We start from the raw sequence: 54,503 nt of genomic DNA on the forward strand, positions 1-54,503 counted from the left end.
GGATTTCCGGCATCGCCGGGGGAGCGGCGGCCGCTAAACGTTCTGAGATCAAACGCATCCGCCGAGCGCAGGAAGAAGCATTGCGGCGGCGAGCACGAGCGCGTCAACCAGATCACGTCGTCGCACTGCTCGGCGTCGACCAATTGGCGATCGACGTAGGAGAAGCGCTCCTGCCGTTGCTCGATGAACCGGCGGCGACGGCGCTCCTCGCGCGCATCGCCGCGCTCCGGCGTCGGCTCGCGATCGAGTCCGGCGTCGTCATTCCGAGCGTGCGGGTCCGCGATGACGACCGGCTGCCCGCACGCGGCTATGCCATACGCGTGCGCGAACGCGTCGTCGCGCGCGGTGAGCTCCGCGCGGACCGAGCGCTTGCGATCGGCAAACCGGCTGCGCTCTCCCGGTTGGCAGGCGCCGAAGCGACCGACCCCGTGACCGGCTCGAGCGCGAAATGGCTCGAACCATCGACAGAAGTTGGCGCTCCCGGTTCGATCGTCGTCGACCCCATAGCGGTGTTGGCCAGCCGCCTCGGCTCGGTCGCGCGAGAACATGCCGCGAGCCTGCTCGGCCGTCAAGAAGTGAACGATCTGCTCGAACACGTCCGAAAGACGCATCCCGCCGCGGTGAAAGGCGTCGTGCCCGAGCTTGCCGGTCTCGGCCTCGTGCAGCGCGTGCTCCAGCATCTCGTGCGCGAAGCCGTGTCGATCCGCGACGTCGTGGCGGTCCTCGAGACGATCGCCGACGAGGCGGAGCGGTCGAAGGACGCAGCGCTGATCGGCGAGGCCGTGCGCCGTCGGCTTGCGCCAAGCATCTGCGATGCGCATGCCGACGGCGATGGTCGGATAGCTGCCGCGGTCTTGTCACCCGCGCTCGAAGCGCAGATGAGCGACGCGATCGTCTCGGACGAAAGGGGTCCGGCACTTGCGCTCGACATCGACGCCGCGCGTGCGCTCGCGCGAGAACTTCGTGCGCTTGGATCTCGCGACGAGCGGACGGTTCTGTGCTGTTCCCAAGCGGTCCGACTGCCGCTCGCACGGTTCGTCGAAGCGTGTGGCATACGGGCGTCGATCATCGGCCTTGCGGAGATCGCACCCGGCTACGTCGTGATACCGACCTTCACGCTCGAACTTCCGACCGAAAATTGAGCCAGTCGGCACGTGGCGGAAAGGGTCACCCTACAAGGCCGCGGGACGGGGTGCCGCGAAACTCCCGGCCAGACTGAAAACGGTCGACCCTAACGGGTCGACCGAAGCGTCCGTGACGTTGCGTGCCGCGGCGTTGCGCCCACTCCCGCCCGCGAAGGCCCGGACTCATACATGTTCTGGTACCGCTGGAAGCATCCGATAAAGTTCGCGATCATCATCGCGATCTGCGTCCTCTGCTGGTTCGCCTTTAACCCGGTGTCGCAAAAGATCCACCTCGGTCTCGATCTCCAGGGTGGCTTGCGCGCGCTCGTCGAGCTCGAACCAACCCCGCAATATCCGCAGATCAACTCCGACATACAAGCCGAAGAACTGCAGGTGCTGCAGAACCGGCTCGGCGGTATCGGCGTCAGCGAACTCACCTTCGAGAAGGTTGGCGTCAACCGCATCAACATTGAGATGCCAGGCCTCAAGGATCCCGAACAAGCGATCAAGCTCATGCGTAACGCCGCGGTCCTCGAGATGTATCCGTTGACGCAGGCGCAGGTCGACAGAGCGCAAAGCGACCCGAACTTCAACCCGTACACCGCGGCGACGTCGAAGGGCCAGCAGCCGATCATCTCGGGCACCGACATCCAGCACGCAAACGTAGGCTCTGATCCGGGCGGCGCTGTGGCGGTCGACTTCACGCTGACGAGCGACGGGTCGAAGAAGTTCTACAACTGGACGAAGGCGAACATCGGCAAGCCGCTGCCGATCTTTCTCGACAAGAAGATGATCGAAGCGCCCGACATCGAGGGAGCGATCGCGAACAGCGGCGAGATCCACGGCGGCGGCATGACGCAAGACAGCGCTGTGCTTCTCGCGACTGAGCTGAATGCCGGCGCGCTCAAAGTCCCGACGACCCTCATCGAAGTCGAAAACGTCGGTCCGACGCTCGGTGCGATAGACTTGCAGAAGTCGCTCATCGCGTCCCTCATCGGACTCGGGGTCGTCCTGCTGTTCATGCTCGTGGTCTACCGCGTGCCAGGCGTACTAGCCGACGTCGCGCTCGTAGTCTACTGCTTCCTCATGCTCGGCTATGTGACGGCGTTCGGCGTCGTGCTGACGCTGCCGGGCATCGCGGGTTTCGTGCTCTCGATCGGTATGGCGGTCGATGCGAACGTCCTCATCTTCGAGCGCTTGAAGGAAGAGCTCTGGGCGGGGCGCACGACGCGCGCCGCGGTCGGCGTCGGCTTCCGGCGCGCGTTCACGACCGTTTTCGATTCGCACGTCACCACGATGGTCGGCGCCGCGGTCCTCTACGGGCTCGGCACCGGCACGGTCAAAGGCTTCGCGCTGACGCTGCTCGTCGGCACCGTCTTCTCGCTCCTCACTGCGGTCAACATCACCCGCGCGTTCGTCGACGTCGTCGTCGACAACGACGTCGTGACGTCGCCCGTCGCGTTCGGCGCGTAAGGAGCGACAGCGAAGATGTTCTTCCGCAAGCTCAACTGGGATATCGTCGGCCAGCGCAACATCTGGTTCGCGATCTCCGGCGCGATCATAGTCGCCGGCATCATCGCGCTCTTCGTGCATCACGGGCTCAAGCTCGGCCTGTCGTTCACCGGCGGCACGACGATCGACGTCAAGTTCCGCGCGCCGGTCACGGAAACGAACATCCGTCAGGCGCTGGGCGCGATCGATCTGAGCGGTGTGAACTCGTCAGACAAGGCGCAGTACGCAGGATTCGTCGAGAACTCCGAGGGCATCCAACTCGCGAGCAAGCCTGAGGACAAGCTCCAAAACGATCGGGCCGTCATCTCGCTCCAAGGCACCGTGCCCGATCCCGGCCCAGTCTTCAACGCCTTGGACAAAGCTGGATTGCAGGTCGACCGCGCTCAGAGCCAGGTGACGGCCGTGGGGCCGAGCCTGTCGCAAGAATATCTCAAGAAGTCGCTGTGGGCGCTTGTCATCGCGCTCGTCCTGCAGCTGCTCTATATAGCCTTCCGATTCGGCAACCAGCTGCGCTACGGCGTCATCGCCGACCTCGCGCTCATCCATGACGTCCTCGTCATGGTCGGCATCTATGCGATCGCGAACCGGCCGGCGGACGACGCGTTTCTCGCGGCGTTGCTCACCGTCATCGGCTACTCGGTAATGGACTCGATCGTCATCTTCGATCGGATCCGTGAGAACACGAAGCTCATGACCGACGTGCCGTACGACAAGATGGTGAACACGTCGCTGCTTCAGACGATGACGCGCTCGGTCAACACGCTCGCGACCGTCCTCATCACGCTCTTCGCGCTCTACTTCTTCGGCGGCGACACGCTGAAGAATTTCGCCTTCGCGCTCATCGTCGGCGTGACGAGCGGTGCGTACTCGTCGATCTTCATCGCGAGCCCGTTGCTCGTGCTGTGGAAGAACGCGAACGATCGCTCGCGCAGCGCGCGGCGCGCGGCGATCGCGAGTTCACCGCAGCCGGCGAAGCCGAGCGGCACGCCATCGGCGGCGGCTACACCCACGCGCCGCGTTCCCCCGAAGGTGAAGCGGCAGTCAGCGCCGCCGCCGCGCTATCGCCGCAAACGGGATGAAGCGGGCGTCGAGACGCCGACCGACGGTACGAGCGTCGGCGTGCTGACGGATCCGGACGATGCAGCAGACGCCTCCGTCGACGACGGACCGCCCACCCAGAGCTAGCGGCCGCATCGCGGCGCTCCGCGATACCGCGAGGACGCGCGTCCTCGCGCTGCGTGCGCCGCTTCTCTCGAACGCACTGCTCGTCATCGCGAAGCTCGTCGTCTGGGCCGTCTCGGGCTCGGTCAGCGTACTCTCGGAAGCGGCGCACTCACTCGCCGATCTGCTCGTGACGACGATGCAGGTCGTGACCGTTCGTCTCGCGTCGCGACCTGCGGACGAGAACCACGCGTATGGTCACGGCAAATTCGAGAACTTGAGCGCGGCTATCGAAGCGCTCCTCATCCTCGCGACCGGCGCATTCGTCGTCGCGCAGGCGATCCCGCACCTCATCCATCCGGCCGAGAATTTCCCGCGCCTCGACATCGGCATCGCGCTCATGTTCGGTTCGGCGGTCGTGAACATCGTCGTGTCGTCGCGGTTGCAGTCGGTCGCGAAGCACGAGCAGTCGCCGGCGCTCTTGGCGGAGGCCGCCCAGCTGCGGGCCGACGTCATCACGGCGGCCGGTGTCGGCGTCGGTCTCCTCGCCATCCGTCTCACCGGCGCGACGATCATCGACCCGATCGTCTCGCTGCTCGTCGCCGGGCTCATCGCGAAAGCGGCGTTCGACGTGAGCGCGCGCGCCTTCGTCGACCTCACCGACGGCCGGCTTCCGCCGCAGGACGAAGCGCTTATCCGCGAGATCATCGACGAGCATCGCAGCATGTTCGTCGGCTATCACAAGCTGCGGACGCGTCGCTCCGGCGGCGGCGAGTTCATCGACTTCCACCTGCAGATGCGCGGCGACATGCCGCTGCGAGATGCGCACAACGAGTCGGACAAGATCGTCGTCGCGATCAAGCAAGCGCTGCCGCGAGCACACGTGCTCATCCACCTGGAACCCGAAGAAGGCTGACCTTTGCGAACGCGACCATACCCAAAGATAAGGGAGCGGTCGAGATTTATCTCGACCGCCGCGGTCGAAACAATTCAGCGAAGACCCAAGTAGCAGCTCCCATGACGTTGGCTAGAGGCCTATCAGCTGCCGTGTCGGGATTGGCGCTCTCGTATTTCTTGCTCGGCTGCGGTTCTACAGACGCGGGGAATCCTCCAGATTCAGCCGGCGTACTGGCGAACGTCCCGGTGAAGTCGGATGGACCCGTCTCTCTCGAGGTGTCGAGCGGTAACGCTAATGTAGACATCAAGGTTATCGGATGGGACGGTGGATACGTCAAAGTGAGTCAAACGCGGTCCGACCACACGTCAACCAAAGTGGAAGTGCTCAAGTCTTCGACCGAAGGCGGGGCGACGTTGCGGATCACCGTAACCCCGACCTCAACGCTGGTCTCGGATCTGATGCGTCTTCGGCAGCCGTACGAGTCCATCAGCGTTCGCATCCCTCGTCAGGCCCGTTTCTCCCTTACGACGTCGAACGGTGCCGTCGAGATCGATAAGGTCATCGGGCCGATCAATGTCAAGACCGATAACGGCCCCGTGACCGTTGATGATACGGGAAGCGTCGTCGACGTGGATACCCAGAACGGCCCGATCATGATCGGTGTGGCGGACGCGAGCAGGGTTCCAGACATCCGCGTCTCGCTACTAGACGGCCCGATCGAGCTGCGCGTACCCAAGAACTTCAAGAGCGACATCCAAACTCACGTGACCTTCGGTCCCGTGAACGTCGACTCGTCGATCCAGTCGGGCCCCGGAACCGTGAACCTGCGGACTGTCGCCGGCCCGATCGACGTCATCCACAACTGAAAGTCCGCGGCGGTCGAGCTGAAGCTCGACCGCTACACGTTCGTTTCGGTTAGCCAGTCGGGTCTAGGCGATGGCGGCGACGCGCTCGAGGAACCGGTCGATGCGCGCTTTTTCGAAGCGCACGCCGATCGGCGGATGCGTCTCCGGCGCATGGAAGTCAGAGCCGCCCGTCGCGACGATCCCACGTTCGTCCGCGAACGCGTAGAGGCGTTGCTCATCGTCCGGCGTCGCCGTCGGGTGGACGACCTCGACGCCGTCTGCGCCGAGCTTGTAGATCTCTTCGAGGTGATGCGGCTCGCGTAAGCGATTCGGATGCGCGATGACGCAGATGCCGCCAGAACGGTGGATGAGGTCGATGATGTCGCCGGACGTCAGGCGCTTCAGTTTGACGAAGCCCTTCTCGCCGTCTGCGAGATACTTGTCGAAGGCCTCCTGGATATTGGAGACGATGCCCTTGGCGAGGAGCGCGCGCGCGAGATGCGGTCGGCCGACGCTCGACCCGCCCTTGACCTGCGCCTTGACGTCGTCGTACGAGACGGCGACGCCGAGGCCGTTCATGCGCTCGATGATGGCACGCATGCGTACTTCGCGCTCTTCGCGCTGCTTGCGAAGCGCGGTGAGAAGCGGCGTGTCGTCCGACGTCACGCCGTAGGCCAACAGGTGCACCGTGTGCCCCGCGTGCTCCGTGTCGACTTCGAGACCCGGCACGCAGCGCGACGCGAGGTCGTCGGGAACAGGATACGCGGCGATCGTGTCGTGATCGGTGATGCAGAAGAGTTCGAGATGCTTCGCGCGGATCTCGTCGAAGACGCGCTCCTTCGGCCATGCGCCGTCGGAGCACGTCGTGTGCATCTGGAGATCGACGAGCATTTCGCTCATTTGGCGGCTGTTTGACGAAGGACGTCGGCGCGCAGGTAGCCGCGCTCGACGAGGTACGCCAGCACTTTCTCGGCGCTCTCGTCGGGGGTCTCGTCATTCGTCATGAGATGGACTTCGGGGGATTCCGGCGGCTCGTACGGATCGGACACGCCGGTGAATTCCTTGATCTCGCCGCGGCGTGCCTTCGCGTACATCTCGACCTTGCCGTCGCGCGTCTCGCAGATCTCGATCGGGCAATCCGCGTAGACCTCGATGAAATCGTCGCCGACCATCATGCGCAGCTCGTCGCGCGTCTGGCGATAGGGCGAGATCGCGGAACAGATGACCGCGACGCCGTTGCGCTCGAGCAGATGCGCCACAAAGCCGATGCGGCGGATATTCGTGTCACGGTCCTCTTTCGAGAAGCCGAGGCCCTTCGAGAGGTTCGTCCGGACGACGTCGCCGTCCAACGACTCGAATTTGCGCCCGCCCGCGCGGATGCGCTGTTCGAGGATCCGCGCGATCGTCGTCTTGCCGGATCCGGAGAGCCCGGTGAACCAGATGATGAAACCCGTGTCCGTCGTAGCCAAACTCGTATCGCTCCTCGTCAGAAGTGTGCCGGCGCTAGTAGGTCCGACCCTCATTTGTGGCGCCGCGTGACAGCCCTGTCCGTCCATGGTCCGCACGGCCCCGCATCGGCCCTTTCGAGGAATTTCGGCGGGTACGGCTAGGACCAGTAGACCGGTCGTCCCTTTGCGTGGTTCGTTCGTGAGGGACGGTGAGCTTACCGTCGGCCCCGACCGGAAAAGTCGCATGCTGCGACCCCGCTCACGGTTGCAACAGCGAGACGACGCCGCGCGTATAAGCAGACAACCGGGCGACATCTGTCGCCCCGGTTTAGGCCGACCGCGGCATGGCGGGAGTCAGCGGACATGTTCGTCGCAAGAACGATTGCGCTCATCGTCGGTTTCACGATCGCGGTCGTCGTAGCTGCAAGGCCGGCTCCGGTCGACCTTAATGGTCGACCGCTCCGTGCCAACATCGCAAGAATCATCGCGACGATCGATGGTATGAAATCGTCCGCGCCGCTGGCGACCGCAACGCTCTCGCCGGACGAGATCTATTCTAAGTCCGTCCACGAGATGCGATCACTCGCACACACCGGCAACCCGCCGTATCTCGTCTTCGACTTGCATCTCGTCAGCCACAACCTTCATTGGTATCCGCAGACGGATGACGGGCTGACGGATTGGGAAGTGAGGCTCGTCCACGCGAACGAGACCGCGGACTATCGCGTCTGGTATCGATCGAAGGACGAGCGAGCGCTCGTCCAAGACGCTGCGACGCACGCGGCTTACGAAGGCGAGTCGCCTTTCGCGCCGGAGACGACCGACTTCTCGGACATGACGGGCACGAAGTCGACACCACTGCCATCGCCCTCACCTGCCGCGGGCAAGGCAAGCGACGCGCCGGCCCAAGTCATCGGCGCGATCACCGTCAACGGAAGCCAGCATTACGCGATCGATCTCGTCGGCATGGAACAGCGTGACGGGAGGCAGACGTATCACCTCCATCTGCGTGCGTTCCGTGACGCGATGGATTATCCGCTGACGGATCTATGGGTCGACTCAAGCGACTATCGGATCGTCGGCGCGCACGGCGAGGTGACCGTGCGAGCGGTCGCTGCGCTCTTAGGCGTCGGCGTCACCGCGGACTTCGCGCAGGCTGATAAGTACTGGCTCGTCTCGACGATGGATGTGTCGCTCAAGGGCTACATCGCATTCTGGCATGCGAATACGGAGACGTCGATGACGGCATCGGTCGTGTCGATCCCGGCGACGTTGCCCGAGAGCTACTTCAAGAACGCCACGACGCCGGCGTCGGCGCATCGTTAGCGGACGGCCGCGGCGGTCGAGATAAATCTCGACCGCTCCCCGGCTTTTATTACGAGACGGTCGTCGACATCGCGGAGATCAGGACGTCCGCAACCTCGGGCCGCGAGAACTCTTGCGGAGGACGCTCGCCGGCGCGAAGCATGTCGCGGACCTTCGTGCCCGACAGCGCGACGTGGTGCGCCTTGTCGTGCGGGCATGTCTTCGTCGTCGCCATCCCCTCGCAGACGTTGCACCAGAACGAGTGCTCGAAGCGGAGGATCGTAACCCCGAGTTCGCTCTCGATGCCGTCGAAGATCTGCTGTGCGTCGAAAGTGCCGTAATACGAGCCGACGCCCGCGTGATCGCGGCCGACGATGAAGTGCGAGCAACCGTAGTTCTTGCGCGCCGTCGCGTGGAGCACCGCTTCGCGCGGCCCGGCGTAGCGCATCGCTGCCGGGAAAACTGAAAGCACCGTCCGTCCGAGCGGATAATATTTCTCGAGCAGCACGTGATAGCAGCGCATGCGGACGTCCGCGGGAACGTCGTCGCCCTTCGTCTTGCCGACGAGCGGGTGAAGGAGCAAGCCGTCGACGATCTCGAGCGCGACCTTCTGCAGATACTCGTGCGCGCGATGCACCGGGTTGCGCGTCTGAAAGGCGACGATCGTGCGCCAGCCGAGCTCTTGGAATTTCGCGCGCGTCTGCGCGGGCGTCATCGTCTCCGCCGGGAACTGCGGCGCAGGCATCTTGAGCAGCGTGATCTTGCCCGCGACATATCGAGGACCAGCCTCGAGCACAGCAGCGACGCCCGGATGCTCTTTGTCGCTCGTCCGATAGACCTTCTCGGCTTCGCGCGCCGGATCGCCCTCGAAGACCTCGTCGATCGCGATCGTCGCGATGACGTCGCCGGTCTCATCGACGAGCGCCGCGGTCGAGCCGGCTTTGACGTCCGCTCCCCTGACCGGCAGAACGATCGGCATCGACCAGATAAGACCGCTTCGCAGTCGCATGTCGTCGACGACGCTGCGATAGTCGGCCGATCCCATGAAGCCTTCAAGCGGTGAGTACGCACCGGTCGCGATGCAGATGACGTCGCAGATCGATCGATCGCTCAGCTCGACGCGCGGCATCGACCGCGCCGCAGCGAGACCTTTGCCGGCGGCATCGGCATCGGCGACTCGGTTGACGAGCGTGCCGCCGTGCGGCGCGACGAGAGCCGGTTTGGGATCAGGCACAAGGTCCTCCAGGACGCGCGAAGAGGCGTCGACGTTCTAGAACGATTCGGGGAGTTCGCACTTCAACCAGCCTCGCGACCCATCCCTGCGAAGCGAGCGACCTCATGACCATAAGATGGATACGATGGGCCACGATTTAGGAGAAGCGGCCCCACGTGCGGAAGGTGTTGCCGGGATGAGATCGACGCTCCGGACGATCGCGGCTGGTTTGAACCACGTGTTTAGGCGCGTGCATTTCGACCTTAATCAAAGCATCACCGCGACGACTTTCGTCGCGGGAACGGGTCGCAGTGGGACAGCCTGGGTCGCGAACATCGTCAACTACGATCATAGTGCCCGCTACATATTCGAGCCGTTCAATCCGTTCAAAGTGCCCGAATGCGCGGGATTTCGCTACCGCCAATACCTCCGCCCCACCGAGACGGCCGAAAAGTATGTCGGTCCTGCGCGTATAATCCTGAGCGGTCGAATAACAAACGATTGGATAGACCAGTTCAACCGCGCCGTGGTCAGCCGGCGGCGGGTCGTCAAAGAGATCCGCGCCAACCTCATGCTCAAATGGTTGAAGGAGAGATTCCCGGGCATCCGGCTCATCATGATGTTCCGACACCCATGCGCCGACGCGTACTCCCGCTTGCGCCTCGGTTGGCAGAGCCACCTCGACGAGCTGCTGGCGCAAGACGACCTCGTCGCCGATCATCTCGCGCCGTTCGTCGCCGAGATGCGCGCGGCGCGCACGCCGTTCGAACAGCACGTCTTCCTTTGGTGCGCTGAGAACTTCGTGCCGCTCCGACAGCTCGAGCCAGGCGACGCCGCATTCGTCTTTTACGAGAACTTGTGCACCGATCCACAGGGCGAGGTCAAGAAGCTTTTCGGTTTCCTGAACCGCGAGGTGACACCCGAAGTGTACGGCCGGTTGGCACAGCCGTCCGAGCTCACAAGCGAGGAGAGCGCGGTCAACAGCGGCGGCGACCTCATCGAAGGTTGGCGCAAGTCCGTCGACGCGCGACAAGCCGAGCGCGCGATCGACATCCTCCGTCTCTTCGGCCTCGATCGGATCTATTCGCTCGACACGTCGATGCCCGACGTCGCCGCAGCGACCGCGATGGTCGGCGCGCGCCCTGCACCTGCGGGCGTGGGCTGACGAGGCGAACGGGGCGCATGGGTTCGATCCGAGACTGGCTCAAAGGACAGTTGTCGCCACAGGTGCGGCAGCAGATCAAGCGCGTCGTCAATTGGCCGCCGATCATCGACGTCGGCAAGTTGAGCGATGCCGTCTTCCTGGCGGGAACGGGCCGAAGCGGCACCGGTTGGGTCGCGAACATCATCAACTACGACAACCGCTACCGCTATATGTACGAGCCGTTCTCGCCGCGCGTCATCGACACGGTCGCCGCGTTCACGTGGGGGCTGTACATCCGGCCCGACGATCGATCCGAGAAGTATATCGAGCCGGCGCGCCGGCTCCTCGAAGGCAAGGTCGGGCACTATCCGAAGCTCGATCGCGCGAACAAGCGCATGTTCGCCCGTAAACGCCTGCTGAAGGAGACGCGGGGCAACCTCTGGCTCAAGTGGCTGCGCGTCAACTTCCCAGAGGTGAAGATCGTCCTGCTCATGCGCCACCCGTGCGCTGCGGTCAACTCGCGCATCAAGCGCGGCAACCTCGTGCTCTTCGATCAATTCCTCCAGCAGCCGGAGCTGATGGCCGATCACCTCGCGCCGTTCAAGGCCGACATCGAAGCAGCGCGGAACGCGGACGAGTTCAGCAAGCGCATCTACATGTGGTGCGTCAACCACTACGTGCCGCTGCGGCAGTTCGCTGCGGGCGAGATCCACCTCGGCTTCTACGAGAACTTCGCCGAGAATCCGAACGACGAGATCCGCAAGCTCTTCGCGTTCCTCGGCGAGCCCTTCTCCGACAAGATTTACGAGGCGGTGAAGCGGCCGTCGGAAGTGACGCGGCCGGACGCCGCGATCCTCACCGGCAAGAGCATCGTCGGACATTGGCAGGAAGAGGTCGGCGCCGAGCAGACCCGCCGCTCGATCGACATCCTGCGGCGCTTCGGTCTCGACGCCATCTACGACGAACAGCCGATGCCGAAGGTCGACGCCGAGCATGCGTTTTTCTCGGCGCGCGAACCCGCTACGCGTCCCCGATGACGCGCTCGTGCATCGCGACGATTCGGTCCGCGATGCGCGGCCAATCGTAGTCCGCCGCTCTCGACATCCCGCCGTCGCGCAATCGCGCCCATAGCGCGTCGTCCTCGATGACGCGCGCGCAATCGCGTGCGAACATATCGGCGTCGTCAACCGACATGAGGTCCGAGCCGCTTTCGTGCGGCAGTCCTGAAGCGCCCGACGGTGTCGTGACGACGGGTCTTCCCGCAGCCCACGCCTCGAGCAGCCGCAGCCTCGAACCGCTCGCCGCGAGCACCGGCACCGCGATGACCTGAGCGCGCGACAATTCGTCACGCATGTCGGGCGGATTCGGCACGAGCACGAGACGCGGGTGCGCGCGCAGGCGCTCGACGAGCGCCGGCGTCATCCGCCCTGCGACGCGGACTTCGACCGGCACGCCGCCCGCCGTCTCCGGCAAGCGCGGCAGCACGTGCTCGACGAACCACATCAGGCCTTGTTGCGTCGGACGCCAGTCCATGCTTCCGGTGAGCGTGATGCACCCGCGCTTCGGCGCTGCCGAGCGAACGGTCGCATAGCGCGCGACGTCGACGCCGTTGGGGATGACGGTCGACTTCGACGCCGCGCCGGCCCAGAGTTTCTCGAGATCGTCGACATCGTCTCCGCTGCACGCCGACACGTGGATCGATCGCTCGACGATCCTACCCTCGACGCCGCCGACGCGCGCCGCGTCGATCCGGACGAGCGCGCTCATCGGCCAGCGTTCGTAGTCGGCTTGACGGCGCACGAGCGCCGACTCGCAGTTGTGCGCGTCGTACCAGACGGGCGGGCAGTGCGTGCGCGGCAGCGCCACGTGTTGGTTGAGGTCGCCGACGTGGATCGCCGCGTACGCCTGCTCGCGGCACATGCGCGCGACGTGGTCCGCTTGCGCGCGCGTCACTTGGCCGGCGCTGAAATACGAGTTCGACGGCCGCAACGCATCGGCGATGCGGAGCGCCGTGTACGCGAGGCCTTGCGGTCGCGCGAAGCTCGCGATGGACGCGCACGCTGCGGCGAATTCGGGCGGCGGCGTCGAGTCCGCTTGCTCCGCGACGACGAGATCGAGTTCGTATCGGCGCGCGACGCCGATCGCCATCCAATAGTTGCGGATGAGCGCGCCGCCGTTGAGCTTCCATGGCGCCTGCTGGACGAGCATCAGGTATCGCCGCTTCGGACCGGATCCGGAAGCGTTCATCCGGCGCGGCGTATCCCGACGGCCTCGCGATAGACGGCCGCATACTGCCGTTCGACGACGCTCATGCGAAAACGTTCGAGAAACCGTCGCCTTGCCGACTCTCCGAGCCGCGCTCGCAGCGCGTCGTCGTCGCGCAGCCTTCGGACGCCGCCGAAGATCGATTCGGGATCCGGCGCGACGAGCAATGCGTCGACGCCGTCGCGAACCGCCTCGCTCGTCGCGCCGACGTTCGTCGCGACGATCGGAAGACCGGCGCGCATCGCCTCGAGGAGCGAGAGGCTTAGACCTTCCGTGAACGACGGCTGCACGTAGATGTCGAGCGCATCGAGATACGCGTCCGCCTCGGCGAGAAAGCCGAGGCACGTCACGTTGATCGGCGCCGACGCGCGCAATTGCGCCTCGAGCGGGCCGCTGCCGGCGACGGCCCAGCGGACCGTATCCGCACCGTCGAGCCGCGCGGCATTCGCGAAATTGTCGACCCCTTTTTCTGCCGACAACCTACCGAGCATGCCCGCGACGAACTCGCCGCTTCTCCAGCCGAACGTCGCGCGCGCTGCGGTGCGAGCCGCTTCATCTGTCGCGGGGCCGTCGGCGATCGCGTTCGGCACGAACCTCGTCCGCACGCCGCGGCCGAACGAGCGCAGCATGCCGGGATCGGGCGCGGTGACGAGATCGCTCATGCCGCCGGTCATGCGATCGAGCGCGTTGTAGAGGCGAAGCTTGACGTCCGTCGTGACGAAGCCGTGGCACGTGCCGATGAGCGCCGCCATCTTCAAGCCCGACGTCCGCCCGAAACGGCCGACGATGTTCGCCTTGTAACCGTGCGTGTGGAGGACGGGCGCTTTCGCGGCATCGAGCGCATCGCGTAGCGCGCGAAGCACACGCGTGGGCAGCGTACGCTCTTCGTCGCTCAGGACGTCGACGCGGAAGCCTTCGTCGCGCGCCGTCGCGGCGAGCGAACACGGCGCGAGCACCGCGAGTCGCGCATCGACGTCGCCGGCGTCGCGCTGCGCGCGCATGAGCCAATGGATGACGCGCTCTTTGCCGTACATGACCTCGCCGCCGCCGGACGCTTCGACGAGATGCATGACCGTGACGTCGGGATCGCGCGCCATGAGGCTGGTGTTGGCAATTTCGACTCGCCATCCTTGCGGCCGGAGGGAGGCGCCGGCGGTGCACCAAACAACGACGGAACATGGCGTTCGTCTCCGAAGGCGTGAAGCAGCGGCTGCGCCCGTATTACCGCAAACTGCGCAGCTCGCTCATCGTCGACCGCAACGGCGACTGGCGGAAATCGATCTTCGTCTCATCCGGCGCGCGCACCGGCAGCACGTGGGTGTCGCAGCTCATCAACTACGACAACCGCTATCGCTACATGTACGAGCCCTTCATCTCGATGCCGCTCGGCTATCCGGAGATCCTCACCGCGCTGCCGGACAATCGCATCCTCTACCTGCGCCCCGCCGACGACAACGCGAAGTACGTCTCGCAAGCCGAATACATCATCAGCGGGCGCTTCCACCACCCGCGCACCGACATGTACAACGCGCGCTTCTTCGTCGACAAGCGGCTCGTCAAGGAAGTGCAGAGCAATCTCTGGCTCAAGTGGCTCAAGGTCCACTTCCCTTCGATGCCGGTCGTCTTGTTGTTGCGCCATCCTGTGCCGACGATCCGTTCGCGCTATGCCGAATACTTCGACCTGCCCGTCGAGCGGCGCGGTGCGATCGACGACGACGTCGCAGCGCGCAACGCGCACTATCGCGAGCTCGTCTTCGGCCAAGCCGATCTCGTCGCCGATCATCTCGAGCCGTTGCGCTCGGCGCTCGAGGCGGCGGAAACCGTCATGGAGCAACGTGCCGTCGTCTGGTGCATCCAGAACTACGTGCCGCTGCGGCAATTCGCGAGCGGCGAGATCCTGTTGACCTTTTACGAGAATTTTTGCGTCGATCCCGAGAACGAGATCCGTCGCGTCGGCGCCCACCTCGGCGACCGCATCGACGACGAGAGCCTCGGACGCTTCCTCGATCGGCTGCGCCGGCCTTCCGCGAACAGCAAGCTCAAAGCTGAGATGCTCGACGGTTGGAAGATGGTCAGCTCGTGGCAGAAGAAGGCGCCGGCGGAAGACGTCGCTCAGACGAAAGCCGTGCTCAAGATATTCGGTCTCGACAAGATCTACGACGCGTCGGAACCGCTGCCGGACGTCGGCGCCGCGAACGCGTTCCTGTGACGCCCGGTGCGCGAGCGCTCGCGTGGCGATCGCCGCAGGCGCGCGCAGGAAAGGTGTGCGTCTTCATCGATCGCGACGGCGTGGTCAACGAGCGACCGGGTGATGGGTACGTCCTCGCCTGGGAAGAGTTCCGCTTCAGACCCGATGCGATCGCCGCACTGCGCGTGCTCGCGGAAGCCCAGCTCCCGGCGATCGTCGTGTCGAATCAGAGCTGCGTCGGTCGCGGCCTGCTGAAACAAACCGGCCTCATCGACATCATGGACCGGATGACGCAGCAGCTCGAGCGCGAGAACGCGCCGCTCGCCGCATGGTATTGCTGCCCGCATGCGCCGGATGACGGCTGCGATTGCCGCAAGCCGCAACCGGGGATGCTCCTTCGCGCGATCGCCGAGTTCGGCTTCGACGCATCGCGCTCGCACATGATCGGCGACACGGTATCCGACATCGCTGCGGGCGAGTCAGCCGGCTGCATCACTCACCTTATCGATCCGTCCGACCCTAACGCATTCCTGCGCACCGTCACTGATATCGTCTGATGGTTGATGATAAAATGTGGTATGCCGAGCTTCGCTCGGAAACTGCCGAGCTTCGCTCGGCATACCACGTCAGATAAACATCAGACAAACATCAGACAAACATTATAGATTTACGATCGATTCAGCGCAGCACGGGTTCGAACGAGGGCGGCTTGACGAAGATGCCGCGCAAGAACCCGAGCGTCCACGCGATCTGGAAACATGGGAAGGCCACCGCGCATCCCAGTGCCACGCGCAACGGCCGAGTACGGTCGCGTAGCGCGACGACCGCCGCCGCATACAATAGGTAGAGCGCGAAGTCGATCCACCACCACGGCGTGAATAGCATCCCGATCGCGCCGACGAGCAACGCGGCCGGGATGAAATGCCGCACCCGCAGCTCGTGCGGGAAACGGCGGCTCGTCTGCGCTCGCCAAAAACCGTAGCCGCCCCATTGACGTATCGTCGCGCCGATGCCGCGGTTCACTTTGTAGAGGTTGGCGGACGGCACGAGCAAGAGCGTGTAGCCCGCGTCGCGCAGACGCGCTTCGAGCTCGGAGTCTTCGTTCGCGATCCATCGCTCGTCGAAACCGCCAAGCTCGAAGAGCAGCCCAGGCCTCCACGATCCCAGGTAGACGGTCTCGACGGGCACCGGTTCCTTCAAGGCGCGCACGCCGATGCGCGCGAGGCCGAGCGGATGCGTGAGGAGCTCGCCGACGACCGAACGCTCGAAATCCGGCGTCGGCGCCGGGATCTGCGCGCAGCCCACGTTGCCGAGCTGCGATGAACCGGATTCAAATGCACGCACGACGTCGGCGATGTACGTCGGACCATACGTCGTGTGCGCGTCGAGCCGGACGATGAGTGCATCGCGCCCTGCTCGCTCCGCGCCGACGTTGAGCGATATCGGGATGCGCTTGCGCGGATTGAGGACGACTTCGCCTTCGACGCCCGACGATGCGAGCCATCGCTCGACGATCTCGCGGCTCGAGTCGGTCGAACCGCCGTCGACGGCGATGAAGCGCATGCGCGAAGCGTCGAAGGTCTGCGCCCCGATGCTCGCGAGCGTCTCGGGAAGATCGACCGCTTCGTTCAGCATCGGCATGACAAGAGCGACGCGGGCCGTCATAATTAGTCCGAAAGGCTCGCAGTAATTCGCGTCGCACGCACGGTAATGTCGAGGCATATGCGCTGCGTCGCTGGGCGAGTCGGTTTTGCGGGGCACTCGAGGCGTCCTGCACGCCCGAAAATGAGCCGGCGCCATTGATCGCGCGATTTAAGCGCCGAGCCGGACGCGCAAAGCGGCGCGTCGTCGGCGTCATCCACCAGCTTCACGTAGATGCCGGCGGCGATCATCGCGCGACGACGTTCCTCGCCGGCAGCGGCCGCGGCGGCACGACCTGGATCGCCGAGCTCATCAACCACGCGAACGAATACCGGTTCATGTTCGAGCCGTTCACGTCGCGACATGTCCCCGAAGTCAAAGCGTTTCTCAATCGACAATACATCCGGCCCGGCGACGACGACCCGGCGTTCGTGAAGCCCGCGCGCGAGATCGTCGAAGGGCGCATCCGCAATCGTTGGGTCGACTACTACAACCACCGTTTTGTCGCGCGACGGCGGCTCATCAAAGACATCCGCGCGAACATGTTCCTCAAGTGGCTCGACGTCCATTTCCCAGGCATGCCGATCGTCTTGCTGCTGCGCCATCCGCTCGCAGTCGCGGCGTCGCGGCTTCGCCACACGTGGTCGAACGATCTCGCCGGCTTCCTTCGACAAGAGGCGCTCATGGCCGACCACCTCGAGCCGTACCGGCATCTTCTCGAGACGGTTCGCGATCCGTTCGAGCAGCACGTGCTCCAGTGGTGCGTCGAGAACTGGATCCCGCTTCGTCAGTTCCAGCGCGGCGAGCTGCACCTCGCGTTCTACGAGCATTTCAGCGTCGACCCGCGCGGGGAGATCGGACGGCTCTTCGCGTTTCTCGGCAAACCGTTTCCGGAGAAAATTCTCGAACGGGTCGAGCGGCCATCGCGGATGGCATGGACGGCAAAGGGCGTCGTCTCGGCGCTCGGAGATCCCGACTCGTGGCGGCCGTACGTCTCGCCGGGCGAGATATCTCGCTCACTCGACATCCTCGCGCAGTTCGGCTTCGACTCCGTCTACTCGGCCTCGTCGCTCCCGAACCGAGACGCCGCAGAATCGTTGTTTCCCCAGCCGATAGGTCTTAAGGCCTAACAACCCTGGTCCGATTGGGCCCCTTGACCCGCCTTTCTAGGGTTGACCCGTACTTTGACGTGTAATGCTCCCCAGGTAAAATGGAGCGACCACCGCGGACGCGGGGTCCCGTCGACATGCCCATATGAGGGTCTCAGTTAGAGTGAAGGTCAGCCTACTCGGCCTCGGATACATCGGTCTGCCGACCGCGGCGATGCTCGCGCTCGGCGGGCACGAGGTTTCCGGCTTTGATGTCAGCCCGCGCGTGCGCGCCGGACTGCGTCGCGGCGGCGAACATGTCGCCGATCTCGAGGTCCGCAAGCTTGCCGTCGACGCGCTAGCGACCGGCCGCTTCTCGGTCGCTGACGAGATAGAACGATCGGACGCCTACATCATATGCGTGCCGACGCCGAACGCCGTCGACGGCAGGCCCGACCTGACGTACGTCCACGACGCGACGGCAGCCATCGCCCCGATGCTGCGCAAAGGCGACCTCGTCATCCTGGAATCGACAGTACCGCCAGGGACGATGGACCGAGTCGTCGCCGGCGCGCTGCGCGAACACGGCGTCTCGCCCGACGACGTGCTGCTCGCCCACTGCCCGGAGCGCGTCATCCCTGGCGCGATCGTGCGCGAGCTCAAAGAGAACTCACGCATCATGGGCGGTCGCACGCCCGAGGCCGCGCGTGCCGCGAAAGATCTGTACGCGAGTTTCGTCCAAGCAGACATGTTCGAGACCGATTGCACGACCGCCGAACTCGTGAAGGTCATCGAGAACACGTTCCGTGACGTCAACATCGCGCTCGCAAACGAACTCGCGTTATTGTGCGAAGAGCTCGGCATCGACGCGTGGGAAGCGATCTCGCTTGCGAACAAGCACCCGCGCGTCAACATCCTCCAACCCGGTCCGGGAGTCGGCGGACATTGCATACCGATCGATCCGCATTTCCTCGCCGATGCAAACCCGTTCCTCACTGAGCTCATCCAGACCGCGCGCCGCGTCAACGCCCGGATGCCGAATCACGTCGTCCGCCGCATCCGCGAGCTCGTGCCCGAATCCCAAGCTGGCGCGAAGATCGCGCTTCTCGGCGCGTCGTATAAGGCGAACGTCGACGATTCGCGCGAGAGCCCGACCGAGCGGATCGACGAGCTGCTCCGCGAGCATGGTTACGAGACCGCGATCTACGATCCGGTCGCGTCGGGATTCAAGCGGCCGCTCGCGCCGACGCTCGAGTCGGCGCTCGAACGCGCCGATGCGCTCGTGCTCGTCGTCGATCACGACGCGTTTCGCTCGCTCGATCCCGCCGAGGTCGCGAAGTCGATGCGAGGGCGCATTATCATCGACGCGCGTAATCTGTTCGATCCGGTCCGCTGGGAACGTGCAGGCTTCGAAGTCCACACCCTGGGCCGCAGAAGCGACGCGAAGCAGCGACCCTCACACGCGGGCGAACGGCCGAAGCGCGTGACCGCAGGGATGTCATGAACGGTAAACCGACGAGTAGGACTTTGTGCCCAATGCCCCGTCTAGAAGGGGTCATGCGACCCCGGTCAACCGGGGTGAGACCGTTCCTTTCCTGGGATGCTTCGTCGGGATAGCATGGAAACTATCATGGCAGCCGACTTTCGAGAGCCAGTCCGCGTCGCTATCGTCGACGATCAGCACATCGTGCGGGAGGCTCTCGCACAATTATTGGAAGAAAGCGGGACGGCCAAGGTCGTCGGGTCGTACCGTCACACTGATAGCGCGCTCGAAGAGATCGGCAAGAACGGGGCGGCCGCCGCTATCATCGGTTTCGACGCTCAGGTCAACGACCCGATCGTCACCGTGGCGAAGCTCGCCCGGCTTCACCCGGAACTCGCGCTTTGCGCGCTGGTCGGGCCGGGGCAGCCCGGCCGCGTGCATGGGGCGATAGCAGCCGGCTGCGGCGGTGCCGTAAGCTCGAGCGCGACCCTCGACGTGGTCGTGGCGGCGTTACAGGCGCTGGCATCCGGGCAGGCTTATGTAGACCCAAAACTCGGTGGGCAGTTGCTGAGCGCCGAATTCGGCGCCCGCCACTACCGTCCGCCGGCCAGACCCAGGGAATGAAGGTGTAACGGAAGGCTATGATACTGCATCATATCACTCGAAGTATGCGTACAACGGCTCTCGTCATATGCGCCGCGCTGCTGGCATGCGGTCCGCTCGCCGCGCACGCGGCGACGACGACCCCGCCGCAGTACATCATCCATCCGAACGACCAGCTCAACGTGCAGGTCTTCGGCGATCCGACGATGTCGCAAACGGTGACGGTGCTGCCTTCGGGTGACATCAACTATCCGCTCGTCGGGATCATCCACGTCGCGGGCCAGACGCCGACCCAGGCCTCGGCTACCGTGACGAAGGCGCTCAAGAAGTACGTGCGGGATCCGCACGTCGTCGTGCTCGTCCAAGCGCAAGGCAAAGCGGACGTGCTCGTCCTCGGTGGCGTCGAACATCCGGGCAAAGTCGAGCTCACGTCGAGCGGCACGTTCACGGATGCAGTCGCTGCAGCCGGTGGGTTGTCAGCCGGTGCACAGACGTACAACGACGCGACGGTCACCGATTATGCGGGCGGTATGCAAAAGGTCTCGCTCGAGAAGATCTACACCGAAGGCGATCTCTCCGGCAACATCCCCGTGCCCGACGGATCGACGATCTTCATCCCGGCGCCCGCGACGATCGACGTCGAGGTGTCCGGCGCCGTCGACCATCCCGGCGAGATCGAGCTCAATCAGGGCGACCGGCTATCGATGGCGATCGCGAAGGCGGGCAACAGTCCGACGAGCGACGGCGATCTCAACAACATCCACGTGACGCGCCTCGCGAACGGCAGCGGTCAGTCGCAGAGCTTCAACGTGGATCTCTATCAGGAATTGCAACAGGGCAACGTCGCCAAAGACATCGTCTTGCAAAAAGGCGACGTCGTCTACGTCCCCAAGAACAAGCACGGTCTCGTGAGCCAGAACGGCAGCGCGTCGAGCAATCCGTTCTACCTGCTGCTCATCGGCGCGCGCTTGCTTTTCCCGAACATCTAACGACGTCAAAGGAGCACAGAGTAGCATGAAGCGCACTCAACAGATCGCCATCTGGGGAAGCCTCGGTGGCATGATCGTAGCGGCCCTCATCGCTGGATGCGGTGGCGGCTCCACCAGCGCCGCCCCCCCGCCCGGCGGTGGCGGCGGCCACCCGAGTCCGAGTCCCTCGCCGGCTCCGTCGGTGACGCCCGTCTTGACAGGTAACCTCAACGTCGCGATCGGCGGCGCTTACCCAGCGCCGACGGAAGCGGCAGCCGCTAATGCTCAGGTCGACTTCACGTGTGGTTGCACGGGGCAAGCTGGAACAGGAGCCGCAGACGTCAACGGCAATTTCACACTGCTGACAGTGTCGACGCCGGTGCCTGCCTCCCCGAATCCCACGTATACGATCGTGCCGGGTCGCAACTACGTAGTGATTGGCACCGCCGCGATGGGGACGAACCTCAAGGCACAGGCGTACACGATGGTATTCGCCGGCAACGACTCGTCGCGCAACCAGTACCTAATCCCGGGCGTGAATGCGTCGGACACGTATACGGCAGCCGTCACGATGTACGTCATGGCGAAGTCGGCGGCCACCCAGACGGCTTTCGATGATTGGAACTTCTTCACGCTCCAGTCGTTCTACACGCATCTGCAAAGCACGCCGACGACTCAGGAGCAGCAGCTGCTCACCGACATCATCCTACAACAAGAGGCGGGCAACACGATGTACCCCGCCAAGCCGAGATGGCGACCGAACAAGCTCAAGAACCAGACAATCGCCAACGATCTCGCCGCGATCACCCCTGGAACGGACCCGTCGTTGCCGACACCATGTCCGACTCCAGCCCCGGGCCAACCAACGGGCTGCACGAGTCCATACCCGACTCCATAAGCACAACCAAGTCGGGGACCCGGAGCGGCCGACGCTCCGGGTCTCTCGGCGCCGAAACGCTATAATACGTTCATCCATAGTAAATGATGTGGGAAACGAGAGGCACTAGCCACCATGTACCAGCTCTCCAGTAACGGCAACGGCTCCACAGTGATGCCCGTGCCGGAACGTGAGGACGAGTTCCAAAAACTGTTCGGCGCCCTGCGCCGGCGTTGGAAGCTCGCGCTCTACATCTTCGGCGCGTTCTTCCTCGCCGCGCTCGCGTACGCGATCGTGTGGCCGAAGTCGTACGTCGCGACGGTCTCCCTGATCACGGGCAACTCGGCGACGAACTTCAACGGCATCAACACGGACCTGCCGGTGCTCAACGCGCTCGTCGCGGCGGGCGGCGTCCAGTCCGTCGAGACGTACGCGACCATGATCCAGGGTCAAGACGTGGCGACCAAGGTCATCGAGAACCTCAAGCTGCGCAAAGAAGACCCGCACATCGACGCGTACAAGCTGTTGAAGTACGATATCTTCGTCGCGCCCGTGACGAACACGCAGATCGTCACGCTCGCCGCGACGTGGAAGAATGCGAAGACGTCCGCGGCCATCGCGAACGAATTCGGCAAGGTGCTCATCGAGAAGCAGCGCGACCTCATCGCCGGTCAATCTCAGACCGCGATGGACTACCTCGCGCAGCAGATCCCCAAAGCGGCGGCCGACAAGAACAAGGCCGACTCGGCGCTCGCCGATTTCCAGGCGTCGCACACGATCGGCGACATGAGCGCGCAGACCTCGAGCACGGTGAGCCTCTACACCGACAACGCGAGCAAGATCGCGGCGCTCCAGGTCGACGAGGCGCAGGCGTCCGCCTCGCTCGCGAACGTCCAAGGTCAGATGTCCGCAGGCAGCGCGACCGCGAACGGCGGCGAGAGCATTGCCGAGAACCCGGTCGTCACCCAGCTCAAACAGCAGCTCGCGCAGGTGACCACGGAGCTCGACGCCGCCCGCAAGCAGTACACGGACGCGCACCCGACGGTCATCGCGCTAGCGCAGCAGAAACAGCTGCTCGAGCAAGAGATCGCCAAGGCGCCGCAAACGTACGTCGCCTCGCGCGCGGTCGTGCCGAGCCCGGTCTTCCAGCAGAACTCGCAGCAGGCCGCCTCGCTGCAGGCGCAGATCGCCGGCGACCAGTCGCAGATCAGTCAGCTGAACGCGCAGCAGAAGCTGTTCAGCGTCCAGGTGAAGCAGCTGCCGAACACGGCGCGCGAACTCGCCGACCTGCAGCGCAACGCGCAGCTCGCTGAAGGCGTCTATGACAGCCTTCGCCAGCACTACAACGACGCGCTCGTCGCGAAGACGATGGCGCTCTCGAACGTCTCTTTCGAACAGCTCGCCGAACCGCAATGGGTGAAGACGATCCCGAACCTCGTCCTGACGATTCTCCTCGGGTTCGTGCTCGGCATCATCCTCGCGATCGCCGGCGTGTTCACGGTCGACTTCTTCGACAACAGCCTCAAGGACGAGAACGACGTCCGCCGCGCGCTGCCGTGGCCGGTCCTCGCGCAGGTCCCGCAGCTCGATGCGACGAGCCGCCGCGGACAGGCGCGTCTGCCGATGCTCCGCGCGCTGACGATCGAAGCGTACCTGCAACTCGTGACCTCGTTGCGCTTCGCATCCGATAAGCCGCTCCGCACGCTGGCGGTGACGAGTCCATCGCAGGGCGACGGCAAGTCGACGGTCGCGCTGTCGACGGGAATCGCGATGGCCGAGATGCGGCCGCGCGTCCTCATCATCGATGCGGACATGCGCCACCCGACGCTGCACGAGAAGCTCGGCGTCGACGGCGGCCCGGGTCTTGCCGACGTCCTCGTCGGCGAGAGCAAGGTCGACGACGTGATCGTCTCGACGCGCTTCGCGGGTCTCGACTTCTTGCCCGCGGGCTCGCAATCGCCGAACCCGATCAAGCTCATCCAGTCGTCGACGTTCGACGAGATGGTCGAACATCTCCAAGCGAACTACCAGACGATCATCTTCGACACGCCGGCGCTGCTGCCGATGGTCGACGCCGCCGCGATCGCGCAGAAGTGCGACGGCACGATCATGGTCGTCGCCGCAGGCCGGACCGACACGCGATCGGCGAATCGTGCGCTTCAACGGCTGAGCGTCGTCGAGGGCGCTTCAGTCATCGGCGTCGTTATAAACCGCGCGACACCGAACGCGCGCGACAGCGCCTACGTGCTGCAGTCTGGTTCACAGCTGCCGCTCAGCGGCGAGCTCGAGACGGCGTAGCCGTCAAGAGCGAAGCGTTGAGCCGATGGAGCGCGACGTGACGACGGGCGGAGCGATCCGCCACGAGCCGAGTACGGACCGACCCGCACGCGAGAGCGTGCGAGTCGCGTCCGATGCCCTCATCGCGCTCGTCGCCGCGCTTGCTGCCGCCGCCCTGTCCGTGGGCCTCGTGCCGCTGCAGACGCAGACGGTTCTGTCGATCGTCGTCACCGCGTCCTTGATCGTCCTTGCGCTTGTCATCACCGGGAACTACCGGCACCAAGGCGCGCAGCTCCAAGAGGCGGCGCTCCGTCTGGCAGCCGCGTGCGCACTCGCGGCAGGCGCGCTTGCGCTCTTCTCGCTCGTCGCGAACGCGAACGTGTTCGCTCCGCAAGTCAGCGTCACGGCCGCGAGCCTCGCGTTTCCGATGCTGCTCTTCGCGCGTCTGTGGAATCGGGTCCGCCGGCGCTCGGTCAAGGCGCCCGGCGCGTCGCGGACGATCGTCGTCGGCGCACGCGATGCCGCGCGGGCGGTGATCCGTCTCCTCGACCAGCGCGAATCGCTTCCGTTCGACGTCGTCGGCTGCGTCGATGATGATGTGGCGACGCGCAGCGTCGAGGGCGTTCCCGTGCTCGGCAAACCCGCCGATCTCGGCGCGCTGATCGACGCGCACTCGATCGAAACGATCATCGTCGCCGCGACGTCCGCGCGACGCCGCCTCGTCAAAATCGTCATGGCCGCGTGTGCCAACGCCGGCGGCCGGCGTCCGGCCGTCAAGGTGCTCCCTCACCTCGATCAGCTGCTCACCGGCAGGGTCGAGTACTCGCCCGTGCGTGACGTGCGGCTCGAGGATCTGCTCCAGCGCGATCCGGTCGAGGTCGATCCTTCTCGCGTCGCACCGCACCTCGAGAACCGCGTCGTGCTCGTCACGGGTGCGGGGGGCTCGATCGGCAGCGAGCTGTGCCGCCAGATCTCGCGCTTCAACCCGAAGCTGCTCGTGCTCGTCGGCCACGGCGAGAACAGCCTCGTCGCGATCGACCAAGAGCTGCGTACCGAACTCGGCTTCACGAAGACCGAGGTCGCGCTCGCCGACGTCGCCGACGGATTCCGCGTCCGCAGCATCTTCTCGCAGTACCGGCCGCATATCGTCTTCCATGCCGCTGCACACAAGCATGTACCGATCCTCGAGTCGAACGTGTGCGAGGCGGTGCGCAACAACGTCTTCGGCACGCACGCCGTCGCCCTCGCGGCGGCAGCGGCAGGCGTCGCGAAGTTCGTCATGATCTCGACGGACAAGGCGGTCAACCCGACCAGCGTCATGGGCGCGACGAAGCGCGTCGCCGAGCTCATCTGCCAATCGTTCGAGCGCCGAACGGGCACCGAGTTCGTCTCGGTCCGCTTCGGCAACGTCCTCGGCAGCCGCGGAAGCGTCATCGACGTGTTCAAGAAGCAGATCGAGATGGGCGGCCCGCTCACCGTCACGCATCCGGACATGGTGCGTTACTTCATGACGATCCCCGAAGCCGTCGCCCTCGTCCTCGACGCGACGGCGATCGGCCGCGACGGGCAAGTGTGCGTGCTCGACATGGGCAAACCGGTGAGCGTCGTGGAGCTCGCTGAAAACCTCGTGCGGCTCTGCGGCCTGCGCCCGTACGACGACGTCGACATCGTGTTCACGGGGATCAGGCCGGGCGAGAAGCTGCGCGAAGAGATCTTGACGTCGCACGAGCTCGACAACCCGGACGAACATCCATCGGACGATCCGACCGCCCACGAGCGGCTCTTCGTCGCACAGCAGGAGCGTGTCGTCTACGAGAAGCTCGTCGGCATCCTCACTGACCTCGAAGTCGCCGTGCGCACGCCCGACGCCCAGACGGTCATCGCGACGCTGCGGCGTCTCGTCCCGAGCTTCGTGCCGGGCGATCATCTGCGTGGCGACGACGCAGAGTCGGCGACGCATGTGACGCCGCTCGACGCAGCCGGTCCGCTCGCGCCGCCACCGGGCGAGGCCGATACTATTGGAGAGGCGCCCGAGCAGGCGCCAGTCCAGGCGCAGCGCGCAAACGTCGTCAGCTTAGAAGAAGCCCTCGCGGCTCGGAGTGCCGGCATCGATGCAAGTGATCAGGCCGAAGTCGGACGGCCTTAGCCATGCGGCGGCGCTCAAAGAGCGCATAGTCGCTCGAACGGCTCGGGTCGGCGTCGTCGGCGCGGGCTACATCGGCTTGCCGCTCGCGGTCGCGCAGGCGAAGGCGGGCTTCACCGTCGTGGCCGTCGATCAGAATCCGATCCGCGTCGCGCAGCTCAACCAGGGTTCGAATTATTTGCGCGATGTCGACGACGCGGACCTCGCCGCGGTCGTGACGCGCGGGAAGCTGACCGCGACGACCGAGCTCGACCGCATCGGCGACTTCGATGTCGTCATCATGTGCGTGCCGACGCCGGTGACCCTCCACAAGGACCCCGACACCGCGTTCATCCGCAAGATCGGCGCGGAGATCGCATCGCGGCTGCGACCGGGCCGGCTCATCACGCTCGAGAGCACCTCGTACCCCGGCGTCACCGAAGAGCTGCTGTTGCCGATCCTGTCGACGAGCGGGCTCAAGGTGGGCGAAGATTTCTTCCTCGCGTTCTCACCGGAGCGCGTCGATCCGGGCAACGCGCGGTACGTCACCGTCAACACGAACAAGGTCGTCGGCGGCGTCACCGAAGCATGCCTCGACGTCGCTTCGACGTTCTACCGGCAGACGATCGACGAGATCGTGCCCGTCACGAGTCCGCAAGTCGCCGAGCTCTCGAAGGTCTTCGAGAACACGTTTCGCGCCGTGAACATCGCGCTCGTCAACGAGATGGCGCAGCTGTGCGACAAGATGGGCATCAACGTCTGGGAAGTCCTCGACGCGGCATCGACCAAACCGTTCGGGATGATGCGCTTCAACCCAGGCCCCGGCGTCGGCGGCCACTGCATCCCGCTCGACCCGTTCTACCTGACCTGGAAGGCGCGCCGCTACGACTTCCACATGCGTTTCACCGAGACCGCCGCCGAGATCAATCTCGCGATGCCGTGGTTCGTGCGCGAGAAGCTGCGCCGCACGCTCAACGAACGCGGCACGCCGCTCAAGGACGCGCGCATCCTCCAGATCGGACTCGCCTACAAGCGCGACGTCGAAGACTGGCAGGAGTCGCCCGCGCTCCGCGTCCTTCATCTGCTCGAGGACGACGGCGCGATCGTCGAATACCACGATCCGCACATCCCGAGCATGCGAGAAGAAGACGGCAGGCTGCGGCACTCCGCGCTGCTCACGCCCGACGCGCTGTCGCGGGCGACGTGCGTCCTCATCACGACCGACCATAGCTCGATCGATTGGGATTTCGTCGTGCGCAACGCGCGGGTCGTCCTTGACACGCGCAATGCGACGCACCATGTCGAGGCAGGCAGGGAGAAGATCGTCCTGATATGACCGTCTCTCCCACCACCATGAGCGGCGAGAAGTCGAAGGTCGCATCCGTCGCAGGCATGCGCATCCTCGTCCTCGGCTACACGCGTTTCGCGCTGCGCCAGACCGCGATGTTCGAAGCGCGCGGCGCGCGAGCGACGTACGTCAAGCGCAACTTCGCGCTGCGGGCGCTGCCGCTCGTACCGATGTGCGACGTCGTCTATCAGGTCGGCGGGCCGATCGTGCCGCGCTCGGTCTTCGACGCGTGCCGTTTCTTCGGCAAGCCGATCGTCAAGCATTGGCTCGGCTCCGACACGATGCGCCTCCACGATCCGAGCGTCCAACGTCAAAGCTCGGCGAAGTTCGTCACGAACTGGGCGGACGCGCCGTGGCTCGTCGACGAGCTGAAGGCCGCAGGCGTCGACGGTCAGACCATCGGGCTTAGTCCGATCTCCGTCACCGCCGAACTGCCTTTCCCGCCCGCACCGCTGCGCGTGCTGTGGTTCTTGCCGGAGGATCGATTCGAGTTCTACGGGGGCCAGATGGCGCTCTCGGTCGCGCGCGCGCTGCCGTCTCTCAAGTTCATCTTCGTCGGCTGCGAACGCCGCGGAAGGCCGGCGCCGCCGAACGTCGACTACGTCGGATTCTTGGACGAGATCGACGACGCGTATGCCAAGACGCACGTGCTCGTGCGGATGGCGGACCACGACGGCCTCTCCCAGATGGTGCTCGAGGCGCTCAACCACGGCCGCTACGTCATCTGGAACTATCCTTTCCCCGGCACGCTCAAGGCCTCGGGCGAAAGCGACGTCATCGCTCATCTGAGCGGTCTCGCCGCGCGCATGGCCGAGGGCGGGCTCGGCTATAACGAGGCGGGCCGGACGTCGGTTCGCACCGGTTATTTGGGGGACATCATCGCGGACCACATCTGCGAAGGGATCCTAGCCGCTACGAAGCGGCGGCAAAACGGAGTCGCACTCTCGTGATCGACACACGCGCCATCGTCTATCGGCCGTTCTGGCCGGTCTTCTGGAAATGGACGGCCATATCGCTCGGCGTCGGCGCCTACGTCCTCATGGCGTTCATCGGGTTCAACCTTGCGATGGCCCCGACCGGCTGCCCGATGTTCTGGAACGTCTTCGCCATCTATTGCGGCTCGCACACCGGCATGGCGCTCGCGCTCTGCTTGTTCATGACGCCGCTCGCGGCGTATTTCGCGATCAAACGCCCGTGGCTGTTCCCGGTCTCGCTCTACGCGCTGCTCGTGCCGTCGGACTCGTACCTCAATTTCACATCGTTCACGGGCGGCAGCTCGCTGACGAAGGTCGCTGCGATCCTCGCGACCGGCTCGATGATGTGGTACCTCGCGCGGAACAAGCGCTTTGCGGATCCGGGCAAGGCGGTCATCGCGTGGCTCGCGTACGGCAGCTACGCGTCGCTCACCATGCTGTGGGGCTACCAGGTCGACATCGGAACGTTGACGCTCTGGGGCACCCTGTGGCAGCTCATCTTCTTCTACGTGATCCTCGCGGTCGCGCGCATCGAAGAAGACGAGTTCCGGATCGTCATGGTCTCGTGGCTCATCGGCTGCATGTTCGCGTCGGTGTTCGGCGCGACCGTCTTCGGCTTCGGCGGCGCGAAATTCGATAACGCGGGCCGGCTCAAGGCGCATTTCAATCCGGACAACAAGCTCCTCTCCGACCTCTTCTCGGCCTCGTTCGTCTTCCCGGTCGCGCTCGTCACGATGTACATCCTGCGCGCGCAGTGGGGCTTGAAGAAGATCGGCCTTCTCATGGTTTTCGCGATCCTGATCGTCGGCCAGTTCGTCGTCGGGTCGCGCGGCGGTATCCTCGCCGACCTCCTCGTGTGCGTCTACTACTTCTTCAAGGGGCGCTACCGCGGGCAGCTCTTGTTCCTCGCCGCGCTCGCTTTCACGGTGAGCTTCGCGTTCCCGACGGCGACCTGGGGGAGGTTCCTGAAGCCCGACCCTTCGGGCGGCTCGGGGCGCATCGAGATCTGGAAGGTCGGTCTCGCCGCGCTCAAGGACAACTGGCTCTTCGGCGGCGGCTTCGCGCAGTTCGAGAACTTGTACGACAAGTATTTCCTGACGGTCTGGAACCAGTTCTACGAGCACTGGCACCGCGGCCCGCATAACATCATCCTGCAGGCATGGGTCGAGCAGGGCCTCATCGGCCTCGGCATCATGCTGCTCGCGTGGTGGATGACGTACAAGTCGATGGCGCACATCCCGAAAGGCCACCCGCGTTACGACGAACGCGTGGCGGTCGAGGCGGGCGTCTTCGGCGCCTTCGTCGCGGCGATCTTCGTCGGCGTCATGCTCTCGAAGTTCACATTCTGGATGTACACGATCGTGTCGCTCTATCGCCAGGTCACGCTGCGTTCCGTCAACGCGAGCCTCGCGGCGAAGGCGCCGCTCGATCGGGTCGTCGTTCTCGATACGGGGCCGCCGCCCGAACTCGAGCCGCTGCCCGTGCCCGGCCCGGCCAGTTGAAGCGCGCAGAGTTCCTGCCGTATTGCCGGCCGGCGCTCGGCGCTGACGACATCGCTGCGGTCGTCGACACGCTCGAACGCGGTTGGCTGACGACCGGACCGCTCGTCAAGCGGTTCGAAGCTGATTTCGCCGCCGCGTGCGGCGTCAAGCACGCGATCGCGCTCAACAGCTGCACCTCGGCGATGCATCTTGCGCTCATCGCGCTCGGCGTCGGTCCGGGCGATGAAGTCGTCTTGCCTGCGCTCAGCTTCGTCGCGGCCGCGAATCTCGTGCTCCAGCTCGGGGCCGAGCCCGTCTTCTGCGACGTCGAAGCCGATTCGCTCTGCTCGACGGTCGCGACGATCGACCGCGCGACGTCGCCGCGGACGAAAGCGATCGTCACGATGCACTATGCCGGACGGCCCGCCGCGGCTGCGCCGATCTCGGCATACGCGCGCTCGCGCGGCATCAGCGTGCTCGAAGACGCGGCGCTCGCGGTCGGCACGCTCGACGACGGCCGCTGGCCGGGCTTTTGCACCGACGCTGCAGCGTTCAGTTTCTACGCGACCAAGAACGTGACGACCGCCGAGGGCGGCATGCTCGTCACCCGCGACGACGAGATCGCCGAGCGCGTTCGCAGCCTGTCGCTCCACGGCATGGACAAGGACGCATGGAAGCGCTACGAGCGCGGCGGCGCGTGGCGCTACGACGTGCTCGAGACCGGCTACAAGTACAACATGCCGGACATGGCAGCCGCGATCGGTCTCACGCAGCTCGCGAAACTGCCCGCGAACCAGAAGCGCCGCGACGAACTCGCGGCAGCCTATGTCGCCGGGCTCGAGGATGTCCCAGGCGTCGCCGTCGCGGCCTTGGGCTCGATGCGAACGAATGACCGGCACAGCTGGTGCGTGTTCCCGATCCTCGTCGACGAACAGACGGCGGGCATCTCGCGCGACGCGCTCATCGAGGCGCTGCGCGACCGGAACATCGGCACGAGCGTCCACTATATCCCGTCGCACCACTTCACCGCGTACAAGCACCGGCGCCACGGACCGCTGCAGGTGACCGAGGCAGAGTGGCTCAAGCTCGTCTCGTTGCCGCTCTTCCCGGGGATGAGCGACACGGATGTCGCCGACGTCGTCGCAGCGATCAAGGACAGCGTACCGGCTGCCTCGCGCTCGCGCGTCGGTCTGTGACCGCGCTAACCCGCCCGCTGCGATAGCCGGCACACTACCCCACCGGTTCACTCGAGAGTGAGCCGCCGCATGGATAGACCCATCGCCAATCCTTATGATTGGCGTGACTACTCGTCGTGGGGACGGGCCGCGCTTACGCGGTCCGCGTTGTGCTCAACTGCGATCATCGCTCGGATTTTTACGACTAGCAAGCGCGATAGCCGCGTTGTCGGCCGTATTTCTTGTCGGCGGCTGCGGAGGCGGCGGGGGCGGCAGCAGCGTCGTCCAGCCGGTGATCGTTCCGCAGAAGAAGCCCACCCCGACCCCGACCCCGTCCGGTGCTCCCTCGCCGACGCCGACACCGTCGTCCACGCCGCATCCGTCGCCGACGCCGAGCAGCACGCCGACGCCGAATCCGACCGCGACGCCGACGCCGCATCCGACCGCAACGCCGACACCGCATCCGACGCCGACGTCGACGCCGCAGCCGACGCCGACCCCCGGGCCGATCTCGATGATCCACGTGCACACGTGGCAAGACCTGGCTACCGGTGACGGCAATCGCCTGTCGTCGTGGACCCAGACGACACCGTGGCTCGACTACGTCGACACCGACGCGCAAGATTCTCTCGCGATGCACGACGCCGGTCTGACCGTCGCCTTCTACACCATACCGAACCGCCAAGGCCCTGGCGATCCGATGTATTCGAACGACGAATCGACATTCGCACACGACTGCTCCGGTAACCGCATCGATTCGCTCGGGGTCGGCGTCGGCCGCTACCTCATGGATCCGCACTCGACCGATCTCGGCGGGATGTGGGAATCGTACGTCCAGAGGATGGTCGGCAACGGCGCTTGGATCGACTACGTCTTCGAAGACAAGGCCGATAACATCAATAAGACAAGCGCGCCGCCGTGCAATTTCGACCAGACCGATTGGACGAACGCGAGCAACCAGCTCGACTCGTACATGACCTCGCACATCATCTACAACTCGCTGAGCAACACCGGCTCGCAAAACGGTCAGCCGACCGTCGCTCCCTCGATCGCGCTCAACCCGGGGGCCGCCGGCGGCATGTCGGAAGACTGCTACTCCAAACAGGACAACACGCTGCGCACGAAAGTCTCGTGGCAGGCGACCGAACTGACCGAGATCGACATGGCGAACTCCCAGAAGTTCTTCGTCTGCAACGGCGGCATGTCGACCGCCGGATCGACGGCGATCCAAGCGCGCCTCTATCAATACGCGTCGTATCTGCTGACCTACGACCCGAACACGACGTTCTATATGACGCACTATGGCGACTACTCCGGCCTGTTCGTCTATCCGGAAGTCCAGCTTGTGGCGAAGCAGCCGGTCATCGCGGAGCCGTCGAACATCGCATCGCTGCTCCAATCGGGCGGCACGTACGCGCGACAGTACCGAGCGTGCTACGTCGCGGGCAACTTCGTCGGCCCGTGCGCAGCGGTCGTCAACAGCGGCAGCGCGGGCATGCAGTCGCAGCCCTTCCCGTATCCGGGGCAATACGCTCACACGCTCGTGCTGAGCGGCAGCGGCGTGCTCGACGGGGGTTCGATCGCGACGAACGGCCCCGCGCCGCCTTCGTCGGTGGCGCCGAGCACAGCGGTCATCGCCTTCCCGTAGGTCGCAAGTCCCGCCGTTTCGGCGGGTGGCCTAGACGCGCGGCGTGAAGCGAACATCCCGTGACGCCGTTCCCCACATTCGATAAGGCTCGCACAGCCCTCACGGAGCGAGCGGTGATCTTCGCGCGTCGCGCGGGCCGCCTTTTCCCGCGCGTCTATTTCGATCGCGACGGCGACTACCGCCACACGCTGCTGCTCGTCGGCTCCGGACGCAGCGGAACGTCGTGGGTTCCCGACGTCATCAACTACGATCACTCGTATCGCTATCTATACGAGCCGTTCCACTCCAAGCACGTGCCTGCCGCGCGCGACTGGCTTCCGCGGCAGTACGTCCGCATCGACGACGACGAACCGCGGCGCGTCGACCTTGCGACGAGCATCTTCACCGGCCGCTTGCGCAATGCGTACGCCGACGCGTACAACCGCTGCGTCGTCGTCCATCGTCGCCTTGTCAAAGACACGCGGCTCCAACTCGCGCTCGGTTGGATCCGCAAACGCTTCGTCGGGATGCCGATGATCTACCTCATGCGGCATCCATGCGCGGTCGTCAACTCCCGCATCCAGCTCGGGCGCGATTGCGATCTCGCGCGCATGTTCTTCTCGCAGCCCCAGCTCATGGAAGATCACCTCGGGCCTTTCCGCACCGAGATGGAGCGCGCGCGAGACGATTTCGAGCGGCACGTGTTCATCTGGTGCGTCGAGAACTACGTGCCGATGCGCCAGCTGCACGCCGGCGACGCGCATCTCATCTTCTACGAGGACGTCTGCGAGAATCCCGAAGGCGAGCTGCAGCGGCTCGCTGCATTTCTTGGCGCCGCCTTCGACGAGCGCGCGATGCGCAACGTCGGCAAAGCGTCGGTGCAGGCGCGCAAATATCACGGCGGCCGCACGAGCGCGATCGTCACGGGCGCGAGCCTCGTCGAAGCGTGGAGAGCGTACGTCTCACCCGAGCGTGCGAAACGTGCCATCGAGATATTGCGTTTGTTCGGCCTAGAGGCTATCTACGACGAAGACCCCAGGCCGCGCGCTCACAGCGCGGACGCGATGTTCTCACAGAGTTCTAACGGACCCACGGTGCAGGCGTCCCGCTGATCATCACTGAAATCACGAAGCCGGAACGTTTCGACTGAAAAGGAGAGCCGGGCTTGGGTAAACGTGGTTCTATGTTGAGCAGATTGAGCGAACGCTGGCGGCCGGTGTATCGGCCGCGCTGGAATTCGCTCCGGAGCAGGCTCATCTTCGAGACGAACAACGACTACCACAGCGCGGTATTCCTGTCGGCGGCGGCGCGGACGGGAAGCACGTGGATCTCCGAGACGATCAACTATCGCAACGACTACCGCTACCTGTTCGAGCCGATCTCGCTCTATCGATATCTGTTGACCGACCGTTACCGCCCGCTCTTGCCAGGACCGGAAGAAGGCATCATCGCGCGTTCGCCCTACCATTTCGTCCACGACCGCGAACCGATCGACACGCGCCTCCAGTATATCCGCCCATCCGACGACGATCCCGAGCTGCGCGCGCGCGCCGATGCCGTGCTCACGGGCAAATTCAAGAACCCGGCGGTCGACCAATACAATTACACGCCGCGAATGGTGTTCGCGAGGCGGCTCATCAAAGAGACGAAGTCCGGTCTGTGGCTGCGCTGGCTGTACGAGCAGTTCCCCGGCCTGAAGATCATCCACCTCATCCGCCACCCGGTGCCGACGATCCAGTCGCGGCTCGAGGGCAAGGCGGACAACGATCCGTCGCTGCGCATGCGCTACTTCCGCAAGCTCATCTTCGGACAGCCCGACCTCGTCGCCGATTGGCTCGAGCCGTTCCGCGGCTTGCTCGAATCCGCGACGACCGTGTTCGAGCAGCGCATGGTGGTCTGGTGCATCCAGAACTACGTGCCGCTGCGCCAGTTCAAGCCCGGCGAGATCCATCTCGCGTTCTACGAAGATTTCTGCATCGAGCCAGTCGAGTCGCTGCGCAAGCTCTTCACGTACATCGGCGAGCCGACCGACGATCGCACGATGATGCGTGCGCTCAGCAAGATGAACGCACCGTCATCGACGGTGCACGGCCGCACGATGGGCGAGATCGCGGGCTCCGGCCGGATCGACGGCATGCGGCAAGTGTCGAAGTGGCAGGCGCGCGCGACCGAGGAACAGATCGCGACCGCCGATCGTTTCCTCAAGGCATTCGGCATGGACGCCATATATACGGTGACCGATCCTCTACCCCGACAAGGAGGTACTCTTGCGCTCAGTCCGTCTCATTAGACTTATCGCAATCATATTTCTCGCGTTCTTCATCGCGAACTGCCAGAGCCATCAGACGAGCTCGGCGGCGTCGAACGGCGTGCCGACGCACGTGCTCTCGTACACGTTCTTCGGCGTCAACGGCGTGCCGAAAGGCGAACCGACCGTCGACATCGCGAGTGCGGCTAAGTGGACGACGTGGGCGATGTCGAACATCCCGATGTCCAAGCAGCTGCACGCTGCCGGCATGAAGACGATCTTCTATACGAATCCGAACCGCGTCGCGCCACGCGACAAGGCGATCTACTCGAGCGACGAGAGCCAGTTCGCGCACGATTGCTCGGGCAAGCGCATCCTCGTTCAGAAGGGCGAAGAGCGCTACCTCACCGATCCGACGTCGCCGGCCGCGCAGAGCGCTTGGAAGTCGTTCGCGAATCAGGCGATGAGCCAAGGTCAGTTCGACGCGATCTTCGACGACACCGCAGCCTCGACCGGCTCGCTCTCCGGCTTGCCGTGCAATTTCGACGAGAGCAAATGGATCGACGAGCACGTCGCTTTCGTCCAGTCGCTCGGCGTGCCCGTCATGGTCAACGCGCTCGGCGACGGCGATCTGCCGCACCAAGGCAAGGGCGCGAGCGCGACCTACAGCGTGAGCCCGATCCTCCAGATCGTCGCGCGCGCCAGCAACGTCATGGGCGGCACGTTCGAAGACTGTTACGCATCGCCGAGCCACGCGTCGAACAAGGGCGGCGACGTGACCGCCGGATCGTATTGGGAGCAGACCGAGAACACCGAGCTCGCCGTCGCGCGGCTCGGCAAGATATTCGTCTGCAATCAGCGCGCCGCGCACGAGGCGATGGCCGACGCGATCCCCGCGCGCACCTTTGCCGAGGCGTCGTTCCTGCTGACGTACGATCTGAAGTCGAGCATGATCCGCACGCAGTTCGTCTCGCCGTCGTGGTTCAACCTCGGCCCCGAGATCGAGCTCGTCGCTCTCGATCCGGTCGTGCCGACGCCGCAGACGGTCGACTCGCTGCGCTCGTCGAGCGGCGCATACGGTCGCGAGTACCGCTCGTGCTACATCGCGGGTTCGCCCGTCGGACCTTGCGCCGCCGCGGTCAACCCGGTCGTCGGCGGGTCGCGTCCGTTCCCGTTCTCAGGCTATACGCACACGATGGTGCTGCAGGGTGCGGGGATACTCGACGGCGGAACGATCACGTCGAACGGTCCGGCGCCCGGATCGATCGCTTCGCTCACCGGCGTCGTCGCCTTCAAATAACGCGTCCTCGCCGCGTTGATGATCGAACCCGCTCCCGACCCCGTAGCGGTCGAGCTTTAGCTCGACCGCCGCGGTCTCTGGAGTCGTCGCGGCGGGAGCATGTCGCTCTCGCGGGCACGCGGCGATCCGGGAAATACTTACCTTCCGCCGCTGTCTTCGGCGCCTCTCGGCGCCTCAGAACACCCGCTTAGAGCGACATGCTCCCGCCGCGCCTGTCAACACTCGTCCGCCCGACATGGCGCCGAATGCCGTCGGCCCGGCGAGGGATCGCCTCAAGCGGGGCTTGTGAGGCGGCGAAAGCCGCCGAACAGAGCGGCGTAGGTAAGTCTGACCCGATTCGAGCCGCGTCCCCGCGAAGGCGATACCCTCGCCGGGCCGACATCGAGATCGACGCATTGAGAAGGTCGAGGGCAGATACATTACATAGGTGGCGGCGATGAGGCGCGTCTTGCTCGTCGCGTATTACTTTCCGCCGCAGCCGAAGGCCGGCGCGCTGCGGCCGAGCTATCTCGCTGCGAACCTCAAAGAGTTCGGGTGGGAGCCGACGGTTCTCACCGTCGATTTTCCCGGCGATCCCGGGATTGATTGCAAGATCGTCCGCGTCAAGCAGTTGGGGAAGAGCGCCAAACTCGATTTCGTGGCGGCCGGCGAGGCCGCCGCGAACGCGAAGCGGCGTTCGGGGTTCGAACGTGCGCTGCGCGACGCCGCGCGCAACATCGTGTATTTTCCCGACGATGCGGTCGGCTGGTTGTGGCCGGCGCGGACGGAAGCGCTGCGACTGACCGCGCAAGAGCGCTATGACGCCGTCATCAGCACTGCGCCGCCGCCGTCAGCGCATTTCGTCGGACGCGCGGTCAGCGTGTCGCGTCGGATCCCTTGGGTCGCCGACTACCGGGATCTGTGGAGCGGGCCGGCAGGTCCGTACTTCGATCGCGAATTCGGCCCGCTCAAGCGCGCGTACTCGTACGCATGGGAGCGCTGGCTTCTGCGCCGCGCTACGTCGCTCACCGCGCCGACGATGGCGCATCGCGACGCGCTCGCCGAATACTTCGGCCGCCCCGACGCGATGATGATCCCGAACGCCGCCGACATGGCCGCGTGGCAGGGCATCGACGCGCCGCCGCCGCGCGAGTTCCGCATCTGCTACGCCGGCAAGCTCTACGCGAAGCTGCGCACGCCCGATGTCGTTTTCGCCGCCGTCGCGCGATTGCGCCGATCGAACGCGCTCGTCGGCCGCGCCGTGCGTTTCGATTTCTTCGGCGAGGATCCCGAGCTGGTCACCGAGTCGGCCGACAGGCACGGCGTGCGTGACGCGGTCGTCGTGCACGGCGAGGTCGACCGCCGGTCGGCCCTCACGGCGATGCGCGCGTCTGCGGTGCTCCTGCTCTTGCTGAACACGGCGGGCGACCTCGACCACATCGAGATCGCCAATCCAGGCAGCAAGATACTCGAATACTCCGGTGCGAGGCGGCCGATCCTCGCTGTCGGCGCAGCCGGCAACGCGGTCGAACGGATAATCCGCGAATCGGGGCTCGGCGTCTTCGCGAGCGATGAGTCCGCGTGCGCATCCGCGCTCGCGGCGCTGTACGATGATTTCCGCGCTGGCAAGCTCGAGCCCGTGCCGCTTCCGGGGTGGCATCCGCCGACGCCCCGCGATCTCGCCGGCGGGTTCGCATCGATCCTCGACCGGATCGCAGACGACTGATGTGGCCGACAGCGACCGCGCAGGCCGGTACGGAAGACGCGTTGTAGTCAATCGCGTGGACGCATTGACGCCGATCGATTTCGGGCGCCGCTCGGCGGACAGATGATCGCACGCGCGAAGTCGGCGCTCAAGCAGGTCTACCTGCGTGCGAAGAGCGCCGCGATCGTCGATCGCGGCGCCGATCTTAAGGCGACGGTCTTCCTCGCAGGCGGCGCGCGCAGCGGAACGACGTGGCTCTCCGAGCTCATCAACTACGACAACTCGTACCGATACATGTTCGAGCCCTTCGGCGTTCGACAGCTCGGCGATTTCTGGTACGGTTCGTACCTACGGCCGGACAACGCGGACGCCGCGACGCGCGAACGCGCGGAGTTCATCCTCAGCGGCCGTTTTCACGATCCCTGGGTCGATCAGTTCAACAAACGCCTCTCGGTCGAGCGCCGGCTCGTCAAGGAAGTGCGGGCGAACCTCTGGGTCAAGTGGCTGCGCACGCAGTTCCCGCAAGTGCCGGTCGTGCTCATCATGCGTCACCCGATCCCCACCGTGCGATCGCGCTTCAAGAGATATTTCGATGCGAAAGACCGTTCGCTCGTCGACACCGACCCAGCGAAGCGGACCGCGGAGTTCCGCCATTACCTGCTCGATCAGCGCGAACTCGTCGAAGACCATCTCGCGCCGTTCAAAGACGTCATCGAAAACGCGCAGAGCGTGTGGGACCAGCGGCTGCTCATCTGGTGCGTCCAGAACTACGTGCCGCTGCGCCAGCTGAAGTCCGGCGAAGCGTACATCGCATTCTACGAGTCGTTCTGTCTCGATCCCGTCGGCGAGCTGCGCAAGCTGTTCGCCTTTCTCGGACGCGACGTCGATGACGCCGCGGCCAAGCGCGTGTGGAAACCGTCGCCGATGGCGCGCTACGACACGATGCCCGATCCGGCCACACTCGTCAGCGGTTGGACGAAGAAGGTGACGGACGCGGACGTCGCGCGCGCGGTCGAATTGCTGAAGCTTTTCGGCTTGGACGACGTCTACGGCGCCGATCCGATGCCGAAACCGGCGGGTCTCGCAGCGCACGCTGCCGCAGCCGACGCAAGGTGAGACCGCGGCGGTCGAGCTAAAGCTCGACCGCTACAAGGCCTAGGGCGCTGACTGAGCGCGCGCTACCGCGTTGAACATGCCTTCGCCCGTCAGATTGCGCAGCGCGACGTATACCTTGCCGCGCAGCGTCAACCCGCGCTCGCAGATATAGCGCCGGACGATCTCGCCGCCGAACTCTTCCTTGAACGCGTTCACTTTGAGCAATTCGGCGTCGGTCTTGCCGTGATACCAGCCGCCGAGATCGAAGACGGGGATGCCCGCCTCCTTGAACGCGAGGATATCCCGCCACGTCTGGAAGCGGTGCGCCCGTCCGACCATCTGGCGCTCGGCCTTGTCATCGCGGAAGAACGCGATCGAGTGGAGCTGGCGTGCACGTTGCGGCGTGCGGTAGTTCGCGTGCCACGCGAGCTCGCGCCCTTCGGTCGTCCGAACGAGCGAGAGATCGAGGACGCCGGACTTCGCATACGTCATCGTCAGCTCGCGATCGAGCGGTGCAAGACCCTTGTGAGACGCGAGGTCGTCGAACGCGGCGAAGAATCGGGCGACTTGAGCGTCGTCGCACGGGAAGAAGCGTTCGTAGACGACCTCGCCGCTCTCGGCGCAGCGCCGGATCTGACGGCGCGCCTCCGGCCGGAGCTTCGAGAACAACGCGTCCTCGCTCGCGGTCAGATCGAATTCGATCGTGTAGAACTCGACGCAGCGATAGCCGGCGAGCGGTTCGAGGACGTGGAAGACTTCGTGGACGTCGACCCCGCGACGATCGTCGCGGGCATCGAACCACTCCTCGCCTCGGACGACGAAGCGCCTGCGGTACGTGAGCAACCCTTGGGCTCTTAGCTTTGCGGAGCGCCGGGCCGTGCCGGCGAAGGCGACGGCGATGGAGCGCCGCCGATCGGGGCGAACGTCGGCACGACGATCGGCGCCGGTGTGACCTGAAATGGCATCGGCGTCACGGGAGCGTAGGCCGGCGCAGGCATCGGCGTCACCGTCTGCGCGGTCGGAGCGGTCACCGGTATTTGTTTGTACGAGATCGGCACGCGCACGGGGTGCGTCGAAAACCGCGCCGTCGAGACATTGACGGTCGACGGCTTCGGAGCCGGCGCCTGCGCGAAGCCGGCGAGTTTCGCGGTGCCCGGTCCGGGCGTGATCGACGGGAGCGCACGGGGTTGGTCGAGGTTGGGGAACATGACCGTCGGCGAGGGATAAAAGCTGTTGAGGTGCAGCCGCTGGGTGACGAGCCAGTACACACCGATGATGACGAAGAGGAACAGGAAGCCGGATATCATGAGCTGGCGCATTACCCACATTGTACGGTCGAAACGCGCGCTTCACCTAGGCGTGTTCGACCCATAGCAGGGGCCGTTCGACCCTCTGGCCGCGGGAGGCTTGGCCCGCTCGGCGGGCCAATCGACATCGCAACGCAATCATGATCCACCGTCTACCGAAGGCGTTCCGAATAGCAGTCAACCGGGGCCGCGTACCGCGGCGCGCGTTCGACACGCTCGTCGCCGACCTCAACCCGACGATTCGCGTCGACCCCGGGATCGAAACGGCGATCGATGCCGGCATCGCTTGGCTCGCACGTGCGCAAGACGAGTCGACGTCGCACGATGGCGGCGTCTCGAAACATTTCAGCCTCATCTCCGGCTGGGGAAGCTCGTACCCCGAGACGACGGGCTACATCGTGCCGACCGCGATCGCGTACGCGCACTTGCGCGACGATCCGTCGCACGTCGAGCGCGCGCGGCGCATGCTCGAATGGCTCGTATCGATCCAGCAGCCGGACGGCTCGTTCCTCGCCGGCGCGATCGGATCGCGCCACGCGGTGCCGACGACGTTCAATACCGGCCAAATCCTCATCGGGCTCGCCACAGGCGTCGTCTCGTACGGCGAGCGCTACTTGCCCGCGATGCGGCGCGCGGCGGATTGGCTCGTCGAAGTGCAAGACGCCGACGGCGCGTGGCGGGCGCATCAATCGCCGCTCGTACGGCCCGGTCCAAAGGCATACGATACGCACGTCGCGTGGGGACTGTTCGAAGCGGCGCGCATCGATCCCGATCGCGGGTACGGTGAAGCCGGCTTGCGCAACGCGCGCTGGGCGCTGAGCCTTCAGACCGACAACGGATGGTTCGAGCAGTGCTCGATCAAGAACCCAGAAACGCCGGCGACGCACACGATCGGCTACGCGCTGCGCGGCGTCCTCGAGGCCTACGCCTACAGCAAAGACGCGTCGCTGCTCGCGGCGGCGCGCAAAGCCGCCGACGGCTTGTGGCTCGCGACGAAGCTCGGCGGCTTTCTTCCCGGCCGCATCGATCGTCATTGGCGTGGGGTCGCCGATTGGTCGTGCCTCACGGGCCAAGCGCAAAACGCGACGAACTGGATGCTGCTATGGAAGCACACGCGCGACACGCGCTACCTGCATGCCGCGTTCGCGTCGAATCGCTTCGTCCGCTGGACGCTCGACCTCGACGGCGACCGAGACGTCCGCGGTGCGGTAAAAGGCTCGTATCCCGTCGACGGCGAGTACGATCCGTGGGTCTACCCGAATTGGGCGACCAAATTTCTTGTCGATTCGTGCATGCTCGAAGCGGAGATCCGCCGCACGCCGTCGCTCGCGACAGGCGGCTGACGCGCTATGCCGGGAATAGTCGTAGCTGCCGGACGGCGAGCCGCCGATGCGCTCGCCACGATGACGAGAGACGGGTACACGCCGCAGTCGTTCGTGCCGGGCGGCGCGCCAGGCGGTCTCATCGCCGGCGCGGCGGCGTACGCGACATACCCGCTAACGGTCGTAAGAGCCGTCGGCTGCGCCGCTGTCCTCGAAGGCGCGGCGTACGGCGAACAGCCAGCGGATGTCGAGGCGATGCTCGCCGGACTCGCTCGCTCGTTCGCAGACGATTCCGGTGCGGCGCGCGCGCAGGCCGAGACCTGGGCGGCTAAGACCGACGGCGATTTCGTCCTGCTCGCCATCAAGGACGACGGGTCGTCCGCGCTCATCGTCAACGACCGGCTCGGCAGACTACCTTTATATATGGCCGCGCGCGACGGCAACGCCGCGATCGCGCGCGAGATCAAAGGCGTGCGCGCCGCTTGCGGCGTGGGAGACGTCGATCGTCACGCACTCGCGCAGCTGCTGCTCTTCACGTTCCCGCTCGGTTTTCGGACGCTTCACACCCATATCTCGCGCGTGCCCGAGGCGTCGTCGGCGATCATCGACCGCGACGGCGCCATCGACGTCCGGCAATACTACCGTTGGGATTTCGAGGCGCTCATCGGCGGCGGCGTAGCTCCCGATGCGCCGGAACTCGCGGAACGATTCGCCGACCGTACCGCGGCGATCGTCGACTGGGGCCGCGGGCGCAACTTCGTCCTCGGGTTGAGCGGCGGGCTCGACAGCAGGGCTGTCGCTGCCGCGTTGACGCGCGCGAGGACGCCGTACGCGTCGGTCACGTTCACTTCACGACGGAAGAAGGCCGCCGAAGAGACCGATACGTCGAAACAGATCGCGAGCACGCTCGGGATCCCATGGGAAGCGATCGTCCTCGCGCCGCCGACTTGGGAAGACGAACGCGCCATGGCGGCGATGCGCGACGGCACGAGCAACGTCGCGCTTTCGTTCCTTGCGGAGTATTTCAGGCATCTCGAGCAGCGCTTCGGCCCCAGCGCGCTCCACTTCACCGGCGACGGCGGCGACCGCGCGTTGCCCGACCTGCTCGCCGAAGTCCCGATCGCCGACCGCGAGCGTTTCCTCGAGTACCGCCTGGGCAACGCGCTCTGGAGCGTCGCGGATGCGGCGTCGCTTGTCTGCTTGTCGCGCGATGAGGTCGTCGATGCGATCCGATCGCACTTCGCGTCGTATCCAGAGCGCGATGCCTCGTATCACAACGCGCGCTTCATGATCTCCGATTGGGCGATGAACCGCCTGTTCTGCGGCGAAGACCGCAACCGGTCGTTCTTGTGGAATGCGACGCCGTTCTACGCGCAGTCGTTCTTCGAAGCAGCGATGCGCGCGCCGTTGCGGCGCAAACGTCACTACGCGCTTTACGCCGACGTCCTGCGCGCCCTCGACCCTCGCGTCGTCGGGATCGCGAAATCGAACTGGGGTCACGCCGTCGATTCGCCGCTCGTGAAGCTGACCGCGTGGCGCGACTCCATCGGCTCGCGCTTCGCGCTTGCCGCGAAGCGGGGGATGGGATCGCGAAGTGATGGCGCTCACGGGGACTACGGCACCGCCGCGCGCAATCCGGATTTCGCCGAACTCGCTCAGCGATTCGACGGTCCAGGTTTCGATCGTGAGCGGCTTGCGAGAATAGCCCGGCGGGGTCTAGACAAGTTGCAATATAACATCTTGGCTACGGCGCTGCTCTACATGAACGGCGCTTGGAGTCAGCCGCAGGACCTTTCGGCGGTGCGTCCCGTCTGACGACGCGATAAACCGCTAATCGGGCCAAAATCGCAGTCACGCGAGGGTGGGTTGGCCGGTCGAATTATGGGGACAGAACCCAAGTGGGGGTTGGGCCTTTAGGCCCTTGATGCGTCTGCGCACCGACGCCTACCATTGTGGCGTAGCTGCGACGACGATATGACGTAGATTCGTAGGAAATGAGCTCTTTGTCCGCCACTGAGCACGCACTGCCACTGACGCTGAGCCGCGCGAAACCGCAGCCGGCGCCGATCCTCTATTCTCGGGGTTGGGCGGTCGCGCTCGTCGCCCTCGACATCGTCATGCTGTTCGCCGCTTCTGCGGCAGGTCTCGCGGTCGCCTATCGGACGTGGAGCCCGGCGGTCCTTTGGCCGCACTTCGCGCAGGCGTCCATAATCTTCGTGTGCATCTGGCTCGTCTTGTTCGAGCGCTTCGGCATGTACAAGCGCTCGTTCGCGCTGTCGGTCAAAGACGAGTTCTACTACACGGTCGCGGCGCTCATCTTAGGCGTCCTCCCGCAGCTCGCGCTCTACACGCTCGTGCCGGAGATCCCGATCTCGCGCCTCGGACTGCTCGCCTCCGCCGGATTCGCGATCGTCGCCGTCGGCGGCGCCCGCGCGCTCGCTCACGGGTTGCGCAACGCCGTGCGCGCTCACCGTCCGCGCCGGATCGCGATCGTCGGCGCCGGATCGCGCATCGGGCTCGTCGCCGAGTCGCTCAATATCATCGACGGCACCGAAGTGCTGCGCCTCGACGTCGCCGACATAGACGCGACGGTCAAATCGATCAACCTCGGCGAAGACGCGCCGCTCGACGACATCGATTGGTTCAGAGCCGCCAAGGCTTGGGGCTGCGACACGCTGCTGCTCACCGAAGTGCTGCCGCCGCACGTCATGCCGCACATCCTCGAGGTCGCCGCGCAACGCCACATCAAGGTCGCGTTCGCGCCGCCTCGCGTCCAATGCCATGCGTACTCGCTGACGCTGACGACCGACGGCCATCAAGCGCTCATCGTGCCGTCGCAGCTGCGCGCGTGCACGCCCTCTGCGCGCTTGCTGAAGCGGCTCCTCGATCTCAGCCTCGCGGTGCCGGCCGCGATCGTCTTCCTTCCGATCATGGCGCTTGCGGCGCTCGCGATCTATCTCGAATCCGGTTCGCCGATCCTCTTCCGCCAGCAGCGCGTCGGACGCGGCGGCAAGGCGTTCGACATCCTGAAATTCCGGTCGATGAAGCCGGATGCCGAGTCGTCGACCGGCCCGGTGTGGGCGAGCGAACGCGACGATCGGACGACGAGAGTCGGCGCGTTCTTGCGCCGCACGAGCATCGACGAGCTGCCGCAGCTCTTCAACGTGATGTTCGGCCAGATGTCCGTCGTCGGTCCGCGGCCGGAGCGACCCGTCTTCGTCAATGAATTCCGCCGGTTGCTGCCGCGGTACGACGAGCGCCACCTCGTGCGGCCCGGCATCACCGGATGGTCGCAGGTGAACATGCGGCGCGTCCTCCAACCGACCGAGGCGGGCGAGAAGTTGAGCTACGATCTCTTCTACGTCGAGCACTGGTCGCTGTTCATGGACATGTCCGTCATCTTCAAAACGGCCGTCGAGTTCTTGTTCCACCGCGCGGCGTGAGCGCACCCGGGCGCCCGACGAGCGCGTTTTCAGTCGACGTGGAGGACTACTTCCACGTCGAAGCGTTTTCAAAGGACGTACCGCGCGAAGCTTGGACGACGTACCCGTCGCGCGTCGTGCGCAACACGACGACGCTTCTCGATCTGCTCGACCGCTATAAAGTCCGCGGCACGTTCTTCGTCCTCGGCTGGGTGGCGCAGCGCGAACCCGGCCTCGTGCGCGAGATCCGAGATCGCGGTCACGAGCTCGGCTGCCACAGCATGCTGCACCGGCTCATCTATCGGCTGACCCCGCAGGAGTTCGAAGAAGACACGAAAGCGGCGAAGGACGTGATCGAACAGGCGGCAGGCCGGGAGATCGCCGGTTATCGTGCGCCGACGTTCTCGATCACGCCGAAGTCGCTTTGGGCGCTCGACGTGCTCGCGCGCTGCGGCTTCCGATTCGACTCGAGCATCTACCCGATCACGCACGACAACTACGGAATGCCTGGCTCGCCGCGCGCGCCGTACGCCATCGCGGCGGACGCGGGCGCCGCCGGCAGCGCACGCGTCGCCGAATTCCCGATATCCGCGTTTCGCTTGCTCGGCCGCGACCTGCCGGTCGCCGGCGGCGGCTATCTGCGAATGCTGCCGTGGTGGTACAACCGAGCCGGCATCGACCGGATTCTCGACGAGCCGCGCCCCGCGATGGTGTACGTCCATCCGTGGGAGATCGATCCCGAGCAGCCGCGTATCAAGTCGCGGCTTCGCTCGCGACTTAGGCACTACACGAACCTCGGCGGCATGCAGGCTCGGCTCGAACGTTTGTTGGAACGATATGCGTTCGCGCCGGTCGGCGAGGTCCTCGCTAAGACGCCGCTAGCCGACTACAGGATCGATCGCGAGCGCGGTGCGCTCGTCGCCACCGCCTGAACGACACAGGACCCGCTTTGATGATCGAAGGTGCCTCCGGCTCGCCGAGCCGAGCGCGCGGGCGCGCCGACCTGCCGCAGCGCGCGCTCGACGAACTCGCTCGCGACAAGCGCGGGCTGCCCGCGACCGATCCGGGCTTGGACGCCGCGATCGATGCGTGCGCCGCTTGGCTGTGGCGTGCGCAGGAGAAGTCGTCGACGAACGACGGCGGCGTCGCCAAGAACTTCAGCCTCAAGCATGGCTGGGCATCGTCGTACCCGGAGACGACCGGCTACATCATCCCGTCGCTCATCGCGTACGGCGATCTCAGCGGCGACCCGTCATACGCGCAGCACGCGAAGCGGATGCTCGATTGGCTCGTCTCGATCCAGTTCGAGAGCGGTGCGTTCCAAGCCGGACAAGTCGGAGCAAAACAGCTCAAACCGGTGACGTTCAACACCGGGCAGATCCTCATCGGGTTGGCGAGCGGCGTCGCACGCTTCGGCGATGCATATCGCGTGCCGATGCGTAAAGCCGCTGACTGGCTCGTCGCGACGCAAGCTCCCGATGGCTCGTGGCCGCACAACCAGTCGCCGATGGTGGCGCAAGCCGGCGCTAAGGCGTACGATACGCACGTCGCGTGGGGATTGTTCGAGGCGGCGCGCGTCGAGCCGGAGCTGGGCTACGGCGAGGCGGGTTTGAGAAACGCTCGGTGGGCGCTCGGCGTACAGACGCCGAGCGGCTGGTTCGACAAGTGTTCGATCAAAAATCCGGCGACGCCGGCGACGCACACGCTCGGCTACGCATTGCGCGGACTGCTCGAGGCGCACGCGTACGAACCTGACGCCGCTATCCTCGCCGCGTCGCGCCTGTGTGCGGATGGTCTACTCGGCCAGCTGAGCCCCGACGGATTCTTGCCCGGGCGGCTCGACCGCAATTGGCGGCCTGCCGCGCGCTGGTCGTGCTTGACCGGCACGGTGCAGAACGCTACCAACTGGATGCTGTTGTGGCGCTTTACCGGCGAGTCGGTCTACCTCGAAGCGGCGTTTTCTGCGAACCGTTACGTCCGTCGGACGATGCTCATCGACGGCGATCCAGATATCGTCGGCGCGGTCAAAGGTTCATTCCCGATCGACGGCGCGTACGACCCTTGGGAATACCCGAACTGGGCCGCAAAGTTCGCGCTCGACTCGTTCATGCTCGAGCGCGAGGTCCGCAGGGCATCGGTCACGCCTTTCACCCCCAACCCGCGACCTCGGAGCTAAAGCCGGGGGGACCAAAGCCCTTTCACCCGCGCGTCACACGCGGGTTATGATTGGCGCGGAACCGCAAACCGCACTCTCTCCGCATTTCCGGTAACGCCATCATATGATGAACTTCGCGATCACGCTCGTCCTCGCGACCGCTCTGACGGGTATCAGCTTCTCGAACGGGGCGGCGGCCCCGCACTTGTTTTACGCCCGGCCCAGTATCGCGGCGAAGACGCCATCGCACCGCATCTCGATCGGCGTCCTCGACCAGACGTCGACTGCGGTCTACGTCCGTAACGCCGCGCCGGGATCGCGCATCGACGTCTACGCCAACGGCACGTGGATCGGATCGGCGATCGCTCGCGGTCCGGTCACTCGCGTGCCGATCCGCCACACGCTTGCGCCGCGCGCGCGGGTGTGGGCGCAGATACGGACCCGCGCCTCGTCGATGACCGTCATCTCGAACGACGGGGTTCAGATCGACGAGCCGACATTCCACTACGATTCGCTGCGCACGGGCTGGGATCCGTACGAATCGACGCTGACGACCGGCAACGTCAACCCGTCGACGTTCGGACAGCTCTGGTCGTTGCACGTCGACGGCAACGTCTACGCGCAACCGCTCTATCTCGCGAACCTCACGATGCCGGACACGACGATCCACAACGTGCTCTACGTCGCGACCTGCAACGACACGCTCTACGCGCTCGACGCCGACACAGGTGCGACGCTCTGGGTCGACACGTTCGCGAACCCGGCGCACGGCATCTTCGCGGTGCCGGCGACGAACGTGAGCAATCACAACGTGTGGCCGACGATCGGCATCGTCGGTACGCCCGTCATCGACCGCGCTGCGAACGCGCTCTTCCTCGTCACCGATCTCAAGGTCGTCAGCGGGTCGACAGTGACGTTAGAGCACCAGCTCCACTCGATCGCGCTCGACACGGGCGTTGAAAACGCGAACAGCCCGGTGGTCATCTCGGGCGAAACCCCGATGTCGGGCGGCGGAGAGGCGACCTTCTCCTCGCGAGCGCAGCTGCAGCGACCCGGTCTGCTGCTCGACAACGGAATGGTGTACATCGCCTTCGGCTCGCATGGCGACAGTCAGCCCTCGATCTCCCGCGGCTGGGTCTTCGCGTACGACGAGGTCTCGCTCGCGCAGACCGCGCTTTACACGACCGAACCGGATCCCGCGTCCGAATATCTCGCGACGATCTGGATGGCCGGCTTCGGCATCGCGGCCGACCCGAACGGAAATCTCTACGCCTCGACCGGCAATGGTGCGTTCGACGGCAACGTAGGCGGAGCGGATCTCGGCGACTCGGTGATCGAGTTGCGGCCCGACCTCACGCTTGCGAGCTGGTTCACGCCCGGTGCGATTCGTACCGAGCCTAAGAAGGATCTCGGCAGCGGCGGTGTCATGGTCATCCCGGATCAGCCTGGGACGACGATCCCGCGGCTTGCGGTCATGGCGGGAAAGACGAAGAACATCTATCTCATGAACCGTGACTCGCTCGGCGGGTACACGTCGTCGCTGCCCGACCACGTCACCCAAGTCGTGCGCGCCGGCGCGGGTACGGCGGACAAAGGCGTGCACGGTGGTCCGGCATACTTCGCGGGCCCGAACGGTCAATACGTCATCTTCGCCGGCAACCAGGACTTCTTGAAAGAATTCGCGCTCGTCACGACCCCGAACCCGCATCTCGTGCTCGCAGCCGAGTCGACGAACATCTTCCCGGGCGAGGGAGGCTCGATGCCCGTCGTGTCCTCGAACGGCACGCTGGCCGGCACGGCGATCATTTGGGCGACGACGCGGCCCGATGACATCACGCAGACACCTATAACACTCCGCGCATATGACGCTTCGAATCCGGCGGACATGCTCTTCGAAGCGCCGATCGGCTTCTGGCAGAACGCGAAGGGGAACCCCTACCTGACGCCGGCGGTCGCCAACGGCAAGGTCTTCGTCGGCGGGGCCTCGAGCGTCATCGCCTTCGGGCTCACTGGGCTGAAATGACCAATTTTCGGGTCGTGCCGGGGGACCCGGAGCGCACCGACGAACTCCGCTGCTGCGAAAGGATAGCGCCATGAAACTTCGTTGGGAACGACCGGATTTCGAGCACGTCACGCTCGGCGCGGAAGTCACCGCGTACATGGGGAGCACGAGACTCCCAGAGTGACCTGATGCATCTGCACGTGCTGGGCTCCGCCGCGGGTGGCGGGGTCCCGCAGTGGAACTGCGGATGCAAGAATTGCACGGCAGCCCGAGCGCATCGGCTGCCGCAGCGCACTCAGGCTTCGCTGGCCGCATCGGCGGACGGCAAAGCGTGGGTGCTTTTCAATGTCACGACGGATATCCGCGCGCAGCTCGCGGCAGATCCGTCAATCGCGCCGCGATCCGGGCGCGACACGCCGCTGTGCACGATCTTCCTCACCGACGCGAACGTCGACCACTGCGCGGGGGTGCTCGATTTCCGTCAGGCCGGTGAGCTTACGATATACTCGACCCGGGCGGTCCGCGACACGCTTTTGCGCAACGAGATCTTCGCACCGTTCGCGCGCGCCCCGCGGGTGTGGCACGTCATCGACGACGACCCGGTCGATATCTGCGAGCTTCGCATCTCCGTCATCCCCGTCGACGGCCTGCTCCCGTCGTACGCGGGTGGCGCTCGGATGCCCGGAGCCGCCTGCGCCTTTGTGATCGAGGACCGGCGCGGTGCGCGGGTGCTCTACGCGCCGATCTTCGCATCGGTCAATGACAAGCTCGCGACCGCCGCGGCCTCATGTGATGCCGCGTTCTTCGATGGGTCGTTCTGGAGCGACCGCGAGATGATCGCGCTCGGGCTCGGCACGCGAACCGCGACGATGATGGGGCACCAACCCGTTTCCGGGTCGGGCGGCTCGCTCGCGGCGCTGCGCGCGTGTCCTTGTCCGCGTCGCTTCTACACGCATGTGAACAATACGAATCCGATGCTCGATCCCGCGAGCAGCGAGGCCAAGCAGCTCGAAGACGCGGGTTTCGAGATCGCCATGGACGGCGCGGTGATCGAGCTGCCGGGGAAGGTCCGCGCGCGTGCTTGAGCGAGACGCGTTCGTCGCCCGGCTCACGGCGGTCGGCGCGGAGCGCTACCACGATAAGCACCCATTTCAGGTTATGATGAACGCCGGCTCGCTGTCGCCGGACCAGCTGCGGATGTGGGCTGCGAACAGATACTACTACCAGAAGAGCATCCCGAGCAAAGATGCGGCGATCCTTTCGACGCTCCCGACGCGCGAGATGCGGCGGAGGTGGATCAAGCGCATCACCGATCACGACGGCACGCTCGAGAACGGCGGCGGCGGCTTCGAGATGTGGATAGCGTTGACGCGAGCGGTCGGTCTCGACGAGGCTGACGTTCGGTCGGAGCGGTTCGTCCAGCCCGGGACGCGATTCGCCGTCGACGGCTACGTGACGTTTGCGCGCACGCAGCCATGGCTGCCGGCGGTCGCTTCGTCGCTCACCGAACTTTTCGCGCCTGCGCTCATGACGCAGCGTCTCGCCGCGCTGCTCGCGAAGTATCCGTGGATAGACCCGGCGGGTCTGGAATATTTCCGCGCGCGGATCGACATCGCGCCGCGCGATGCGGAGTACGCGCTCGATTGGGTGTGCGATCACGCGCGAACAGACGAAGCGCAGACCGCGTGCATCGACGCGCTCCGCTTCAAGTGCGACGTGCTCTGGGCGGTGCTCGACGCCACGCAAGCCGCATGCGGCAACGCATCGAGATGAGCGCGGGATCCGCAGGGCCCGTCCGCCTCGCGCGCGGCGTCCGCTTCCGCCGTTTGCCGGACGGCGCCGGCGTACTGCTCGTGCCCGAAGGAGTCGTCAATCTGAGCCAAAGCGCCGCCGCGATCGCAGAGCTCATCGACGGCGAGCGATCCTCATCCGACATCGCCGCCGCGCTGACGCAGACGTTCGACGCTCCGCAGGACGCCATAGAATCGGACGTAAACGATTTGCTCTTGCGCTTCGCCGGCAACACGTGGCTCGACGACGGACCGCAAAGCTGAGATGGACGCGCCGAAGCCGCTATCGATCCTCGCCGAGCTGACGTACCGCTGCAATCTGCAGTGCCCGTATTGCTACAACCCGCTCGATCTCCAGGCGTACCGCACGGAGCTGCCGGTCGACGTCTGGACCCGGGTCATCGACGAAGCGGCCGGTCTCGGCGTGCTTCAGGCGCATTTCTCGGGCGGCGAACCGACGCTGCGTGCGGACGATCTCGTCGTACTCGTCAAGGCAGCACGTGCGCGCGATCTGTATACGAATCTCATCACGCAAGGGACGTTCCTATCGGACGGCCTCATCGCGCGCCTCGAAGCGGCAGGGCTCGACCACGTCCAGCTGAGCCTCCAGGCGTCGCACGCGGATCTCGCGGATTCGATCGCCGGCGCGACGGTTCACGAGAAGAAGATGGACGCGCTCCGCCGCGTCGCGAAGAGCGGCATGGCGGTGACGCTCAATTGCGTCCTCCATCGCGCGAACATCGACGATGTCGACTCGATCGTCGCGATCGCCGAAGCTACGGGAGTCCGTCGCGTCGAACTCGCCAACGTCCAGTTCTACGGCTGGGCGCTGCTCAACCGTGGAGCGCTCATGCCGACGCGCGAGCAAGTCGAACGTGCGAGCGCATCGGTGGCTGCGGCTCGACGACGGCTCGCGGGGAGGGTCGAAATCGATCACGTGCTCGCCGACTACTACGAGCGCTTTCCCAAGCCGTGCATGGACGGTTGGGGTCGCAAATTCATGACGGTCGCGCCCGACGGCCGCGTGTTCCCATGTCCGGCGGCGCCGGCCGTCAAGGGCATGCGGTTCGAAAACGTCCTCGAGCGCTCGCTCGCCGATATCTGGGGTTTTTCAGAATCGTTCAACGCCTACCGCGGCACTGCGTGGATGCCGGAGCCGTGCAAGTCGTGCGACCGGCGCGAAATCGACTGGGGCGGATGCAGATGCCAGGCGTTCTTGCTCGCAGGCGACGCGGCGTTGACCGACCCCGCTTGCTCGCTCTCCCCAAACCACGGGCTTGTCGAAACCGCGATCGCAGCCGATGAGCGGCAGCCGGGATGGGAGCCGCGGAGGATGAAGACCGCGCCATGAGGCCGGATTCCGTCAGGGCTTCCGCGGCATGTGCGATCATCGCATCCGCATGCGTCGCTGCTGCGTGCGGCGCGGGCGGCGGCGGCACCGCGGCCCCGTCGCTGCCGTTAGGCCGGCCGTCGCCGCAGCCGTCGATCTCCGCCGGTCCGCAGCCGTCGCCGTCCGTCAACCCGGCGTTGAAGATCCAGCACGTCGTCATCATCGTCCAAGAAAACCGCTCGTTCGACAACATGTTCCACGATTTTCCCGGCGCCGATACCGCGCAGAGCGGGAAGATGAGCGACGGGCAGACGGTGCAGCTCACCCCGATCCATCTCGATCAAGGCTACGACCTGCGCCACCGGCACTACACGTGGTGGATGTCGTGGGACCAAGGCAAGATGGACGGATTCGACATCGACCGCTCGCCGGGCAATTCGCCGACGTTCCCATATCAGTACGTCGTGCAGTCCGACATCCAGCCGTACTGGGATCTCGCCTCGCGATTCACCGTCGCCGACGACATGTTCCAATCGAATACGGGCGGCAGTTATCCCGCGCACCTCTACCTCTTCTCGGCCCAATCCGACGACGTCAGCGGCAATCCGACAGCCTTACCGTGGGGTTGCGATGCCCCGTCGGGAACGAAGGTGTCGCTCGTCGGTCCGAACGGTACGGAGAAGCCGGGTCCGTTTCCGTGTTTCTCGTGGCCGACGCTCGCGGACCTGATGGATTCGCAAGGGATGTCGTGGCGATATTACTCGCCGCAGATCCTGACGAGCGGAGGCATTTGGAACACGCCCGACTCGTTTTCGAGCATACGATACGGCCAGGATTGGCCCCGCAACGTCGTGTCGCCGGAGACGCAGGTATTGAACGACATCCCGGCAGGGCAACTCGCGCAGGTGACGTGGATCGTGCCCTCGGGCGCGAACTCGGATCATCCGGGCTCTCAGAGCAAGACCGGTCCGAGCTGGGTGGCGTCGATCGTCAACGCGATCGGCGCAAGTCCGTTCTGGAACAGCACGGCGATCTTCGTGACATGGGATGACTGGGGCGGTTGGTATGACCACGTCAACCCGCCGCAGCTCGACGAGATGGGCCTTAGTTTTCGCGTGCCGCTTCTCGTCATCTCGCCCTACGCCCGGCACGGCTACGTGTCGCACGACCAGCACGAGTTCGGCAGCATCATCCATTTCACGGAAGAGAATTTCGGGATGCCAAGCCTCGGCAAGAGCGACGCGCGCGCGGACGACCTCAGCGATTGCTTTGATTTCACACAGACGCCCGCGCCCTTCGCGCGCATCCGCGCGCCCGTGAACGCGCAATGGCTCGTCGCGCACACGCAAAATAGCGCCCCCGACACCGACTTCTAGCCGCTCGGCCCGACGAACGCGCGCGTCGCATATCTCAAAAAAAGGGAGCGGTCGAGATTTATCTCGACCGCCGCGGCCAATCTTCCGCGATGATGTAGTAGGCCGAGCGAAGCTCGGCTGGGAACGGTCGACGTTTATCGTCGACCGCCGCAGCCAATCTTCCGCGATGATGTAGTAGGCCGAGCGAAGCTCGGCTTGGGAGCGGTCGACGTTTATCGTCGACCGCCGCGGCCTCACACACGCGCCGCGAGGCTTGTCGCTTGCGCTGGGACGCGTCGAATTCGAAATAGACCCACGCCCGAGCGGTGGGAGCGGTCGACGTTTATCGTCGACCGCCGCGATCGCGCATGGACGTGCCCGGAGGTTCGGGAGCTTTTGCCGCCTCACAAGCCCCGCTTACGGCGACAAGCCCTCGCGGCGCGCTACATCTTACAGGGCTTGACCGCGGCGGTCGAGATAAATCTCGACCGCTACCAACTCGGTACCGCTAACTCGACCGCTTGTATGTTAGCGGAGCCGGAGTATTTCCGGCGTATGCCTCCCTCACGCTGAGGGCAGCACGGTAGGGGAGTTTCGTCGACCGCTTTGGCGTCGAGCCTGCGAGGGAGATCGAGCCCCCTTCCGATGGCACGTGCGTAGATCGGACGGTATCTGCGGCCGCTCGGAAGAGCAGAGCCTGCATGCACAAGGCTGATCCGCATGCGT

The 54,503-nt window shown here is 65.1% G+C and carries 47 protein-coding genes (1 of these 47 cut by a window edge); 39 read left to right on the forward strand and 8 right to left on the reverse strand.

Features of this window, described 5'->3' with window-relative positions:
* The 5 genes from VFO25_06805 to VFO25_06825 all read left to right on the forward strand — a co-directional run.
* A protein-coding gene (locus VFO25_06805) for a flagellar biosynthesis protein FlhA (protein HET9342606.1) crosses the window boundary here: on the forward strand, positions 1-1,142 show its 3' portion. The gene continues 904 nt to the left of window position 1, outside the view; 1,142 of the gene's 2,046 nt are visible here — the last part of the coding sequence; its start codon lies beyond the left edge, outside the window; its stop codon occupies positions 1,140-1,142.
* A 171-nt stretch (positions 1,143-1,313) separates the two neighbouring features.
* A complete protein-coding gene (secD, locus tag VFO25_06810) occupies positions 1,314-2,597 on the forward strand; it encodes a protein translocase subunit SecD (GenBank protein HET9342607.1) in 1,284 nt (427 codons plus the stop codon).
* Positions 2,598-2,612: 15 nt separating this feature from the next.
* A complete protein-coding gene (secF, locus tag VFO25_06815) occupies positions 2,613-3,821 on the forward strand; it encodes a protein translocase subunit SecF (protein ID HET9342608.1) in 1,209 nt (402 codons plus the stop codon).
* Complete coding sequence (locus tag VFO25_06820) at positions 3,775-4,713, forward strand: cation diffusion facilitator family transporter (GenBank protein HET9342609.1); 939 nt, start codon at positions 3,775-3,777, stop codon at positions 4,711-4,713. The genes secF and VFO25_06820 overlap by 47 nt, the downstream gene beginning before the upstream one ends.
* A gap of 101 nt (positions 4,714-4,814) precedes the next feature.
* Positions 4,815-5,561 carry a hypothetical protein gene (locus VFO25_06825; GenBank protein HET9342610.1) on the forward strand — a complete coding sequence of 249 codons (747 nt, stop codon included), beginning with the start codon at positions 4,815-4,817 and terminating at the stop codon, positions 5,559-5,561.
* 63 nt (positions 5,562-5,624) lie between these two features.
* On the opposite strand, the gene VFO25_06830 is transcribed toward VFO25_06825, so the two are convergent.
* Together VFO25_06830 and cysC are read right to left on the reverse strand one after the other, a co-directional pair.
* The gene (locus tag VFO25_06830) at positions 5,625-6,440 is read right to left on the reverse strand and encodes a PHP domain-containing protein (GenBank protein ID HET9342611.1); all 816 of its coding nucleotides are present in this window, start codon (positions 6,438-6,440) and stop codon (positions 5,625-5,627) included.
* On the reverse strand, positions 6,437-7,303 hold the full coding sequence (gene cysC / locus VFO25_06835) for an adenylyl-sulfate kinase (GenBank protein HET9342612.1): 867 nt from the start codon (positions 7,301-7,303) through the stop codon (positions 6,437-6,439). Before cysC ends, VFO25_06830 begins: the two co-directional genes overlap by 4 nt.
* Positions 7,304-7,351: 48 nt before the next feature.
* Here cysC and VFO25_06840 point away from each other — a divergent pair, with 48 nt between their 5' ends.
* The gene (locus VFO25_06840; GenBank protein ID HET9342613.1) at positions 7,352-8,314 is read left to right on the forward strand and encodes a hypothetical protein; all 963 of its coding nucleotides are present in this window, start codon (positions 7,352-7,354) and stop codon (positions 8,312-8,314) included.
* A 49-nt stretch (positions 8,315-8,363) separates the two neighbouring features.
* Here VFO25_06840 and sat read toward each other — a convergent pair whose 3' ends face one another.
* Positions 8,364-9,527: a sulfate adenylyltransferase gene (gene sat / locus VFO25_06845; GenBank protein HET9342614.1), complete on the reverse strand. Its 1,164-nt coding sequence runs from the start codon at positions 9,525-9,527 to the stop codon at positions 8,364-8,366.
* A gap of 175 nt (positions 9,528-9,702) precedes the next feature.
* On the opposite strand from sat, the gene VFO25_06850 reads away from it, so the two are divergent.
* Positions 9,703-10,671, forward strand: coding sequence for a sulfotransferase (locus VFO25_06850; GenBank protein ID HET9342615.1), 969 nt, complete (start codon positions 9,703-9,705; stop codon positions 10,669-10,671).
* A gap of 17 nt (positions 10,672-10,688) precedes the next feature.
* Positions 10,689-11,687: a sulfotransferase gene (locus VFO25_06855; protein ID HET9342616.1), complete on the forward strand. Its 999-nt coding sequence runs from the start codon at positions 10,689-10,691 to the stop codon at positions 11,685-11,687.
* Here VFO25_06855 and VFO25_06860 read toward each other — a convergent pair.
* Positions 11,671-12,897 (reverse strand): glycosyltransferase, encoded by a 1,227-nt coding sequence (locus VFO25_06860; GenBank protein ID HET9342617.1) that lies wholly within the window; start codon positions 12,895-12,897, stop codon positions 11,671-11,673. The two genes, VFO25_06855 and VFO25_06860, sit on opposite strands and share 17 nt — an antisense overlap.
* The gene (locus VFO25_06865; protein ID HET9342618.1) at positions 12,894-14,012 is read right to left on the reverse strand and encodes a glycosyltransferase family 4 protein; all 1,119 of its coding nucleotides are present in this window, start codon (positions 14,010-14,012) and stop codon (positions 12,894-12,896) included. Before VFO25_06865 ends, VFO25_06860 begins: the two co-directional genes overlap by 4 nt.
* 80 nt (positions 14,013-14,092) lie before the next feature.
* On the opposite strand from VFO25_06865, the gene VFO25_06870 reads away from it, so the two are divergent.
* Together VFO25_06870 and VFO25_06875 are read left to right on the forward strand one after the other, a co-directional pair.
* Positions 14,093-15,124 (forward strand): sulfotransferase, encoded by a 1,032-nt coding sequence (locus VFO25_06870; protein HET9342619.1) that lies wholly within the window; start codon positions 14,093-14,095, stop codon positions 15,122-15,124.
* Positions 15,121-15,660, forward strand: a complete 540-nt coding sequence (locus VFO25_06875; protein ID HET9342620.1) for an HAD family hydrolase — start codon at positions 15,121-15,123, stop codon at positions 15,658-15,660. Before VFO25_06870 ends, VFO25_06875 begins: the two co-directional genes overlap by 4 nt.
* Positions 15,661-15,781: 121 nt before the next feature.
* Here the strand turns inward: VFO25_06875 and VFO25_06880 are convergent, their stop codons facing one another.
* Positions 15,782-16,768 carry a glycosyltransferase gene (locus VFO25_06880; protein ID HET9342621.1) on the reverse strand — a complete coding sequence of 329 codons (987 nt, stop codon included), beginning with the start codon at positions 16,766-16,768 and terminating at the stop codon, positions 15,782-15,784.
* Between the two features lie 134 nt (positions 16,769-16,902).
* On the opposite strand from VFO25_06880, the gene VFO25_06885 reads away from it, so the two are divergent.
* The 17 genes from VFO25_06885 (at position 16,903) to VFO25_06965 (ending at position 39,115) form a co-directional block, all read left to right on the forward strand.
* Positions 16,903-17,874: a sulfotransferase domain-containing protein gene (locus VFO25_06885; GenBank protein HET9342622.1), complete on the forward strand. Its 972-nt coding sequence runs from the start codon at positions 16,903-16,905 to the stop codon at positions 17,872-17,874.
* A gap of 142 nt (positions 17,875-18,016) precedes the next feature.
* The gene (locus tag VFO25_06890; GenBank protein ID HET9342623.1) at positions 18,017-19,336 is read left to right on the forward strand and encodes a nucleotide sugar dehydrogenase; all 1,320 of its coding nucleotides are present in this window, start codon (positions 18,017-18,019) and stop codon (positions 19,334-19,336) included.
* A 114-nt stretch (positions 19,337-19,450) separates the two neighbouring features.
* On the forward strand, positions 19,451-19,939 hold the full coding sequence (locus VFO25_06895; GenBank protein HET9342624.1) for a hypothetical protein: 489 nt from the start codon (positions 19,451-19,453) through the stop codon (positions 19,937-19,939).
* Between the two features lie 44 nt (positions 19,940-19,983).
* Positions 19,984-20,907 carry a polysaccharide biosynthesis/export family protein gene (locus tag VFO25_06900; GenBank protein HET9342625.1) on the forward strand — a complete coding sequence of 308 codons (924 nt, stop codon included), beginning with the start codon at positions 19,984-19,986 and terminating at the stop codon, positions 20,905-20,907.
* Positions 20,908-20,932: 25 nt separating this feature from the next.
* The gene (locus VFO25_06905; GenBank protein ID HET9342626.1) at positions 20,933-21,784 is read left to right on the forward strand and encodes a hypothetical protein; all 852 of its coding nucleotides are present in this window, start codon (positions 20,933-20,935) and stop codon (positions 21,782-21,784) included.
* Between the two features lie 114 nt (positions 21,785-21,898).
* Positions 21,899-24,061 (forward strand): polysaccharide biosynthesis tyrosine autokinase, encoded by a 2,163-nt coding sequence (locus tag VFO25_06910; protein ID HET9342627.1) that lies wholly within the window; start codon positions 21,899-21,901, stop codon positions 24,059-24,061.
* Between the two features lie 25 nt (positions 24,062-24,086).
* Complete coding sequence (locus VFO25_06915; GenBank protein ID HET9342628.1) at positions 24,087-26,186, forward strand: nucleoside-diphosphate sugar epimerase/dehydratase; 2,100 nt, start codon at positions 24,087-24,089, stop codon at positions 26,184-26,186.
* Positions 26,152-27,498, forward strand: coding sequence for a nucleotide sugar dehydrogenase (locus VFO25_06920; GenBank protein HET9342629.1), 1,347 nt, complete (start codon positions 26,152-26,154; stop codon positions 27,496-27,498). The genes VFO25_06915 and VFO25_06920 overlap by 35 nt, the downstream gene beginning before the upstream one ends.
* A complete protein-coding gene (locus tag VFO25_06925) occupies positions 27,495-28,460 on the forward strand; it encodes a hypothetical protein (GenBank protein ID HET9342630.1) in 966 nt (321 codons plus the stop codon). Before VFO25_06920 ends, VFO25_06925 begins: the two co-directional genes overlap by 4 nt.
* On the forward strand, positions 28,457-29,986 hold the full coding sequence (locus VFO25_06930; GenBank protein HET9342631.1) for an O-antigen ligase family protein: 1,530 nt from the start codon (positions 28,457-28,459) through the stop codon (positions 29,984-29,986). The genes VFO25_06925 and VFO25_06930 overlap by 4 nt, the downstream gene beginning before the upstream one ends.
* Entirely contained in the window at positions 29,983-31,161 is a 1,179-nt protein-coding gene (locus VFO25_06935; protein HET9342632.1) for a DegT/DnrJ/EryC1/StrS family aminotransferase, read from the forward strand. The genes VFO25_06930 and VFO25_06935 overlap by 4 nt, the downstream gene beginning before the upstream one ends.
* Before the next feature lie 205 nt (positions 31,162-31,366).
* Entirely contained in the window at positions 31,367-32,788 is a 1,422-nt protein-coding gene (locus VFO25_06940) for a hypothetical protein (protein ID HET9342633.1), read from the forward strand.
* A 113-nt stretch (positions 32,789-32,901) separates the two neighbouring features.
* The gene (locus VFO25_06945; protein HET9342634.1) at positions 32,902-33,879 is read left to right on the forward strand and encodes a sulfotransferase; all 978 of its coding nucleotides are present in this window, start codon (positions 32,902-32,904) and stop codon (positions 33,877-33,879) included.
* Between the two features lie 71 nt (positions 33,880-33,950).
* Entirely contained in the window at positions 33,951-35,057 is a 1,107-nt protein-coding gene (locus VFO25_06950; GenBank protein ID HET9342635.1) for a sulfotransferase, read from the forward strand.
* Positions 35,035-36,315, forward strand: a complete 1,281-nt coding sequence (locus VFO25_06955) for a putative glycoside hydrolase (GenBank protein HET9342636.1) — start codon at positions 35,035-35,037, stop codon at positions 36,313-36,315. Before VFO25_06950 ends, VFO25_06955 begins: the two co-directional genes overlap by 23 nt.
* A 436-nt stretch (positions 36,316-36,751) precedes the next feature.
* On the forward strand, positions 36,752-38,020 hold the full coding sequence (locus VFO25_06960) for a glycosyltransferase (GenBank protein HET9342637.1): 1,269 nt from the start codon (positions 36,752-36,754) through the stop codon (positions 38,018-38,020).
* 102 nt (positions 38,021-38,122) lie between these two features.
* On the forward strand, positions 38,123-39,115 hold the full coding sequence (locus VFO25_06965; GenBank protein ID HET9342638.1) for a sulfotransferase: 993 nt from the start codon (positions 38,123-38,125) through the stop codon (positions 39,113-39,115).
* A gap of 39 nt (positions 39,116-39,154) precedes the next feature.
* Here the strand turns inward: VFO25_06965 and VFO25_06970 are convergent, their stop codons facing one another.
* Together VFO25_06970 and VFO25_06975 are read right to left on the reverse strand one after the other, a co-directional pair.
* Positions 39,155-39,937 carry a GNAT family N-acetyltransferase gene (locus VFO25_06970; GenBank protein ID HET9342639.1) on the reverse strand — a complete coding sequence of 261 codons (783 nt, stop codon included), beginning with the start codon at positions 39,935-39,937 and terminating at the stop codon, positions 39,155-39,157.
* An 11-nt stretch (positions 39,938-39,948) separates the two neighbouring features.
* Complete coding sequence (locus VFO25_06975) at positions 39,949-40,413, reverse strand: hypothetical protein (GenBank protein ID HET9342640.1); 465 nt, start codon at positions 40,411-40,413, stop codon at positions 39,949-39,951.
* A 128-nt stretch (positions 40,414-40,541) separates the two neighbouring features.
* Between VFO25_06975 and VFO25_06980 the strand changes: the two genes are divergently transcribed.
* The 12 genes from VFO25_06980 to VFO25_07035 all read left to right on the forward strand — a co-directional run bounded on the left by VFO25_06980 (position 40,542) and on the right by VFO25_07035 (position 53,798).
* Entirely contained in the window at positions 40,542-41,744 is a 1,203-nt protein-coding gene (locus tag VFO25_06980) for a prenyltransferase/squalene oxidase repeat-containing protein (protein ID HET9342641.1), read from the forward strand.
* Positions 41,745-41,804: 60 nt separating this feature from the next.
* A complete protein-coding gene (locus tag VFO25_06985) occupies positions 41,805-43,538 on the forward strand; it encodes an asparagine synthase-related protein (GenBank protein ID HET9342642.1) in 1,734 nt (577 codons plus the stop codon).
* A gap of 188 nt (positions 43,539-43,726) precedes the next feature.
* A complete protein-coding gene (locus tag VFO25_06990; GenBank protein HET9342643.1) occupies positions 43,727-45,166 on the forward strand; it encodes a sugar transferase in 1,440 nt (479 codons plus the stop codon).
* Positions 45,163-46,077, forward strand: coding sequence for an XrtA system polysaccharide deacetylase (locus VFO25_06995; protein HET9342644.1), 915 nt, complete (start codon positions 45,163-45,165; stop codon positions 46,075-46,077). Before VFO25_06990 ends, VFO25_06995 begins: the two co-directional genes overlap by 4 nt.
* Before the next feature lie 20 nt (positions 46,078-46,097).
* Positions 46,098-47,321, forward strand: coding sequence for a hypothetical protein (locus tag VFO25_07000; protein HET9342645.1), 1,224 nt, complete (start codon positions 46,098-46,100; stop codon positions 47,319-47,321).
* A 103-nt stretch (positions 47,322-47,424) separates the two neighbouring features.
* Positions 47,425-49,323, forward strand: coding sequence for a PQQ-binding-like beta-propeller repeat protein (locus VFO25_07005; GenBank protein ID HET9342646.1), 1,899 nt, complete (start codon positions 47,425-47,427; stop codon positions 49,321-49,323).
* 70 nt (positions 49,324-49,393) lie between these two features.
* Positions 49,394-49,486, forward strand: a complete 93-nt coding sequence (pqqA, locus tag VFO25_07010; GenBank protein ID HET9342647.1) for a pyrroloquinoline quinone precursor peptide PqqA — start codon at positions 49,394-49,396, stop codon at positions 49,484-49,486.
* A 4-nt stretch (positions 49,487-49,490) separates the two neighbouring features.
* Positions 49,491-50,387, forward strand: coding sequence for an MBL fold metallo-hydrolase (locus VFO25_07015; GenBank protein ID HET9342648.1), 897 nt, complete (start codon positions 49,491-49,493; stop codon positions 50,385-50,387).
* The gene (gene pqqC, locus VFO25_07020) at positions 50,380-51,075 is read left to right on the forward strand and encodes a pyrroloquinoline-quinone synthase PqqC (protein ID HET9342649.1); all 696 of its coding nucleotides are present in this window, start codon (positions 50,380-50,382) and stop codon (positions 51,073-51,075) included. The genes VFO25_07015 and pqqC overlap by 8 nt, the downstream gene beginning before the upstream one ends.
* A complete protein-coding gene (gene pqqD / locus VFO25_07025; protein ID HET9342650.1) occupies positions 51,054-51,356 on the forward strand; it encodes a pyrroloquinoline quinone biosynthesis peptide chaperone PqqD in 303 nt (100 codons plus the stop codon). Before pqqC ends, pqqD begins: the two co-directional genes overlap by 22 nt.
* A 1-nt stretch (position 51,357) precedes the next feature.
* Positions 51,358-52,443: a pyrroloquinoline quinone biosynthesis protein PqqE gene (pqqE, locus tag VFO25_07030; GenBank protein HET9342651.1), complete on the forward strand. Its 1,086-nt coding sequence runs from the start codon at positions 51,358-51,360 to the stop codon at positions 52,441-52,443.
* Complete coding sequence (locus tag VFO25_07035; protein HET9342652.1) at positions 52,440-53,798, forward strand: alkaline phosphatase family protein; 1,359 nt, start codon at positions 52,440-52,442, stop codon at positions 53,796-53,798. Before pqqE ends, VFO25_07035 begins: the two co-directional genes overlap by 4 nt.
* The last annotated feature ends 705 nt before the right edge of the window (positions 53,799-54,503 follow it).

The sequence above is a fragment of the Candidatus Eremiobacteraceae bacterium genome, from assembly GCA_035710745.1.
Taxonomy (GTDB): domain Bacteria; phylum Vulcanimicrobiota; class Vulcanimicrobiia; order Eremiobacterales; family Eremiobacteraceae; genus JANWLL01.

Coding starts and splice junctions, on each gene's coding strand:
- pqqA (HET9342647.1), top strand. CDS start 49,394: ATGAAACTTCGTTGGGAACGACCGGATTTCGAGCACGTCACGCTCGGC.
- VFO25_06960 (HET9342637.1), top strand. CDS start 36,752: ATGAGGCGCGTCTTGCTCGTCGCGTATTACTTTCCGCCGCAGCCGAAG.
- VFO25_07000 (HET9342645.1), top strand. CDS start 46,098: ATGATCGAAGGTGCCTCCGGCTCGCCGAGCCGAGCGCGCGGGCGCGCC.
- VFO25_06915 (HET9342628.1), top strand. CDS start 24,087: ATGGAGCGCGACGTGACGACGGGCGGAGCGATCCGCCACGAGCCGAGT.
- VFO25_07005 (HET9342646.1), top strand. CDS start 47,425: ATGATGAACTTCGCGATCACGCTCGTCCTCGCGACCGCTCTGACGGGT.
- VFO25_06905 (HET9342626.1), top strand. CDS start 20,933: ATGAAGCGCACTCAACAGATCGCCATCTGGGGAAGCCTCGGTGGCATG.
- VFO25_06825 (HET9342610.1), top strand. CDS start 4,815: ATGACGTTGGCTAGAGGCCTATCAGCTGCCGTGTCGGGATTGGCGCTC.
- VFO25_06860 (HET9342617.1), bottom strand. CDS start 12,897: ATGAACGCTTCCGGATCCGGTCCGAAGCGGCGATACCTGATGCTCGTC.
- VFO25_07035 (HET9342652.1), top strand. CDS start 52,440: ATGAGGCCGGATTCCGTCAGGGCTTCCGCGGCATGTGCGATCATCGCA.
- VFO25_06975 (HET9342640.1), bottom strand. CDS start 40,413: ATGCGCCAGCTCATGATATCCGGCTTCCTGTTCCTCTTCGTCATCATC.
- VFO25_06900 (HET9342625.1), top strand. CDS start 19,984: ATGCGTACAACGGCTCTCGTCATATGCGCCGCGCTGCTGGCATGCGGT.
- secD (HET9342607.1), top strand. CDS start 1,314: ATGTTCTGGTACCGCTGGAAGCATCCGATAAAGTTCGCGATCATCATC.
- VFO25_06820 (HET9342609.1), top strand. CDS start 3,775: ATGCAGCAGACGCCTCCGTCGACGACGGACCGCCCACCCAGAGCTAGC.
- VFO25_06910 (HET9342627.1), top strand. CDS start 21,899: ATGTACCAGCTCTCCAGTAACGGCAACGGCTCCACAGTGATGCCCGTG.
- pqqE (HET9342651.1), top strand. CDS start 51,358: ATGGACGCGCCGAAGCCGCTATCGATCCTCGCCGAGCTGACGTACCGC.
- VFO25_06925 (HET9342630.1), top strand. CDS start 27,495: ATGACCGTCTCTCCCACCACCATGAGCGGCGAGAAGTCGAAGGTCGCA.
- VFO25_06840 (HET9342613.1), top strand. CDS start 7,352: ATGTTCGTCGCAAGAACGATTGCGCTCATCGTCGGTTTCACGATCGCG.
- VFO25_06965 (HET9342638.1), top strand. CDS start 38,123: ATGATCGCACGCGCGAAGTCGGCGCTCAAGCAGGTCTACCTGCGTGCG.
- VFO25_06980 (HET9342641.1), top strand. CDS start 40,542: ATGATCCACCGTCTACCGAAGGCGTTCCGAATAGCAGTCAACCGGGGC.
- VFO25_06895 (HET9342624.1), top strand. CDS start 19,451: ATGGAAACTATCATGGCAGCCGACTTTCGAGAGCCAGTCCGCGTCGCT.
- VFO25_06920 (HET9342629.1), top strand. CDS start 26,152: ATGCAAGTGATCAGGCCGAAGTCGGACGGCCTTAGCCATGCGGCGGCG.
- VFO25_06850 (HET9342615.1), top strand. CDS start 9,703: ATGAGATCGACGCTCCGGACGATCGCGGCTGGTTTGAACCACGTGTTT.
- pqqD (HET9342650.1), top strand. CDS start 51,054: ATGCGGCAACGCATCGAGATGAGCGCGGGATCCGCAGGGCCCGTCCGC.
- VFO25_07015 (HET9342648.1), top strand. CDS start 49,491: ATGCATCTGCACGTGCTGGGCTCCGCCGCGGGTGGCGGGGTCCCGCAG.
- VFO25_06950 (HET9342635.1), top strand. CDS start 33,951: ATGTTGAGCAGATTGAGCGAACGCTGGCGGCCGGTGTATCGGCCGCGC.
- VFO25_06830 (HET9342611.1), bottom strand. CDS start 6,440: ATGAGCGAAATGCTCGTCGATCTCCAGATGCACACGACGTGCTCCGAC.
- VFO25_06870 (HET9342619.1), top strand. CDS start 14,093: ATGGCGTTCGTCTCCGAAGGCGTGAAGCAGCGGCTGCGCCCGTATTAC.
- VFO25_06865 (HET9342618.1), bottom strand. CDS start 14,012: ATGGCGCGCGATCCCGACGTCACGGTCATGCATCTCGTCGAAGCGTCC.
- VFO25_06985 (HET9342642.1), top strand. CDS start 41,805: ATGACGAGAGACGGGTACACGCCGCAGTCGTTCGTGCCGGGCGGCGCG.
- VFO25_06855 (HET9342616.1), top strand. CDS start 10,689: ATGGGTTCGATCCGAGACTGGCTCAAAGGACAGTTGTCGCCACAGGTG.
- cysC (HET9342612.1), bottom strand. CDS start 7,303: ATGTCGCCCGGTTGTCTGCTTATACGCGCGGCGTCGTCTCGCTGTTGC.
- VFO25_06880 (HET9342621.1), bottom strand. CDS start 16,768: ATGACGGCCCGCGTCGCTCTTGTCATGCCGATGCTGAACGAAGCGGTC.
- secF (HET9342608.1), top strand. CDS start 2,613: ATGTTCTTCCGCAAGCTCAACTGGGATATCGTCGGCCAGCGCAACATC.